Below are 57,671 nucleotides of genomic sequence, written 5' to 3'. Positions count from 1 at the left end.
AGGTAACAGCGGTCATCAATACGGGTTCTGCTGGCGCAGTAGCTTCGGGCTTAGAAATTGGAGATGTAGTGGTGGCAGATCGTTTGGTCTACCATGATGTGGATGTGACAGCTTTTGGCTATGATTACGGTCAAATGGCACGGCAGCCCCTCTACTATGAAGCCAGTCGCTACTTGGTTGAGGAGATGAAAGTAGTGTTAGAAAAGACCCAGCAGACGAGTCGAGTTGGCTTGATTGCGACGGGAGATAGTTTTATCGCTGGACAGGACAAGATTGACCAAATTAAAGCTCATTTTCCTGATGTTTTGGCAGTAGAGATGGAGGGAGCAGCCATTGCTCAAGCCGCGCATTCTCTGGGCTTGCCTTTTATGGTCATTCGCGCGATGAGCGATACAGCCAGCCATGATGCCAATATCACTTTTGATGAATTTATCCTAGAAGCAGGCAAGCGCTCAGCTGAAACCCTCATTCAATTATTGAATAACTTAGACTAAAAAAGAGAGTGGGACAGAAATCGGTAATTCGTTAGAATTCGATTTCGTCGTCCCACCTCCGCACAGTTGAGTAGGGTTGTAAAAGCTGATGTAATCAGCGTAGTAGAGCCCACTAAACTACTGCGTCTTGCTCGACAATCCAAAGACAATTGAGGAGGCTGGGACAAAAAGATTTTGATTTTAGGAATTCTTTATTATAAATTTTTAAAATCGATAGATTAGACAAAAAAGCGAACAAGACACAATTCTGAGTGTCAGATAACTCCGTTTTGTTCGCTTTTTATATTTGAGGTCAGACTTCTGTCCCAGCCTCTTTTTGTGTATGATAACTCTATTTGACGATAGGCTGTTTATTAGAGTCTAAGGTAAAGCCTTCTCCTAAGATTTCATGGGCTTCTGTAATAGTTGTAAAGGCAAATGGATCGATGTCATTGATAAGTTTCTTCATTTGCTGCATTTCGTTACGAGAGACAACGCAATAAACGATTTGCAAATCTTGCTTGCTATAGAAGCCTTGTCCTTGCAGATAGGTGACCCCTCTTCCAAGTTTTTCATTGATGGCTTCAGCTAGTTCTATTGGTTTGCTGGTGACAATTAGGAAGCCTTTGCCAGCGAAACCACCTTCAGCAATCAAGTCAATAACACGAGAGGTGATAAAGACAAACATGAGTGTATAAGAAACCATGCGCAGATCTTTAAAGACTAAAAGAACCAGAGAAATAACGATAAAGTCCACTGTCAGCATGAGGCGGCCCATGGAGATGCTGGTATATTTATTGAATATACGAGCTACGATATCGGTACCACCAGTCGTTCCCCCAGCATTGAAAATGATGCCTAGACCAACTCCAAGAATAATTCCCGTTCCAAGGCAGGCTAGTAAGACATCGCCATCCAAGGAAGAGAAGAAATAGTCTTGTAAATGTTTGGAAGCAGGTAGCAATTCGAATAGTTTAAGCCAAGCTGATACAGAGAAAGTCCCTAAAATACTAAGGTAAAGGGTGCGATTTCCCAGTAATTTCCAAGCGAGAATAAAGAGTGGAATATTGATGACCAAATTGGTGGTTGATACAGGAATCTTGAAGAGGTAGTAGACAATCAAGGTGATCCCCGTTGCTCCCCCCTCATATAAGTGAAAAGGAATCACCAAATAATGAATCCCAAAAGAAAAAATTCCAGCCCCCAGAATGATGGCCAGTACATTTTTAAATTTAAACATCAGACACTCCTAAGAATTTTCTGACTCTATTTTATCAAAAGTTTTCATTTTTGAAAATAATATGAAATAGTTTTCGAGAAATTCTTCTATGGGCTTTTGGGATAATTTTTGGTACAATAAAGCATAGACTAAAATAGGAATTTCTGCAGCCATTGGCAGAATGAATGTAAAAGGAAAACAATGAAAAAAGGTGTTTTTATATCGCTAGAAGGCCCAGAAGGTGCTGGGAAAACCAGTGTTTTAGAGGCTTTGCTTCCTCAGCTGAAAGAGATGGGCTATGAGTTGCTGAAGACTAGAGAGCCTGGCGGTGTCGCTATTTCTGAAAAAATCCGTGAGGTGATTTTGGATAAGGGGCACACAGCCATGGATGCTAAGACCGAACTGCTGCTTTATATTGCCAGCCGACGTCAACATTTGGCGGAGAAGGTTCTGCCCGCCTTGGAGCAAGGGACATGGGTCTTGCAAGATCGTTTTATTGATAGCTCGGTAGCCTACCAAGGTTACGGCCGGGGCTTGGCGGTTGACGATGTTGAATGGCTCAATCAGTTTGCGACAGATGGTCTCAAGCCGGATTTGACTCTCTATTTCGATATTGATGTCAAGGAAGGTCTGGCTCGCATTGCTCGAAATAAGGAGCGCGAAGTCAATCGTTTGGATCTGGAAGGTCTCGACCTGCATGAGCGCGTGCGTCAAGGCTATCTGGCTATTTTAGAAAAGGAACCAGAACGTGTCGTCAAGATAGATGCTAGTCAGCCACTGGAGCAAGTCGTGGCCGACAGTTTGGCAGTTATTAAAGAACGTTTTATCAAAGAAAAATGACAGTAGAAGAATTACGTCAGGCCCAGCCTCAGCTTACAGAAACTTTTCAGCAAATCTTAGAAGCAAGGCGGCTCAATCATGCTTATTTATTTTCGGGGAATTTTTCTAGTTTTACCATGGCTTTGACCTTGTCCCAGAGTCTCTTTTGTGAAAATCGTCAGGGAGTTTGGCCCTGCGGTATTTGCCGGGCTTGTCGCTTGATTGAGAGTGAGGACTTTTCGGATGTGACGATTGTGCGGCCGGTGAATGGCATTATTAAAACGGAGCGCATTCGTGAGCTGGTGAGAAGTTTTTCCCAGAGCGGTATGGAGGGCAACAAACAGGTCTTTATCATCTGTGATGCAGATAAGATGCATGTCAATGCCGCTAATTCCCTCCTCAAGGTCATCGAAGAGCCCCAGAGTGAGATTTACATCTTTCTTTTAACAGCCGATGAGCATCTGATGTTGTCCACCATCAAGAGCCGAACGCAGATTTTTCACTTTCGGAAGAATCAGGTCGCTCTCCAGCACCAGCTGGAAGAGGCTGGCTTAATCAAAAGTCAGGCTGAGTTGCTGGCTACATATAGCCAGACCCAGGAAGAGGCCGATCAGTTGGCTTCCAACAAGTCTTTCTTTGAGCTGGTCAGTGAGAGTCAGCGCTTTGTTAAGGCTGCCCTGACCAATGAGAATCAGGCTTATCTCCAAGTGGCCAAGCTGGCTAAACTGGCTGAGGACAAGGATAAACAGGAGCAGGCCTTTAAAATTTTGGAGGTCTTGCTGGCCAAGGAACTTGGAAGCGAGGCAGGTCGCAAGAAACTGGAAGATCTCTTAGAAGCAAAGAAGATGTGGCGAGCCAATGTGTCTTTTCAAAATGCTCTGGAATACATGATTTTAAAAGCCAGTGCCCAAGCAAGATAGGAGCAGAAAATGAATAAAAAAGAACTATTTGATGCCTTGGATGATTTTTCTCAGACGCTTTTAGTGACCCTTGCCGAGGTAGAGGCCATCAAGAAAAATCTCAAGAGTGTCGTCGAGGAAAATATCGTCTTCCAGCTAGAAAATGATAAGCTGAGAGAGCGACTAGGTGAGGTAGAGCAAGCAGCACCGGTTAAAATCAATAAAAATCGGGACAATCTCCGCAAACTGTACTACGATGGCTTTCATGTGTGCACAGATTTCTATGGTCAACGCCGAGAAAACGATGCGGAGTGCATGTTCTGCGACGAGTTGTTATTCAGGGAGTAGAGATGCAGATTCAAAAGAGTTTTAAGGGACAGTCGCCCTACGGCAAGCTGTATTTGGTGGCGACTCCTATTGGAAATATGGATGACATGAGCATTCGCATGGTCAATACCCTCAAGGAAGTGGATGTTATTGCGGCTGAAGATACCAGAAATACAGGTCTTCTACTCAAACACTTTGGGATTGAGACTCGACAGATCAGCTTTCATGAGCACAATGCTCAAGAAAAGATACCGATCTTGCTGGACTTGCTCAAATCAGGTCAAAATCTAGCCCAGGTATCCGATGCTGGCTTGCCTAGCATTTCGGATCCGGGTCATGATTTGGTTAAGGCGGCTATTGCTGAGGACATTGCTGTGGTGACGGTTCCGGGCCCCAGCGCCGGGATTTCCGCTCTGATTGCCAGTGGTTTAGCGCCTCAGCCTCATATTTTTTATGGTTTCTTGCCTCGTAAGTCTGGACAGCAGAAGGAATTTTTCGAGAGTAAAAAATCTTATCCAGAGACACAGATCTTTTACGAATCTCCTCATAGGGTCAAGGCTACGCTGGAAAATATGCTGGAAGTCTATGGCAATCGCTCAGTGGTCTTGGTTCGTGAGCTCACCAAAATCTACGAAGAATACCAAAGAGGAAGGATTTCTGAGTTGATAGACTATCTGGCAGAGAATGCACTCAAGGGCGAATGCCTCCTGATTGTGGCTGGTGCAAGCTTGGAGAAGGAAGACAAAGCGGATGCGGAGCTCTTGGCTGAAATTGACAGCTTAGTCCAATCCGGCAGCAAGAAAAATCAGGCTATCAAGGAAGTAGCTAAAAAATACGGGCGCAATAAGAGTCAGCTCTATGCCCTTTATCATGGAGAAGAAAGAAACTAGTCCTATTCGGCTAGTTTTTTGTTCAAAATCCTCCTTTTGTTCGGAAATTTCCCCAAAAGAAAAATATCTTTGAAAGAATTATAGAAATTTTCTGAACATTGTGATATGATAGACAAAATACATTTTTGGAGGTAGGATATGACCATTTACAATTTTTCTGCTGGACCGGCAGTATTGCCCAAGGAAGTCTTGAAAAAAGCTCAGGCTGAGTTTTTAGACTATGCCCAAAGCGGCATGAGCGTGATGGAGCTATCCCACCGATCCAAAGAATTTGACGATATTATCAAAGAAGCTGAGAGCTTGCTGCGTGAGCTCATGGCTATTCCGGACAATTACCGCGTACTCTTCCTGCAGGGGGGAGCTTCTACCCAGTTTAGCATGATTCCCCTTAATCTAGCCAAGAGCGGCAAGGCCTACTACCTAGTAGCTGGTTCTTGGGGCAAGAAAGCCTACACAGAAGCAGTCAAGCTGGCTAAGACAGTGCTTTTTGAACCTATTCTCTTGGCTTCGTCAGAGGATTTAAATTACACGGAAATTCCTTCTTTTGATGAAAAGGAGATTGATCCGCAGGCGGCCTATGTGCATCTGACCACCAATAATACCATTGAAGGTACGGCTATTTATGACCTGCCTGCGACTAATGGCGTGCCCATTGTGGCGGACATGTCTTCTAATATCCTTGCTGCTCAGTACCGAGTAGAGGATTTTGGTTTGATTTATGCTGGGGCTCAGAAGAATATCGGACCTGCCGGCGTGACAGTGGTCATCATTCGTGAGGATTTGCTCAATGATGAGCCAGTTCTGTCTAGCATGCTAGACTACCGTATTCAGGCGGACAATGGCTCTCTTTACAATACACCACCAACTTTCGCCATCTATATGGCCAAACTGGTCTTTGAGTGGGTCAAGGAGTTGGGTGGTGTGGCAGAAATGGAAAAGCGCAATCGTGAAAAATCTGGCCTTTTGTACGACTTCATTGAGCAGTCTGACTTTTATCGCAGTCCAGTCCGTTACAAGGAGCAGCGCTCAGTAGCCAATATTCCCTTTGTGTCTCCTAGCCCAGAGCTGGACGCCAAATTTAACAAAGAGGCTGCAGCAGCGGGATTCAAGAATATCAAGGGGCACCGCAGCGTAGGTGGCATGAGAGCTAGTCTCTACAATGCCTTTCCGCTCCAAGGTGTCAAGGACTTGATTGCCTTTATGCAGAAATTTGAAGAAGAAAATTCTTAAGAGAGGGAAACTATGGTCTTTAGTGTCAAAACCTTTAACAACATCAATCAAATCGGGCTCAAGGAGCTGGGCAATGCTTTTCAGATTGACGGAGATAAGTCTGACAATCCAGATGCTTATATCCTGCGTAGTCAAAACCTGCATGGACAGGAATTTCCAAGCAAGCTCAAAGCCATTGCGCGGGCTGGCGCAGGAACCAATAATATTCCTGTCGATCAAGCTACGGCTCAGGGAATCGTGGTCTTCAACACACCAGGAGCTAATGCCAATGCGGTGAAAGAAGCGGTCTTGGCTTCCATTCTCCTGTCTGCTCGTGACTATATCGCTGCTAACAGCTGGGCTAACGGCCTTTCTGGTGATGATGTTCCCAAGCAAGTAGAAGCTGGTAAGAAGCAGTTTGCGGGTACCGAAATTGCCAATAAAACTCTGGGTGTCATTGGTCTGGGAGCTATCGGTGGGCGCATTGCCAATGATGCCTACCGTCTGGGAATGAATGTCCTGGGCTATGATCCTTATGTATCCATTGAGACAGCTTGGAATATCTCTAGCCATGTCAAGCGGGTAGCGGACATTAAGGAAATCTTTGAGAAGAGTGATTATATCACTATCCACGTCCCTCTGACTGAGGATACACGCGCTACTTTTGATCAGGCTGCTTTTGATCTTATGCAAAAGGGAACAACCCTTATCAACTTTGCCCGTGGCGAGCTGGTGGACAATGCTGCCCTTTTTGAAGCTTTGGAAACAGGTGTTATCAAGCGATATATCACAGACTTTGGTGTGGAAGAGCTACTCCGTCATCCGCAGATTACAGTCTTTCCGCATTTGGGTGGCTCGACAGAAGAAGCTGAGCTCAACTGTGCCATTATGGCTGGGAAAACCATCCGCCGCTTCATGGAAACGGGCGAGATTATCAACTCAGTGAATTTCCCTAATGTCCGTCAGGCTCTCTCAGCCCCTTATCGGATTACCCTGATTAACAAAAATGTACCGAATATTGTGGCTCGAATTTCAACAGCGGTCAGTGATTTGAATATTAATATCGACAATATCATCAATCGTTCCAAGGGTGATTATGCCTATACTTTGCTGGATCTGGATGAGTCGGATGAAAGTAAGATTCAGGAGCTGGTTGATAAATTTGAGAATAGCGATAATATTGTGCGCGTGCGTTTGATTAAAAAATAACAAAAAAATACGGCTTACATAAAATTGATTTATATGCTAAATATCATAAGCAAAATATCATAGGAGTTATTATGTTTATTATTGATTTAACTTATAAAAAAGACCTAGTAGAAGTTGAAAAATATTTACCAGAGCATATTTCTTTTTTAGATAAATATTATGCATCTGGCCATTTTATCGCATCAGGACGGAAGAATCCTCGGACTGGTGGGATTATTTTAGTGAATACAGATAGTAAAGAAACTGTTCAAAAGATTATTTCAGAAGATCCTTTTTATATTCAAGAGATTGCAGCATATACTTTCACCGAGTTTTATCCGACAAAGTATTCGCAGCACTTCAAGAAAATATTGGATGAGGGTGATGTCTTGTAGAGGAAGCATTTGCTTTCTTTAACAGTAAGCATAGAAATTTCAAGCTATTTTGGAATTTTAGACCACAAAGGCTAGAGATAAATAAGAATTGAGGTAAGTATGTTACAATTTATCGAATACCCAAAATGCTCTACTTGTCGCAAGGCCAAGGCTGAGCTTAATCAATTAGGAGTGGATTTTGAAGCGGTGGATATTGTCAAGGAAACGCCTAGCCAAGAGAAACTTCTGCAATGGATGACTCATTCTGATTTGGAAATCAAGTCTTTCTTTAATACCAGTGGTATCAAGTACCGAGAATTGGGGCTCAAGGATAAGGTGCCTCAGTTTTCTGCTGAGGAGGCAGCCGCACTCTTGGCGACCGACGGCATGCTGATTAAGCGACCGTTGCTAGTCCAAGATAATCGGATTGTGCAAGTTGGCTATCGGACCGAATACAAGGAATTAAACCTTTAATCAAAGATGGGAAATTTCCCGTCTTTTTATATTTTCTTGAAACTATTAAATTTAGTTAATCCGTAGGGGCGCAGTATTTGATATGATTTCTAAGAAAGTCCCAATCAAAATCCTATAAAAGTTTCTCTTTTTATGAGAAAATAGAGGAAACGATTGGAGGGATGTTTATGGCAGAAATTTATCTAGCAGGCGGCTGTTTCTGGGGCTTGGAGGAATATTTTTCTCGGATTGAAGGCATTGAGAAAACGACAGTGGGCTATGCCAATGGGCAAGTGGAGTCCACCAACTACCAGCTCATTCACCAGACCGACCACGCGGAGACGGTGCACTTAATTTATGACGAAGAAAAAATCAGCCTGCGGGAAATTTTGCTCTACTATTTCCGAGTCATTGACCCCTTATCCATCAACAAACAGGGTAATGATATAGGCCGTCAGTATCGGACAGGTGTTTACTATGTCCGTGAGGAAGATCGCGCCACTATCGAGCAGGTTTTTGCTGAGCAGGAGGAGCAATTAGGACAAAAGTTGGCTGTAGAGCTAGAGCCCTTGCGCCATTATATCTTGGCTGAGGAGTATCATCAAGATTATCTCAAGAAAAATCCGACGGGTTATTGCCATATCAATGTCAAGGATGCTGAGCAGCCCTTGGTAGATGCGGGCCATTATCCTAAGCCTAGTCAGCAGCAACTCAAAGCAGTGCTAAGTGAGGAGCAGTATCAGGTGACCCAGCAGAGCGCAACGGAGCGCCCTTTCCATAATGCTTACAATAGCACTTTTGAGGCAGGGATTTATGTTGATGTAACAACTGGCGAACCACTCTTTTTTGCGGCTGACAAGTTTGAATCTGGCTGTGGCTGGCCTAGTTTTGCTCGTCCTATCGCTCGCGAGGTTATCAAGTATTATCAAGATTTGAGCCATGGCATGGAGCGAATCGAAGTGCGAAGTCGCTCAGGAAATGCCCATCTAGGTCACGTCTTTACCGATGGTCCGCAGGAATTAGGTGGCTTGCGCTATTGCATCAACTCAGCATCTCTGCGATTTATTCCCAGAGAGCAAATGGAAGAGGAAGGCTACGGCTACCTGCTACCCTATATGGACTAATACTCATTTTTGTCGCTTGTCAACCTTTTCAAAATCTAGCTAAACTAGACAGAAATAATCAGCCAATTTCCTCTTTTTTAACGCTCCAAGCATTTATATATGTAAATACCATAGAAAAGTGTATAATGGTTAGGAAAAGATAAATGTTATGGAAGGAATACAAAATGGAGAAATTGGATATTACTACAATGTCTGATTATAAAAAGGTAGAAGCTGTTATTCAATTACTAATCGATGGAGTTTTGACCAGCTATCGTGTGGCGACAGATGCCAACATCAGCAAAATGAGCATCTTGACACTGGTCAAAGGTAGCAGCAAGATTAAGAATATTACTTATCAAACGGCTATTGCTCTGATTAATTGGTACGAAGAAAATCATGAAAAATACGGTATTACTATTCAATAAGTAGCCGATTTTACAGGGATATATATATAACTAGAATTCTATGAGTGCTTGCTTGTGGGATTCTTTTACTGAAGGAAAGAATGGCCTTTCCATTATTGCAGGAAAGGCAAAAATTTCATATAATGGAAATAAGAAAAATGAGCGTAGGAATGTCTGCTGGTGGTAGCAGCCCGCTAAATTTTTTATAAGGAGAACTCAATGTCACAATTATCTGTTAATGCCATTCGCTTTTTAGGAATTGACGCGATTGAAAAGTCTAAGTCAGGTCACCCTGGCGTTGTTATGGGGGCTGCGCCGATGGCTTACGACCTATTTACCAAACAACTGCGTATCAATCCAGCAGAGCCAAATTGGATTAACCGCGATCGCTTCGTTCTATCTGCAGGACACGGCTCTATGTTGCTTTATGCCCTGCTCTACCTGTCTGGCTTTAAAGATGTCAGCATGGAGGAAATCAAAAACTTCCGCCAATGGGGCTCTAAGACACCAGGTCACCCAGAGTTTGGTCATACAGCTGGAGTTGATGCGACGACTGGACCATTGGGACAAGGGATTTCTACAGCGACTGGATTTGCTCAAGCAGAGCGTTTCTTGGCTGCTAAGTACAACCGTGATGGTTATCCGATTTTCGACCATTACACTTATGTCATCTGTGGTGATGGCGATTTGATGGAGGGTGTTTCAGCTGAGGCTGCTTCTTACGCTGGTCTGCAAAAGCTTGACAAGCTGGTTGTCCTCTACGATTCAAATGATATCAACTTGGACGGGGAAACCAAAGATTCCTTTACAGAAGATGTTCGTGCCCGCTATGAAGCGTATGGTTGGCATACTGCCTTGGTAGAAGATGGAACAGACCTTGCAGCGATTGATGCGGCTATCAATGAAGCGAAGGCTTCTGGCAAGCCATCTTTGATTGAAGTCAAGACGATTATCGGATATGGTTCACCAAACAAGCAAGGAACCAATGCAGTTCACGGTGCGCCTCTTGGAGCAGAAGAAGCGGAAGCTACTCGTCAAGCCTTGGGTTGGGACTATGCGCCATTTGAGATTCCTGAGGAAGTCTATACTGACTACCGTACAAATGTGGCAGAGCGTGGTGCAGCGGCTTACGATGCTTGGAAACAGCTAGTAGAGGACTACAAGCAAGCTTATCCAGAATTGGCAGCAGAAGTAACAGCTATCATTGCTGGTCAGGATCCAGTAGAAATCAAACCAGAAGATTTCCCAGTGCTTGAAAATGGCTTCTCTCAAGCGACCCGTAATTCTAGCCAAGATGCCCTCAATGCAGCAGCTAAGGTGCTTCCAACTTTCCTCGGCGGTTCTGCTGACTTGGCTCATTCTAATATGACCTACATCAAGGAAGACGGCCTGCAGGACGATGCCCACCGTCTCAACCGCAATATCCAATTTGGTGTGCGCGAGTTTGCTATGGGAACTATTCTCAATGGTATGGCGCTTCATGGTGGTCTTCGCGTTTACGGCGGTACCTTCTTCGTCTTCTCAGACTATGTCAAGGCAGCTGTCCGTTTGTCTGCCCTTCAAGGCTTGCCAGTGACTTATGTCTTCACTCACGACTCAATTGCAGTTGGTGAAGATGGACCGACTCATGAGCCGATTGAGCATTTGGCTGGTCTGCGTGCTATTCCAAACCTGACTGTTCTTCGCCCAGCAGATGCGCGTGAAACTCAGGCAGCTTGGTACTTGGCTCTTAAGAGTCAATCTACTCCGACTGCTCTGGTCTTGACCCGTCAAAATCTGACAGTCGAAGAAGGAACAGACTTTGACAAAGTAGCTAAAGGTGCTTATGTGGTTTACGAAACAGCATCAGATTTCGATACTATCTTGCTGGCTTCTGGTTCTGAGGTTAATTTGGCTGTTGCAGCTGCTAAAGCACTTGCAGCAGAAGGTGCTAAAATTCGCGTGGTCAGCGTGCCATCAACAGAGCTTTTTGATGCTCAAGATGCAGCCTACAAAGAAGAAATTCTGCCAAATGCAGTTCGTCGCCGCGTAGCGATTGAGATGGCAGCTAGCCAGCCTTGGTACAAGTATGTCGGTCTAGACGGTGCAGTTATCGGAATCGACCAGTTCGGTGCCTCTGCTCCAGCAAGCAAAGCTTTGGAAGAATACGGCTTTACAGTTGAACACGTAGCAGAAGTTGTTAAAAATCTGAAATAAAAAGACATAAAATCAGGGTGTTGCTCATCCTGATTTTTTTGGAAATTATTTTCCTGCCTTGTCAAACGGGGCAAAATCTGCTATAGTAATTAGTAGATGAATTCCAAAGGAGAAGAGAAATGAATCCAACAATGATGATTATTTTTTTCGTTGTACTAGTAGGAATGATGTATTTCCAAGTACGGACACAGAAAAAGCAAGCTGAAAAACGGATGGAGAGCCTTAATAAACTGCAGAAAGGCTATGAAGTCATTACTATTGGTGGTCTTTACGGAACTGTTGACGAAGTTGATTCAGAGCGTAAGACTGTTGTCTTGGACGTAGACGGTGTTTTCTTAACATTTGAATTAGCAGCCATTAAGACTGTTTTGCCATTGACAGAAGGTATCCCAGCTGCTGCGGGAGTGGAAGGCGATATCGCTGTGTCTGATGAAGATACTGCCATTGAAGAATAGGATATAGGACAGTCGAGAGGCTGTCTTTTTTATTTTAAGGACATATTGTAAACTCATCTTTTACAATATTATAGTTGCACAATACTAGCGAAACCTGCCTACATCCACTACTAACTATTTATCATCAGCTCTGATAGACGAAAAATCAGCTCTCCTGCCCACATTTAAAGGATTTATGATATAATGAAATGATAAAACTTTAAATAGGATAAAAAATATGTTTAGTTTTAAGAAAAAAGAAAAGCTCGATGAGGCCTTGCTTGTTCCCAAGCATATAGGGATTATCATGGATGGCAATGGTCGTTGGGCTAAAAAACGTATGCAGCCGCGCGTCTTTGGCCATAAGGCAGGTATGGAAGCCTTGCAAGAAGTGACGATTGCAGCCAAGGAGATGGGTGTGCAGGTCTTGACGGTCTATGCCTTTTCAACGGAAAACTGGGCGCGACCAGAGAAAGAAGTGTCTTTCATTATGAATCTGCCAGTTGAATTTTATGACCGCTATGTGCCAGAATTGCACAGAAACAATGTAAAAATTCAAATGATTGGCGATACGAAGCGACTTCCTAAAGCTACTTTTGAGGCCTTGGAGAAGGCTGAAGATCTGACTCGCTTGAATACAGGGCTGATTTTGAACTTCGCCCTGAACTACGGTGGACGAGCTGAAATCAATCAAGCAGTTCAGAAGCTTGCCCAAGATGTTTTAGATGCGAAAGTTCAGCCAGCAGATATTACAGAGGAAATGATTGGAGATTACCTCTATACCAGCAGTTTGCCTGCAAGTTTACGGGATCCTGACTTGGTTATTCGTACGAGTGGCGAGCTGCGCCTTAGCAATTTCTTGCCTTGGCAGACAGCATATAGCGAGTTGTATTTTACAGATATCCTTTGGCCGGATTTCGATGAGAAGGCTTTGAAGGATGCGGTTGTAGAGTATAATCGCCGCAATCGTCGCTTCGGCGGTGTATAAAGGAGGGAGAAAAAGATGAGTTTAGATTTACAAAGACGTCTTCTTTTTGGAGGAATTGCTCTAGCTATTTTTATTCCTCTAGTGAAGATGGGAGGGATTCCTTTCCAGATCAGTGTTGGTCTTTTAGCTATGCTAGCAGTGCATGAATTGCTTAAGATGAAGGGGCTTCCGACAGCGACCTTAGAAGGCGGATTGGCTATGCTGGCAGCTTTTGTCTTAACCCTGCCACTTGAGAACTACCTGAAATTTTTACCTGTGGACGGCAATGTGATGGCTTATGGCTTGGTCGTTTTTGTCTTGCTAGGAGCGACTGTTTTAGGCTCCTCATATAGCTTTGAAGATGCGGCTTATCCGATTGCTTCTAGTTTTTATGTCGGTTTAGGCTTTAATGCTTTGATCGATGCTCGTTTGGTGAATGTGGACAAGGTTTTGCTGGCCCTCTTTATCGTCTGGGCCACAGACAGTGGAGCCTATCTGGTTGGTACCCGCTACGGGCGGAGAAAATTATTGCCAAAGGTATCGCCAAATAAAACCATTGAAGGCAGTTTAGGAGGCATTATCTCAGCGGTGTTGGTTTCGGCGATTTTTATGTCTGTTCGTCCGCAAGTTGCCACTCCATATAGCTTTATGACCATGCTGCTCTTGACAGTTGTCTTTAGTATCGCTGGCCAATTCGGTGACTTGGTAGAGAGCGCTATTAAGCGTCACTTTGGTGTCAAAGACTCAGGGAAGTTTATTCCTGGGCATGGCGGCGTTTTGGATCGCTTTGATAGCTTGCTTTTTGTCTTTCCACTGATGCACCTCTTTGGCCTGTTCTAAGGAGTTTGGTGGCCAAGCAGCCGAAAGCCTTCTTGGCTTAATGAACAATCTTAAGAGAAAGATTAGACTTATGCAGATTATTACATTTATTATTATTTTTGGGATCATCGTGGTGGTTCATGAGTTTGGACATTTCTACTTTGCCAAAAAATCAGGCATTCTAGTTCGTGAGTTTGCCATTGGGATGGGCCCGAAAATCTTTGCTCATATTGGCAAGGATGGAACAGCCTACACGATTCGGATTCTGCCATTAGGTGGATATGTCCGTATGGCTGGCTGGGGCGAGGATTCGACAGAAATCAAAACAGGTACGCCAGCTAGTCTGACCTTGAATGAAGATGGGAAAGTCGTCCGCATCAATCTGTCTGGCAAGAAAATTGATCAGACGGCTCTACCTATGAATGTGACTAGTTTTGATTTTGAAGAAAAGCTGGAGATTACAGGGCTGGTCTTAGATGAGACCAAGACTTATTCTGTTGACCACGATGCGACCATTGTTGAGGAAGACGGAACGGAAGTTCGGATTGCTCCGCTGGATGTTCAGTATCAAAATGCGACTATCTGGGGGCGACTCATCACTAATTTTGCTGGCCCCATGAATAATTTCATTTTGAGCATTCTAGTTTTCATGCTTTTGGCCTTTCTTCAAGGCGGTGTCCAAGATGAAAATAGCAATCATTTTCAGGTTCTGGAAGGTAGCGCCGTTGCCAAGGCAGGGGTGAAAAGCAATGACCAGATTCTGAAAGTCAACAATTATGAGATTGCAAACTGGGACGACCTAACCAAAGCCGTGTCAGAAACGACGAAAGATAAGGCAGATGCACCAAAATTGACCATCACTTATAAGAGTGACGGTCAGACTCATAAAGTGGACGTCGAGCCTAAAAAAGAGGGGGATCGCTATCCATTGGGCGTTTTGCCTGCTATCAAGACTGGTTTTTGGGACAAGGTAGTTGGAGGCTTTACCGCTACGTGGACGACTACAGGTCGGATTTTGACAGCCTTGAAAGATTTGATTTTTAACTTTAATTTAAATAAATTAGGCGGTCCAGTTGCTATTTATAATGTCAGCAGTCAGGCGGCTCAACAAGGATTGCCGGCTATTCTGAGTCTTTTAGCTATGCTGTCCCTTAATATCGGGATCTTTAATCTAATTCCGATTCCTGCCTTGGACGGTGGAAAAATTGTCCTCAATATCCTTGAGGCTATCCGTCGCAAACCCTTGAAACGAGAAACAGAAAGCTATGTTACCCTCGCAGGGGTAGCTGTCATGGTTGTCCTCATGATTGCTGTGACTTGGAATGATATTATGAAATTGTTCTTCTAACATTTTAAAAGATTGAAAAATATTCTATGAAGGAGTTTTGTTTTTATGAAACAAAGTAAAATGCTAATCCCAACGCTGCGCGAAATGCCAAGCGATGCTCAGGTTATCAGCCATGCTCTTATGTTGCGGGCTGGCTATGTTCGCCAAGTTTCTGCGGGAGTCTACTCTTATCTGCCACTGGCTAACCGTGTTATTGAAAAAGCTAAAAAAATCATGCGGGAAGAGTTTGATAAGATTGGTGCAGTTGAAATGCTGGCGCCTGCCCTGCTTAGTGCAGATCTCTGGCGCGAGTCAGGTCGTTACGAGACTTACGGTGAAGACCTCTACAAGCTGAAAAATCGCGAAAAATCAGACTTTATCCTAGGTCCGACACATGAAGAGACTTTTACTTCTATTGTCCGTGACTCTGTTAAATCATACAAGCAATTGCCGCTCAATCTCTATCAAATCCAGCCTAAGTACCGCGACGAAAAGCGTCCACGTAATGGACTTCTTCGTACCCGTGAATTTATCATGAAAGACGGTTATAGTTTCCATGCCAACTATGATAGTTTGGATGTAACTTATGATGAGTACAAATCTGCTTATGAAAAAATCTTCACTCGCAGCGAGCTAGATTTCAAAGCCATTATCGGTGACGGTGGCGCTATGGGTGGTAAGGACAGCCAAGAATTTATGGCTATCACGCCTGCTCGTACAGATCTTGACCGTTGGGTCGTTTTGGATAAGTCAGTTGCCTCATTTGATGAAATTCCTGCAGAAGTGCAAGAAGAAATCAAGGCAGAATTACTCAAATGGATGGTCTCTGGTGAAGATACCATTGCCTACTCTAGCGAGTCCAGCTATGCGGCCAACTTAGAAATGGCAACCAATGCTTATAAACCAAACAAAAAAGTAGTGACTGAAGCAGAGTTGGTGCGTGTAGAAACCCCTGACTGCAAGACTATTGACGAGGTGGCAGCTTTCCTACAAGTTGATACAGAAGAAACAATCAAGACCTTGGTTTACATGGCTGATGAAAAGCCTGTTGTGGCCCTCCTTGTCGGCAATGACCAACTTAACGAAGTCAAGTTGAAAAATCATCTGGGAGCTGATTTCTTTGAAGTCGCTAGTGAAGAGGATGTTCGTCAGCTCTTGGGCGCAGGCTTTGGTTCGCTAGGCCCAGTCAATCTGCCAGAAGATGTGACCATTATCGCAGACCGTAGAGTCCAAGACCTTTCTAACGCCGTAGCTGGAGCTAATGAAGATGGCTACCACCTGACTGGTGTTAATCCAGGCCGTGACTTTAGTCCTGAATATGTGGATATCCGCGAAGTTCGTGAAGGTGAAGTGTCTCCAGATGGCCAAGGTATCCTTAAGTTTGCTCGCGGGATTGAGATTGGGCATATCTTTAAATTGGGAACACGCTACTCTGACAGTATGAATGCCAATGTCTTGGACGAAAATGGCCGTGCCGTACCGATGATTATGGGCTGCTACGGCATCGGTGTCAGCCGCCTTCTTTCAGCCGTTATGGAGCAGCACGCTCGCCTCTTTGTCAATAAAACTCCTAAGGGTGAATTCCGCTATGCTTGGGGTATCAACTTCCCTAAAGAACTGGCACCATTTGACGTGCACTTGATTCCGGTCAATGTCAAGGACGAGGAAGCTCTTGCTCTCACTGATCAAATTGAGGCTAACTTGCTAAACGCTGGTTATGAAGTCTTGGTGGACGATCGCAATGAGCGCGCAGGTGTTAAGTTCAGCGACAGCGATTTGATTGGTCTCCCAATCCGCGTGACAGTTGGTAAGAAAGCCGCAGAAGGCATTGTCGAAGTCAAGATTAAAGCTACGGGCGATACCATTGAAGTCCATGCTGATAATCTGCTCGAAACTCTGTCTATTTTGACAAAATAAAACAAGAGTTTAGGACAAAAGTCCTAGCCTCTCAATTGTCTTTGGATTGTCGAGCAAGACGCAGTGGTTGAGTGGGCTCTACTACGCTGATTTCATCAGCTTTTACAGCCCTACTCAACTGTGCGGAGGTGGGACGACGAAATCGAATTCTAACGAATTTCAGATTTCTGTCCCACTCTCTTTCTTTTGCTTATTGGCCTTGAAAATGCTATAGTAGGGAAAATGGATTGGAGGAATGAATGATGGGATTATTCAGCGGTTTATTGGGCAATGCTTCTCAGAAAGATATTGAAAAAACAGAAAGAGAATTGGAGAACATTCTGACGCTAGCAGAAAATGTGGAGTTGGCTTTCAGCCTGATTCGCGACTTGATTGTCTTTACAGATAAGCGTTTGATCTTGGTGGACAAGCAGGGAGTGACAGGCAAGAAAACGGCTTATAAGTCTTATCCTTATCGCTCCATTTCTCGTTTTTCAGTGGAAACGGCTGGCCACTTTGACCTAGATGCTGAGCTGAAAATCTGGGTTTCCAGTGCTGAGGAACCAGCCGAAACCCTAACTTTCCGAAGTGATAAAAGTGTCATTGCCATCCAAAAAGCGCTGGCAGAAGCAGTGCTAAGATAAAACTCTTGGTTTTCTTGTAGTATGAAGGAAGAGCAGACAAGCTTGTCTGGCTCTTTTTCTGTCGAAAAAAGTGCTGATTTATGGTAAAATAGGGTCACTACTGTACGAGGAAATGTCATGTCAAACAAGTTTGAAGTTTTAATGCATCAACTGGATATGCCACTGGAAATGAGAAATTCAGAGGCCTTTTTGAATGCAGAAATTGAGAAGGTTCTGGTCCACAAGGTCAGTCGGGTCTGGGAGTTTCATTTTTCTTTTGCGAATATCCTGCCCATTGAGATTTTTCGAGAATTGCAGAAGCGCTTAGCTCAAGAGTTTTCTAAGACGGGCAATCAAGCTATTTTTGAAATTCATTGTCAGAATCCTCAGGTATCGGATGAACTCTTGCAGGCTTATTACCAGCAGGCCTTTGAGGAGGGGCCTTGTGCCAGTCATGGCTTTAAGAGTCTGTATCAGGATTTGCGGGTTCATCTAGATGGGGACAAGCTGCTGATTGAGGGGGCTTCGACCATTGATACGGAGCATTTTCGCAAGAATCATCTGCCCAATCTCAGCCAGCAGTTGGTCAAGTACGGCTTTCCTCAGCTGACCTGTCAGGTTCAGCACAGCGATGAGCTGACCCAGCAACAAGCGGAGAATTTCCAGGCGGAGAATGACAAGATTGTTCAGGCGGCCAATGAAGAAGCGCTAAAAGCCATGGAATCCCTGCAGCAGATGGCACCGCCGCCGGAGGAAAAGCCAGCCTATGACTTCCAAGCTCGCAAGGCTGCAGCAAAGCCAAATCTGGATAAGGCAGAGATTACCCCTATGATCGAAGTTCAGACTGAGGAAAACCGTCTGGTCTTCGAGGGAATGGTCTTTGACTTAGAGCAGAAGGTCACTCGGACCGGCCGGGTCTTGCTTAATTTCAAGATGACAGACTACACTTCTAGCTTCTCCTTGCAAAAATGGATGAAAAACGAAGAAGAAGCCAAGAAGTTTGACGTGATTAAGAAAGGCGCCTGGCTGCGGGTGCGGGGAAATGTGGAGATGAACAATTTCACCCGCGACCTGACCATGAATGTGCAGGATGTTCAGGCTGTTACCCACTATGAGCGCAAGGACTTGATGCCTGAGGGCCAGAAGCGGGTTGAGTTTCACGCCCATACCAATATGTCTACTATGGACGCCTTACCTGAGGTCGAGGAAATCGTGGCAACGGCAGCCAAGTGGGGCCACAAGGCTGTCGCCATTACTGACCATGGCAATGTGCAGAGCTTTCCCCATGGCTACAAGGCTGCCAAGAAGGCTGGTATTCAGCTGATTTACGGTATGGAGGCCAATATTGTAGAAGACCGGGTTCCTATCGTCTACAATGAAGTGGACATGGAGCTGAGCGATGCGACCTATGTGGTCTTTGACGTGGAAACGACAGGACTTTCAGCGGTTTACAATGACTTGATTCAGGTCGCAGCCAGCAAGATGCACAAGGGCAATATTATCGCTGAGTTTGATGAGTTTATCAATCCGGGTCATCCTCTGTCGGCCTTTACGACGGATCTGACCGGGATTACAGATGAGCATGTCCGCAATGCCAAACCACTGGAGCAGGTGCTGAAAGAATTTCAGGAATTTTGCCAGGACAGTGTCCTTGTTGCCCATAATGCTACCTTTGACGTGGGCTTTATGAATGTCAATTATGAGCGGCATGGCCTGCCGAAAATTACCCAGCCTGTCATTGACACGCTGGAATTTGCCCGTAACCTCTATCCAGAGTACAAGCGTCATGGTCTGGGGCCTTTGACCAAGCGTTTCCAGATTGCTTTGGAGCACCACCACATGGCCAACTATGACGCAGAAGCGACGGGTCGCCTCCTCTTTATCTTTATCAAGGATGTGGCTGAAAAGCATGGTGTGACCAATCTCAAGGATTTGAATACGGATCTGGTCGATGAGAATTCTTACAAGAAGGCTCGGGTCAAGCATGCGACTATTTATGTTAAAAATCAGACGGGACTTAAGAATATTTTCAAACTAGTCAGTCTGTCCAATACCAAGTATTTCGAAGGTGTCCCGCGGATTCCACGGACCGTGCTGGATGCTCATCGTGAAGGCTTGATTTTAGGCTCAGCCTGTTCAGAAGGCGAAGTCTATGACGCTGTTGTCTCTCAGGGGGTGGACGCGGCTGTCGAAGCGGCCAAGTACTATGACTTTATCGAGGTTATGCCGCCGGCTATCTATGAGCCGCTGATTGCCAAGGAGCAAATCAAGGACCAGGAAGAACTGCAGACCATTATTCGTAATCTGATTGAGGTCGGCGATCGTTTGGGCAAGCCTGTCCTTGCGACGGGGAACGTCCACTATATCGAGCCGGAAGAAGAAATCTATCGTGAGATTATCGTCCGGAGTCTCGGTCAGGGAGCCATGATTAACCGTACCATTGGTCACGGTGAAAATGCCCAGCCGGCGCCGCTTCCTAAGGCTCACTTCCGAACCACCAATGAGATGCTGGACGAATTTGCCTTCCTAGGCGAGGATTTGGCTAAGAAGCTAGTTATCACCAATCCGAATCAGCTGGCGGAGACCTTTGAGCCGGTCGAGGTAGTCAAGGGAGACCTCTATACGCCTTTCATTGACAAGGCCGAGGAGACAGTTGCCGAACTGACCTATCAAAAAGCCTTTGAGATTTATGGCAATCCGCTGCCAGATATCGTGGACTTGCGAATTGAAAAAGAGCTGACCTCCATCTTGGGGAATGGCTTTGCCGTGATTTATCTGGCTTCGCAGATGCTGGTACAACGCTCCAATGAGCGGGGCTATCTGGTAGGTTCACGGGGGTCTGTTGGATCCAGCTTTGTCGCGACCATGATTGGGATTACCGAGGTTAATCCTCTGTCGCCCCACTATGTCTGTGGCAAATGCCAATACAGCAAGTTCATCACGGACGGTTCTTATGGTTCAGGCTTTGATATGCCGGATAAAGACTGCCCAGAGTGCGGCCACAAGCTGAGCAAGAACGGTCAGGATATTCCTTTTGAGACCTTCCTTGGGTTTGACGGGGACAAGGTACCCGATATTGACTTGAACTTCTCCGGAGAAGATCAGCCTAGCGCCCACTTGGACGTACGGGATATCTTTGGTGAGGAGTATGCCTTTCGTGCAGGAACGGTTGGTACGGTGGCTGCTAAGACGGCCTATGGATTTGTCAAGGGTTACGAGCGCGACTACGGGAAGTTCTACCGAGACGCCGAAGTTGAGCGTTTGGCGCAGGGAGCTGCCGGAGTCAAGCGGACGACTGGACAACACCCAGGTGGAATCGTTGTTATTCCTAACTACATGGATGTTTACGACTTTACACCGGTCCAATATCCAGCTGACGATGTGACGGCCGAATGGCAAACGACCCACTTTAACTTCCACGATATCGATGAGAACGTCCTCAAACTCGATGTGCTGGGGCATGATGATCCGACCATGATTCGGAAGCTTCAGGACTTGTCTGGCATTGATCCTAATGACATTCCTATGGATGATGCTGGCGTCATGGCCCTCTTTTCTGGGACAGATATTCTGGGGGTTACTGAGGAGCAAATCGGCACGCCGACTGGTATGCTGGGGATTCCGGAGTTTGGGACCAATTTTGTACGGGGCATGGTTGACGAGACCCATCCGACAACATTTGCGGAGCTCTTACAGCTATCTGGTCTCTCTCATGGTACGGACGTTTGGCTAGGCAATGCTCAAGACTTGATTAAGCAAGGAATTGCCGACCTGTCCACCGTTATCGGCTGTCGGGACGACATCATGGTTTACCTCATGCACAAGGGCTTGGATCCTAAGATGGCCTTTACGATCATGGAGCGTGTGCGGAAGGGCCTTTGGCTGAAGATTTCTGAAGAAGAGCGCAATGGCTACATCGCAGCCATGAAGGAAAACAATGTGCCAGAGTGGTACATCGAGTCCTGTGGAAAGATCAAGTACATGTTCCCTAAGGCCCATGCGGCAGCCTACGTTATGATGGCCCTGCGGGTAGCCTACTTCAAGGTACATCATCCGATTTATTACTACTGTGCTTATTTCTCCATCCGGGCTAAGGCCTTTGATATCAAGACCATGAGTGGCGGTCTTGATGCCGTCAAACGTCGGATGAGCGAAATCGCTGAAAAGCGTAAGAACAACGAAGCTTCCAATGTAGAAATTGACCTTTATACGACTCTGGAAATCGTCAATGAAATGCTGGAGCGGGGCTTCAAATTCGGTAAGCTAGATCTCTACAAGAGCCACGCGACCGAGTTTCTCATCGAAGGAGATACCCTTATCCCGCCTTTCTCTACCATGGACGGTCTGGGTGATAACGTTGCCCGCCAATTAGTTAGAGCGCGGGAAGAAGGCGAATTCCTTTCTAAGACGGAGCTCCGAAAGCGCGGCGGCCTCTCTAGCACCCTAGTTGAAAAAATGGACGATATGGGCATTCTCGGCAATATGCCAGAGGATAACCAGTTGAGTTTGTTTGATGAGTTTTTCTAAAATATAGAAAGAGGTTTTTATGAAATTGACCATTTCCGCTCAGGATAAGCCTGCGCAAAAAGTATTTGATTACCAGCTGGATCTTGATCCAGATACGATTTTGAAAATGACCGCTTTGATTTGCGGTACGGTGGCAGCGGTTAGCCTGCTGTCCCTGTTTAAAGAGAAATAACGAAAGAAAAGGAGAAGCAGCATGGTTCTGCCAAATTTTAAAGAAAACTTAGAAAAATACGCTAAACTATTGGTTGCAAATGGAATCAACGTGCAACCTGGTCATACTTTAGCTCTCTCAATCGATGTGGAGCAACGTGAGTTGGCGCATTTGATCGTGAAAGAAGCCTATGCCTTGGGTGCGCATGAGGTTATCGTTCAGTGGACCGATGATGTGATCAACCGTGAGAAATTCCTCCACGCGCCAATGGAGCGTCTGGACAATGTGCCAGAATACAAGATTGCGGAGATGAACTATCTCCTCGAAAAGAAAGCTAGCCGTCTTGGGGTTCGCTCATCTGACCCAGGTGCCTTGAACGGAGTGGATGCGGACAAGCTTTCAGCTTCTGCCAAAGCTATGGGACTTGCGATGAAGCCAATGCGTATCGCAACGCAATCAAATAAAGTCAGTTGGACGGTCGCAGCAGCAGCTGGACTTGAGTGGGCTAAGAAAGTCTTTCCAAATGCTACAAGCGATGAAGAAGCAGTTGATCTCCTTTGGGACCAAATCTTCAAAACTTGCCGTGTCTACGAAGAAGATCCTGTTAAAGCTTGGGAAGAACATGCAGCCATCCTCAAGAGCAAGGCAGAAATGCTCAATAAAGAACAATTCTCAGCCCTTCACTATACAGCACCAGGGACTGATTTGACACTTGGCTTGCCTAAGAACCACGTCTGGGAATCAGCTGGTGCCATCAACGCACAGGGTGAAGGATTCTTGCCAAATATGCCAACAGAAGAAGTCTTTACGGCTCCTGACTTCCGTCGTGCAGATGGCTATGTCACTTCTACAAAACCGCTTAGCTATAACGGAAATATCATCGAAGGCATTAAGGTAACCTTTAAGGATGGACAAATCGTGGATATTTCAGCCGAGAAGGGTGATCAGGTCATGAAAGACCTTGTCTTTGAAAACGCTGGCGCGCGTGCCTTGGGGGAATGTGCCTTGGTACCAGATCCAAGTCCAATTTCTCAGTCAGGCATTACCTTCTTCAACACCCTTTTCGATGAGAATGCTTCAAACCACTTGGCTATCGGTGCAGCTTATGCGACTAGCGTTGTTGGTGGGGCAGAGATGAGCGAAGAAGAGCTTGAAGCTGCGGGCCTCAACCGTTCAGATGTTCACGTGGACTTTATGATTGGCTCTAATCAAATGGATATAGATGGTATCCGTGAGGATGGAACACGAGTTCCTATCTTCAGAAATGGAGACTGGGCAATCTAAGATTTTAAGTTGTTTTGACGGGCACTTTTAATCTGACAGCTCCCACCTGCTTCTCGAAAAGTATTCTTAGAAACATAGAAAGAAGGATCCTATATGATTGGTAGTATGTTTGTCGGTTTTATTATTGGTCTCATGGCTGGGGCTATTACCAGCCGCGGGGAACGTATGGGCTGTATCGGAAAAATCCTCTTGGGCTGGTTTGGTTCATGGCTTGGGCAATTGCTTTTTGGCCACTGGGGACCGATGTTAGCGGACACAGCTATTCTTCCCTCAGTCTTGGGCGCTGTGATCCTTTTGGCTCTTTTCTGGGATCGAGGCACTTAGAATAGTGTAAAAGAAATACCTAGACGCGAAAACGTCTAGGTATTTTTGATTACAATATACGATCTGTTTATTCCAGTACCAACATGCCGTCTTTCACTGCAAATGGATCTTTTTCGTTGATGCGGTCGTAGAACATAATGCCGTTGATATGGTCAATCTCGTGTTGAATCACGATAGAATTGTAGCCTTTGAGTTTGATGCGGTGTTTTTGACCGTCCTTGTCAAAGTAATCCACGGTCACCCGTGCATGACGCACGACATAGCCTGGTACTTCGCGGTCGACGGAAAGGCAACCCTCGCCGTCAGCCAGAGCTGCATCTTGCACAGAGTGGGCAACAACTTTAGGATTGTACATGACCTGAGCCAGTGAGTAGGCTTCTTTAGGAGGATTTCCTTCTTCGTCCTCCAGATTTGGCACCAGCACAGCGATGATTCGCTTAGAAATATCCAGCTGAGGCGCTGCTAGACCGACTCCGCCACGGAGACCCATTTTTTCCGCCATGACAGGATCTTGAGAATGTTTCAAAAACTGCATCATTTTCTCACCTAAAATGATTTCCTGATCAGATAAGGGAAAGCTGACTTCCTCAGCCACCGCACGCAAGGTAGGATTTCCCTCGCGAATAATATCGCTCATATCAATCAAATGAGCTGCCTTGGTTAATTTATCCATAACCGATTTTTTTTCAATAACAGACATGATTCTCTCCTTTTTCTTCCCTTCATCATAACACAAATCCCGCCAGAAATAAAGAAAGGGCTTGTTCTTTTGTCAGAGGAGAAATTTTTCGAAAGAATGTACTCTTTAATGGCTGATTTTTTTAAGAAAAGATGATTGCGTCTTTTTCTAAAAAACTGTATGATAGAATGAGTGTGATTTTTAAAGGAAAATAGAATGAAAAAGTTTATGGAAAAAGTGAGTATTCTCTCACTTTCTTTGGTGTTGACGACCTCCTTTTCGATTTCCAGTGCCCAGTCGGCCATGTTTGCTTTTTATAAAGTCTTGCCGGAAAGCTGGATAGAACTGCTGGTTTCTTTGCCATCGGCTGGGATTATGCTCATGCTAATCTTAAATGGTTTGGTGGAGAAATATTTATCGGAACGAAAGATGATTGTGACGGGGCTCTTGATTTTCGCTCTTTGCGGCTTTGTTCCTCTTGTGAATAAGGCCTACTGGGTGATTTTTGCCTCGCGTCTGATCTTTGGTATGGGAGTTGGTTTGCTTAATGCCAAAGCCATTTCAATTATCAGCGAACGTTATGAGGGCAAGGAACGCATTCAGACTCTTGGTCTGCGTGGATCAGCTGAAGTTGTCGGGACGGCTCTCTTGACGCTTGGAGTGAGCCAGTTGCTTCGCTTTGGCTGGGAAATTTCTTTTTTGGTCTATGCTTCGGGTTTGATTGTTCTAGCCCTCTATCTGCTCTTTGTGCCTTATGGCAAGGAGGAGAAGCATCATGAGACTCATCAGGAAGGAAAGGGCTTGACAGCTGCACAGTGGTTTCTGACAATCGGCCTAGCCCTGGTAGCAGCGATGATTGTCTTGACGAATGTTGTCATCAACGTGCGCGTGCCCGGACTGGTTGAAAAGTCTGGTATGGGTAGTGTTCAGACGGCAGGTTTGATTCTTTCAACCATGCAGTTGATTGGTATTGCCGCAGGCTTGTCCTTTGCCCCTCTTCTTCATTATTTCAAGGAAAATTTATTGACGGTTGCGGGAGTGGTCTTTGGTCTTGCTTCGATCATGATTGGTTTGGCACCCAATCTCTTGCTCTTGAGTGTGGTGACCATCGCTTCTGGCTTTGTTTATAGTGTCAGTCTGACAGCGATTTTTCATATTCTTTCAGAGAGAATCCCTAGCAAATCCCTGAATCAAGCGACTTCGATTGTGATTTTAGGTTGTAGTGCTGGAGCTACCGCTACAACTTTCTTTTTGTCATTGATTAGTCAATTTTCAAGCCAAGCTTCCTTTATCTTTGGCGTTTTGGGAAGTCTGATGGTTTTAATGGCAGTGCTGGCATTCGGCATTCTCAAGAAAAAGTTTGCTTAGGAGAAGAATATGCGTCTGGATAAGTTTCTAGTGGAAAGTGGACTTGGCTCGCGCAGTCAAGTCAAACAACTATTGAAGAAAGGTCAAGTATGGGTCAACGGGACAGCAGTCACGTCAGCCAAGACTCAGATTGATGAACGGTCGGATCAGATTGTGGTGGATGGTCAGACTCTAGTTTATGAAAAATTTGTCTACTACCTCTTGAACAAACCCAAGGGTGTCATTTCTGCCACTGAAGATGACCGCCATAAAACCGTTTTAGATTTATTAGACGATACTGCCCGTCAAAAAGAAGTCTTTCCTGTGGGGCGGTTAGATGTGGATACGCATGGGCTTCTGCTTTTGACCAATAATGGTCAGCTATCGCACGCTATGCTGTCTCCCAAGCGCCATGTGGCTAAGGTTTATCAAGCTCAGGTTGCTGGTCTGATAGATCAGGCAGATGTTGAGCGTTTTGCCCAAGGAATCGAGCTTAAAGACTTCACTTGTCAGCCTGCCCAGCTCGAAATTATCGAAAGAGATGAAGGAGCGCAGACCAGTCTGGTTCGTATCACGCTCTCAGAAGGCAAGTTTCATCAGGTGAAGCGTATGGTTCTAGCTTGTGAGAAGGAAGTCACCGATCTTCAGCGCTTGTCTATGGGACCTCTCCAGCTTGATCCAAGTCTGGAACTGGGCCAATGGCGGCGCTTGACAGAAGAAGAAATGCAGAGCTTGGAAATCTTTCAAGTTGAACTATAGAAAACCAGGAAAGTGGAGCAATATATTGCTTCACTTTTTTGCTTTATTTGACAGTTAAGCCTTGATATGATAAGATTTAGGTAACCATATCTAGAAAAAGTTTCAGAGGAAATTATGGCAATTGAAAAGACAGTCAGCGAGCTGGCCGAGATTTTAGGAGTCAGCCGTCAGGCAATCAATAATCGTGTCAAGGCTCTGCCGCCAGAAGATACAGAAAAAAATGAAAAAGGGGTCACAGTCGTGACCCGCAGTGGCCTGATTAAGCTAGAAGAAATTTATAAAAAGACCATTTTTGAAGATGAGCCAGTCAGCGAAGAAGTCAAACAGCGCGAGTTGATGGAAATCTTAGTGGATGAAAAAAATGCTGAGATTTTGCGCCTTTATGAGCAACTCAAGGCGAAAGATAACCAGCTGGCTAAGAAAGACGAACAACTCCGTGTCAAGGACGTGCAGATTGCTGAAAAAGATAAGCAGCTGGACCAGCAGCAGCAGTTGACAGCCAAGGCTATGAGCGAGCGGGAAACCCTTCTTTTGGAGCTGGATGAAGCCAAGGAGAAGGTGCAAAAGCAGGAAAACAAAGGATTTTTCGCCCGTTTATTTGGTAAATAAGAAAGAAAATCTCAGTTGAAAAGCTGAGATTTATTTTTCAAAGAAGGGGTGGTGCCAAGATGGCAATAACAGGAGCGGACTCACTGTAGCCACTGTAACTTGACTGCCCCTGTTTCGCCCAAATTTCTGAAAGAAGAAAATAAGATGAAACCAGAAAAACTTAGCTTTAAGCGCTTTTATCATAATTTAGACAAGATCCTAGTTCTCTTTTTCATGGTCTTTATGATGATGGAGTATGCATGGATCCCCTTTAATTCTTACGCAGCAGAATACCTACTCAAACAGACAGGCTATCTTTTTTTGTCTTACAACAATGTCTGGGCAGTCCTCAGCTCTAATTGGCTGGTCGGTCTAGGTTTTCTAGTCCTCATTGTGGTCAATCTCTTTGTAGCCTATTTCCAGAGCGGCATGATTTTCATGGGGATTCGCAATCTCTTGGATAAAGAAAACCGACCAGTATTCGCTTTTCTTGGAAAAACATTTAGGGACAGTTCTGCCATTGTCAAGAAGGCTGGCCCAGGGAAAATGCTCTTTATCGTACTTTATATGGGCTTTCTTTTTCCCTTCTTGCGCCAAATTTTGAAAATATACTATCTCAATAAAATTTTGGTTCCAGATTTTATTGTCACCTATTTGGCAAATAATATTGTGCTCGCTGTTTTCATGGGACTTCTTGTGGTCGGCATGCTTCTAGTGGCAGTACGACTAATGTTTGCCCTACCACAGCTCTTTTTTGAGCACGCCACAGTTCCTCAGGCAATTCGCTTTAGTCTGGCCAAGACCAAGAACCGCCTTTTCTTTTACACTAGGCATCTTTTTTGGATTATTATCAAAAGCTTTCTGCTTTATACTTTTCTCTCAGCTCCAGCTATACTGGGACAGCGATACGCGAACACTCAACCAAATGAGGTTGTCCTCTTTAGCGGTATTGTAGCTTTTGTCCTGATTAAGTTTGCCTACTATGCTATGTTGTCCTATTTCCTTCTCAAATTTGTCTCCTTCCTGACAGATCGTACCTTAAATGACTATCCAACGAAAAGAGGCCTATCTCTAATGCGTTGGTTTGTTCTGACTATTGCCAGTTTAAGCTTTGCATTAGAAGGCTATGTCTATCTAAATTTCCCTTTGGAGAACATTCCGATTACGATTTCCCATAGAGGGGTTTCGAGGGAAAATGGAATCCAAAATACCGTAGAAGCGCTGGAAAAAACAGCCTTGCTCAAGCCTGACTTGGTAGAAATGGATGTGCAGGAAACTAAGGATGGGCAATTTGTCATGATGCATGATGCAAACCTGAAGCAGTTGGCAGGCCTTGATGCCCAACCTCAAGACTTAACCTTGGCTGAGTTGACTTCGCTAGAGATTTCAGAAAATGGCTATCGAGCTAAGATTTCTAGTTTTGACGATTACTTTACACGAGCCAATCAACTCGGCCAGCGCCTCTTGATAGAAATTAAGACTAGCAAGAAAGACTCCAAGGATATGATGGAGCGATTTTTGAGTAAGTATGGTGCCAAAATCAAGGTTTATCAACACCAGATTCAGTCTTTGGACTACCAAGTTATCGATCAGGTAGTCAAATATGATTCTTCTATCCCCAGCTTTTTTATCCTGCCTTATAATACAATCTTTCCACGAACCAAGGCTTCTGGCTACACCATGGAGTATTCAACCTTGGATGAAAATTTTGTCAATAAACTCTGGCAATCCGACAAACGTCTCTATGACTGGACCATTAATGATGAGGATAGTATCGTCAAATCCTTTCGCTTAGGAGTGGATGGGATGATTACAGATGATTTGGAGTTGGTTCAAAGTTCCATCAAAGAACTCAAGGATGATCCGGACTATACTACCCTTCTATTGAATAAGTCTTTAGACTTGCTAAGTTTTTCTTAGGATAGCAGTGGAACATGAACACGATTAATAGAGTAGAGTCATTGCATGGCTACCATAATATTCAGAAAATTTAGTTTACTTTTTTCCTTTCTTGTGCTATAATCCTAAGTAAACCTAAAAAACAAAATTGGAGAATTCGTATGAAAAAAAGCAAAGTATTAGCTTTAGCTGGAGTTAGCCTTCTTTCAGTAGGCGTTTTAGCTGCTTGTTCTGGTTCATCAAAAGGAAACAGCGCAGCAAAAGCTTATAATTATGTCTATACTGCTGAACCAGAAACATTGGACTATGTGACGTCTGGTAAGGCTTCAACATCTGACCTCGTGACTAACGGTGTGGACGGTTTGTTGGAAAATGACCAATATGGTAATTTTGTACCGTCTATTGCAGAGTCTTGGACTGTTTCTAAAGATGGTTTGACTTATACCTATAAAATCCGTAAAGACGCTAAATGGTACTCTTCAGAAGGTGAAGAATACGGGAATGTGACAGCTCAGGACTTTGTGACTGGCCTCAAGCATGCTGCTGATAAGAAATCTGAAGCCCTTTATCTTGTGCAACAATCTGTAAAAGGCTTGGATGACTACGTAAATGGTAAAACACCTGACTTCTCTACTGTTGGAGTTAAGGCAGTTGACGACCACACTCTCCAATATACTTTGAACCAACCTGAACCACAGTGGAATTCAAAGACAACTTCACAAGTTCTTTGGCCAGTTAATGCTGAATTCCTTAAGAAACAAGGGGACAAATTTGGTCAATCTACTGACCCATCTTCTATCCTTTACAATGGACCATTCTTGATGAAGTCTATCACTGCTAAGTCTGCTGTTGAGTATCAAAAGAATGAAAACTACTGGGATAAGGAAAATGTTCATGTCGATACTATCAAGTTGTCTTACTTTGATGGACAAGACCAAGATGCCCTTGCTCGTAACTTTAAAGATGGCGCCTACACAGTAGCTCGTCTCTACCCTACAAGCTCAAACTATGCTGGAGTAGAAAAAGACTTCAAGGATAATATCTTTTTCACACCGCCAAGTGCTGGTGTAGCTGTTATGGGTGTCAATATTGATCGTCAAAGTTACAACCATACAAGCAAAACAACAGATGCTCAGAAGTCTGCTACTAAGAAAGCGATTCTTAACAAAGACTTCCGTCAAGCCTTGAACTTTGCTATTGACCGCACATCATACTCAGCACAGATCAATGGTAAAGAGGGTGCTCCTTACGCTGTCCGTAATACTTATGTACCACCTTCATTTGTTCAAGTTGGCGATAAATCTTTTGGTGACGTTGTAGAAGAGAAAGTTGCTGCATTGGGTGACGAATGGAAAGGTGTTAAACTTGAGGACGGTCAAGATGGCCTCTTTAATGCTGAGAAAGCAAAAGCAGAGTTTGCCAAAGCAAAAGCAGCTCTACAAGCTGACGGAGTGGAATTCCCAATCCATCTGGATCTCCCAGTTGCTCAGACTTCTAAGCCAATGGTTAACCGCGCACAATCGCTTAAGCAATCTGTTGAAAAGACTTTGGGAACTGAGAATGTTGTTGTAGATATTCAACAAATGTCAGAAGATGATCTTTACAACATTACTTACTATGCACCAAATGCTGCTGGCGAAGACTGGGATATCTCAACAGCTGTTGGTTGGAACCCTGACTATCAAGATCCATCAACTTATTTGGATATTTTGAAAACTACATCAACTAAAACTACAAAGACTTACCTTGGTTTTGAGGGAGTAGACAATGCAGCCGCTAAGCAAGTTGGTTTAGATGAATTTGACCGCTTGGTAAATGAAGCTGGTAAGGAAACTTCAGATATTGTTACTCGCTACGAAAAATATGCAGCAGCTCAGGCTTGGTTGACAGACAACTCTCTTGTTGTTCCATTGATGGCAAATCCTGGTGCAGCACCATTTATCTCACGTATCGAGCCATTCTCAGGCGCTTATGCTCAAACTGGTAATAAGACAAGTTCTACTTACTTCAAACGTCTTAAAGTTACAAATGACGTAGTAACGAAGAAAGACTACGAAGCAGCTCGTAAGAAATGGCTGAAAGAAAAAGAAGAGTCAAATGCGAAAGCACAAAAAGATCTCGAAAGTCATGTAGAATAAATCGTTCACTAGAACTTTCTCTAATAACGAGAGAAAGTTCTTTTGAAATTTAAAGGAAACGATAAATGAAGAAATACATTTTTATGCGTATTTTACGCTCAATTGTGTCGATTTTCTTGGTAACGACCTTGACCTATACCATTATTTATACAATGGTTCCGAGAAGATTGATTTTCAAACAAGACCCGAACTACAATAAGATAGCCACAACCGAAGATAAAAAGACAAACTATGAAAATACAGTCTATGAGCGGATGGGTTATATTGATTATTATGATACAAAAGAGTTGCAGGAAAAAGCCAAGAAGGAAAATAAATCTGTAACCACTGAGGCAACCGATGAGAATAAAAAAATCTACGAAGCCTACGTTGAAAAACTTGGCAAAGGTTGGAAATTGTATCAATTCAAAGAAAGCAAAGAATTCTATGCTGTTCGTGAAGTTCCAGTTTACGAGCGTGTACTTGAGTTCTATGCTAATCTGATTCAGATTGATCATCCAAATGTGATTCAAGATGAGGAAAATCCAAATCTTAAGCGCTACATCCGTATCGAAAATGACCCAGCCATTGGTTGGTCAGTCGTAGGTTCTGGTACTCGTCATAAATATCTTCTATATTTTAATGGCCAATTCCCATTTGTTCATCAAAACTTTGTTAGTTTGAACTTAGGAAATTCTTATCCTACTTATGCGAATACGCCTGTATTGCAAGTTATTTCCCAAGGACAAGGTCAAACAAAATCATCAGAAGTTCAATTCCCAACAGGTAAGAAAACTTCTGCTGTAGATATTTACTCTCGTACCTACAAGACTCCAAGTAAGGCAGACTCTCAGGATATTGCTAAATATGGCAAGGGAGATGCTTACACTGCAACCAAGAATAACTATCAAAACCCATCGATGATTGTCAGCTCATCTATTATTGGTCTGATTGGTGTGGCGCTTTCTTATTTGATTGCTGTTCCGCTTGGTTCTTATATGGCTCGTTTGAAAAATACATGGTTTGATAGTATTTCAACAGGTGCCTTGACCTTCATGATGTCACTGCCAACCATCGCTCTTGTTTATATTGTTCGTTTGGCTGGTTCAGCTATTGGACTTCCAGATTCCTTCCCAATTTTGGGAGCAGGCGACTGGCGTTCCTATGTTCTGCCATCCTTGATTCTTGGACTTCTGAGCGCACCTGTGACAGCTGTCTGGATTCGTCGTTATATGATTGACTTGCAGTCCCAAGACTTTGTTCGCTTTGCCCGTGCCAAAGGTCTTTCTGAGAAAGAAATTTCGAACAAGCACATTTTCAAAAATGCGATGGTGCCATTGGTGTCTAGTATTCCAGCTTCTATCGTTGGTGTTATTGCAGGTGCGACTCTGACTGAAACTGTCTTCGCCTTTCCTGGTATGGGTAAAATGCTGATTGATTCTGTTAAGGCGTCGAATAACTCAATGGTGGTTGGTCTTGTATTCATTTTCACCTGTCTTTCAATTTTTGCCCTCTTAGTTGGTGATATCTTGATGACAATGCTTGACCCACGTATTAAATTAACATCTAAAGGAGGTAAATAATGGCTACAATTGATAAAAGTAAATTCCAATTTGTCAAACGTGACGATTTTGCCTCTGAAACGATTGATGCTCCAGCTTATTCATACTGGCGCTCCGTTATGCGTCAGTTCTTGAAAAAGAAATCAACGACGATCATGTTAGGAATTCTGGTTGCCATCGTTTTGATGAGTTTCATTTATCCAATGTTCTCGAATTTCGATTTCAATGATGTCAGCAAGGTAAATGACTTTAGTATGCGTTATATCAAACCAAACGCTGAACACTGGTTTGGTACAGACAGTAATGGTAAATCTTTGTTTGACGGTGTTTGGTTTGGTGCTCGGAATTCTATCCTGATTTCCATTATTGCAACACTTATTAACCTGATTATCGGAATCATTATTGGTGCTATCTGGGGAATTTCCAAAGCAGTTGACCGGATCATGATGGAAGTCTACAATGTCATTTCAAATATTCCAGCACTCTTGATTGTCATTGTCTTGACTTATTCTATCGGTGCTGGTTTCTGGAACTTGATCTTTGCCATGACCATCACTGGCTGGGTAGGAATTGCGTATACGATCCGTATTCAAATTATGCGTTACCGTGATTTGGAGTATAACTTGGCATCGCGTACCTTGGGAACACCGACATATAAGATTGTGACCAAGAATATCATGCCCCAGTTGGTATCTGTTATCGTGACGACAACTTCTCAAATGCTTCCAAACTTTATCTCTTACGAGGCCTTCCTTTCCTTCTTTGGACTTGGTCTTCCTGTAACAGTACCAAGTTTGGGACGCTTGATTTCCGACTATTCACAAAACGTAACAACCAACGCTTACCTTTTCTGGATTCCATTGACAACCCTGATCTTGGTATCCCTGTCCTTCTTCGTAGTTGGTCAAAACTTAGCCGATGCAAGTGATCCACGGACACATAGATAGGAGTAAATATGACAAAAAATAAAAATGTAATATTGACTGCTCGCGATATTGTCGTGGAATTTGACGTTCGTGACAGAGTATTGACCGCCATTCGAGGCGTTTCCCTTGACCTAGTTGAAGGTGAAGTTCTAGCTCTGGTTGGAGAATCTGGCTCTGGTAAATCTGTTTTGACAAAAACATTTACTGGAATGTTGGAAGAAAATGGCCGTGTAGCGCAAGGAACGATTGATTACCGAGGAACTGATTTGACGGCCCTAAAGAGCAACAAAGACTGGGAACCCATCCGTGGTGCTAAAATTGCGACTATTTTCCAAGATCCCATGACTAGTCTAGATCCTATTAATACAATCGGAAGTCAAATTACCGAAGTTATCATCAAACACCAAGGAAAAACAAGCAAAGAAGCCAAAGAAATGGCAATCGACTACATGACAAAAGTTGGAATTCCAGACGCTGAAAAACGTTTTGAAGAGTATCCCTTCCAATATTCTGGTGGGATGCGCCAACGGATTGTTATCGCGATCGCCTTGGCTTGTCGTCCAGATATTCTGATCTGTGATGAGCCAACAACAGCCCTCGATGTGACGATTCAAGCCCAAATTATTGACTTGCTCAAGTCATTGCAGGCAGAATACCATTTTACGACTGTCTTTATCACCCACGACCTTGGTGTTGTAGCAAGTATTGCTGATAAAGTAGCGGTTATGTATGCTGGTGAAATCGTTGAATATGGAACGGTTGAAGAAATCTTCTACGATCCAAAACATCCATATACATGGAGCCTGCTGTCTAGCTTGCCTCAGTTAGCTGAAGCAAATGGTGAACTTTACTCGATTCCAGGTACACCACCATCACTATACACTAGCATTAAAGGGGATGCTTTTGCACTTCGTTCGGACTATGCAATGGCTATTGATTTCGAAGAAAAAGCTCCTGCCTTTCAGGTTTCCGATACGCACTGGGCTAAGACCTGGCTCTTGCACGAAGATGCACCAAGGGTTGAGAAGCCAGCTATTATCGAAAACCTTCATGATAAAATTCGTTCAAAAATGGGCTTCAATCACTTAGAAGCTTAGGAGGAAGGAAATGACTGAAAAATTAGTTGAAATTAAAGATTTAGAAATTTCCTTCGGCGAAGGAAGTAAGAAATTTGTAGCTGTAAAAAATGCAAATTTCTTTATCAATAAAGGAGAAACTTTTTCCCTAGTAGGTGAATCTGGTTCTGGTAAGACAACCATCGGCCGTGCTATCATCGGCTTGAACGATACTAGTGCAGGTGAGATTTTATACGAAGGGAAAAAGATCAACGGGAAGCAATCTAAATCTGAGGAAGCTGAATTGATCCGTAAGATTCAAATGATTTTCCAAGATCCAGCTGCCAGCTTGAATGAGCGTGCGACGGTTGACTATATCATTTCAGAAGGTCTTTATAACTATCATCTTTTTGAAAATGAAGAAGACCGTCAGCAAAAGGTTAAGAATATCATTCGTGAAGTTGGTCTTTTAGCTGAGCATTTGACACGCTATCCTCACGAATTTTCTGGTGGTCAACGCCAGCGGATTGGGATTGCTCGTGCCTTAGTCATGGAGCCAGATTTCGTCATTGCGGATGAGCCAATCTCTGCCTTGGATGTTTCCGTCCGTGCGCAAGTCTTGAATCTTTTGAAAAAATTCCAAAAAGAACTTGGTTTGACCTATCTCTTTATCGCTCACGATCTTTCTGTAGTTCGCTTTATTTCAGATCGAATCGCTGTTATCTATAAAGGGGTTATCGTTGAGGTGGCAGAGACAGAAGAGTTGTTTAACAACCCTATCCACCCTTATACGCAGTCCCTTTTGTCTGCTGTGCCGATTCCAGACCCAATTTTGGAGCGCAAAAAGGTCTTAAAGGTTTACGATCCAGAGCAGCATGACTACTCAGTGGATCAACCTAGCATGGTTGAGATCCGTCCTGGTCACTATGTCTGGGCTAATCAGGCAGAAGCTGACCGCTATAAAAAAGAATATAAATAAAAAAGAAGCTGTAGAAACATGGAATTGAATGTTTCTCGGCTTTTTTTATTGTTATTTCAGTAAATTTATGGGAATATACGCAATCGCTTGCATACTAAAATTTTACCTTATTCTATATATTATTCCACTAAATATAGGAAAAAGTCCCAAAATAATTTTTATAAAAGCCTTTACAAAATTAAAAATAGTGGTATAATAGTATTATTCAATGCAAACGATTTCATCAAGGGGTGGTTTGTGAAAATATAAGGAGGTCTGGATGATGAAAGATTCATTCAAAAACATTTTTAGCTTTGAATTTTGGCAAAAATTCGGTAAAGCTTTGATGGTGGTTGTTGCGGTTATGCCCGCAGCAGGTTTGATGATCAGTATTGGTAAGTCAATTCCGATGATCAATCCTGAGCTAGGTTTTCTAGTGACTACTGGTGGCGTTTTAGAACAAATTGGTTGGGGGGTTATCGGTAACCTGCATATCCTCTTTGCTCTTGCTATTGGAGGTAGCTGGGCGAAAGAACGTGCTGGTGGTGCCTTTGCGGCAGGTCTATCCTTCATTTTGATTAACCGTATCACTGGGGTTATGTTTGGTGTATCAAGCGATATGCTGAAAGATTCTAAAGCAGTGGTTAGCACTTTCTTAGGAGGAAGCATCAAGGTTTCTGATTACTTTATCAGTGTTCTTGAGTCTCCTGCTTTGAATATGGGAGTTTTCGTCGGAATCATCGCAGGTTTTGTCGGAGCAACAGCTTATAACAAATACTACAACTTCCGTAAATTGCCAGATGCTTTGTCATTCTTTAATGGTAAGCGTTTTGTACCATTCGTTGTTATCTTGCGTTCAGCAATCGTAGCAATTGTTTTGTCATTCGTATGGCCAGTTGTTCAATCAGGTATTAACAACTTCGGTGTTTGGATTGCAAATTCACAAGATACTGCACCAATCCTAGCACCATTCATCTACGGTACTTTAGAACGTCTCTTGCTTCCATTTGGTTTGCACCACATGTTGACTATCCCAATGAACTATACTCAACTTGGGGGAACTTATGAAGTATTGACTGGTGCTGCTAAAGGAACTCAAGTATTTGGACAAGATCCACTTTGGTTGGCTTGGGCAACTGACTTGGTTGGTACTAAGACAGCTGATCCTACTAAGTACCAATATTTGCTTGACACATTCCATCCAGCTCGCTTCAAAGTTGGACAAATGATCGGTTCATTTGGTATCCTTATGGGTGTTGCTGCAGCTATTTACCGCAATGTAGATGCTGACAAGAAACACAAATACAAAGGTATGATGATTGCGACTGCTTTGGCAACCTTCTTGACAGGGGTTACTGAACCAATCGAGTACATGTTCATGTTTGTTGCAACACCGTTGTATATCATCTATGCTTTTGTACAAGGTGCTGCATTTGCAATGGCAGATATCGTCAACCTTCGTGTACACTCATTCGGATCAATCGAATTCTTGACTCGTACTCCAATGGCAATCAATGCTGGTTTGGGTATGGATGTCATCAACTTTATCTGGGTTACAGTTCTCTTTGCAGTGATCATGTACTTCATTTCTAACTTCATGATCAAGAAATTCAACTATGCAACTCCAGGACGCAACGGTAACTATGAAACAGCAGAAGGTTCAGATGAAGCTTCTTCATCAGAATCTGGTAATGGTAAAGTTGCTGCAGCTTCTCAAGCCGTTAATGTTATCAATCTTCTAGGTGGTCGTGCTAATATCGTTGATGTAGATGCATGTATGACTCGTCTGCGTGTAACTGTCAAAGATGCTGAAAAAGTTGGAACAGCAGAGCAGTGGAAAGCTGAAGGCGCTATGGGCTTGGTTATGAAAGGCCAAGGTGTTCAAGCAATCTACGGACCAAAAGCTGACGTTCTTAAATCTGATATCCAAGACTTGTTGGATTCAGGAGAAGTAATTCCTGAAACTCTACCAAGCCAAAAAGCTGAGTCTGCAGCTGCAGCAGTTAGCTACAAAGGTGTGACAGAAGCAATTGAAACCGTTGCTGATGGTGAAGTGGTCAAGTTGGAAGATGTGAAAGATCCAGTCTTCTCACAAAAAATGATGGGTGACGGATTTGCGGTTGAACCAGCAAATGGCAAGATCTATTCTCCAGTAGCTGGTAAAGTGACAAGCGTCTTCCCTACAAAACATGCTCTTGGTCTTTTGACTGAAGCTGGTCTTGAAGTTCTTGTTCATATCGGTTTGGATACTGTTAGCCTTGAAGGCAAACCTTTTGAAGTACATGTAGCAGAAGGACAAACCGTTGCTGCAGGTGATCTATTGGTAACAGCAGATTTGGCGGCTATTAAAGAAGCTGGTCGTGAAACAACCACTATCGTTGTTTTCACAAATGCTCCAGCAATCAAATCAGTAGCAGTTGAAAAATTCGGTAAAGTCGCTGCTAAGACAGTTGTGGCTAAAGTAGAATTGTAAGATAGAAAAGAGAAATCATGGCAAAATTCCTGACTTTAAATACTCATAGTTGGATGGAAGAAGAACAAGAAAGCAAGCTAAATCAGCTAGCTGAGCGGATTCTCCAAGAAAAATATGATGTCATTTGCCTGCAGGAAGTTAATCAATTAGTGGAGTCTGAACAGGTTGTTCAGGCTCCCTTCTATTATGCGGTAGATGGCGCCATTCCGATTCACCAGGACCACTATGCCCTGCGTCTGGTTGAGAAACTAGCTGAGGCAGGTCTGGACTATTACTGGTCTTGGGCTTATAATCATATTGGGTTTGATATTTACAATGAAGGGGTCGCAATCCTGTCTAGAAAACCCCTGAAGGCAAGAGAACTCTTGGTGTCTGATATCAATGATCCAAGTGACTACCATACACGTAAAGTCTTGCTGGCAGAAACGGAGCTCAATGGTCAGCCTATCACGGTTGCTTCTTGTCACTTATCTTGGTGGGATAAAGGCTTCCAAGGAGAGTGGGCGAAATTTGAATCTGAGCTCTTGCAAGTTGAGACTCCTCTTGTCCTCATGGGAGATTTTAACAATCCCGTTGATTACGAGGGTTACCAGCACATTCTTCAAAGCCCGCTTGTTCTTCAGGACAGCCATAAGGTGGCTGACCAAACGATTGGTACAGCGACGGTTGAAGGCGATATTGCTGGTTGGGCAGGAAACAAAGATGCTCTAAAAATTGATTATATTTTTACAAGTAAAGATTTCAATATTGAAAGATCTGCTGTTGTTTTTGATGGGAAACGTGGTCCAGTCGTTAGTGACCATTTTGGCTTGGAAGCTCAAGTCCATTTCTAAGTTTATCTAAACAATAGAAATAAAGTTAAAAATCGCTTTAGATGTTTGTTTTGCTTAAACAGCATTTGAAGTGATTTTTTGCTTTTTAGAGGAAAAGAGTAGAGAAGTCTAGCACCAAGAAGTTCAGCTGGTTAAGATAGGATAATCTTGCTATTTCATGCCTCAGACGGAGGTTTTTTTGCTTAATTTTGTTACAATAGACATGTAAGGAAGGGAATAGCTATGTGGAAAGTTCAATTATTCATCTTTGTTGAAGCGATTCTATTATCAATGGCGCTGGTTACCATGCTGGCTGCCGATTTTTCGCGTGTTGTTCTCATCATGCTACTCTTTCTCTTGTTTTTATATTATTATTTCGGCAAGCAGAGAGGCAATTCGCTATTGGTTGCGACCATGATTGTCTTCTTTTTCATTATCATGCTCAATCCTTTTGTTATTGCCGCTGTCCTCTTCGCCTTGATTTACGGCATGATTGTGGCCTATCCTTATCTTTATAAAGAAAATCAAGAAACCCATCTTTTCTTTGAAGATGCGACCGAAGTTCGGGCTGAAAAAAATCGTTGGTTGGGGGATTTGCAGCATTTCTCAAAGGATGACTGCCAGTTTCATGACATCAATCTCTTGAGAATGATGGGAAAGGATACCATTCATTTAGAGGATGTCATTGTGGTTAATCATGATAATGTGATTGTGATTCGTAAGGGCTTTGGGGACACCAAGATTATCATCCCTTTAGATGTAGAAATTCAGCTTCAGATTAACACTTTGTATGGAGATTTGAATTTTTTAAATCATCCGCCATGCAAGCTACGCAATGAAACGATTTCTCTGACGACGCCTGATTATAAGCGAGCCAGCAAAACGGTAAAAATTGTCTTGGTCAGCTTTTTAGGAAATGTGGAGGTTGTTAGAAAGTGAAAAAAACAAGTTATTTGCTTATTTTTCTCTATACCTTCTTCGTTTTAGGGATTATCTTTCATTACATTTTTAATCTTTTTAATTTAGAATGGCAAAAGCTGCTGAATAATCTGGAACTGCTCCAGTCCTTTGCCTTTTTTGTTCTGGTTCTGGGCTTAGCGCTGACTATTTTCTTGGCCGCTGCTGCGCGCTTTCTTCAGCACCTGTCTCTTTCTCAAGTTCAAAAGAATTTAAAAGCTATTTTAGAAGGCGGTGACATACAAGAAACCGGGCAGGTAGAACTGGACGATTCTCTTATCCGCTTAAAAGAAAAGTTGGATAGTCTAACCGAAAATTTGCAGAAATCTGAGAATCAGACCTTGCAGGCAGAAGAGAAGATTATCGAAAAAGAACGCAGGCGGATTGCTCGCGATTTGCATGATACGGTCAGTCAGGAGCTATTTGCTGCTAATATGATTCTTTCAGGTGTCGCTGGAAATGTGGAGCATCTTGATAAAAACAATCTCCAGAAGCAGTTAAAGGGAATCGCAGACATTCTAGAGACAGCGCAAAAAGACTTGCGGATCTTGCTCTTACATTTACGTCCGACAGAGTTGGAAAATCGGACCTTGGTAGAGGGCATGAATGTCTTAATCAAAGAGTTGACAGATAAGTCAGACTTGACTGTCCAGTTTAAGCATGAGGTGGTCAGCCTGCCCAAGCAGATAGAGGAGCATATTTTTAGGATTATCCAAGAAATAATCAATAATACCTTGCGCCATGCTCAGGCCAGTCGTCTGGACATCTATCTCTATCAGACGCCAAATAGACTCAAACTCAAGGTTTCTGATGACGGAATCGGTTTTGATCCGACTAGCTTGGCTGACATGAGTTATGGTTTGAAAAACATTGAAGATCGAGTGCATGATATGGCTGGCACCTTGAAGATTCTAACGGCTCCCAAAAAAGGAGTTTCTATCGAAATCAGTGTTCCATTGTTAGAAGGGGAAAAGAATGAGAATATTACTAGTGGATGACCATCAAATGGTCAGATTGGGCTTGAAAAGCTTTTTTGAATTACAGGACGATATTGAAGAAGTAACAGAAGCTACCAATGGTAGAGAAGGTGTCGAAAAGGCTCTGGAAGGCCGTCCAGATGTGATTATGATGGATATCGTCATGCCGGAGATGAGCGGCATTGATGCTACCTTGGCTATCTTGAAAGAATGGCCAGAGGCAAAGATTTTAATCTTGACTTCCTATCTGGACAATGAAAAAATCTATCCTGTGTTGGATGCTGGTGCCCGTGGCTATATGTTGAAGACTTCTAGTGCGGATGAAATTCTCCATGCCGTCAGAAAGGTTGCAAAGGGTGAATTTGCCATTGAAACAGAAGTCAGCAAGAAGGTCGAATACCATCGAAATCATATAGAGCTTTACGAGGATTTAACAGCGCGGGAGCGGGATATTTTGGGGCTTCTAGCTAAGGGTTATGAAAACCAGCGGATTGCTGATGAGCTCTTTATTTCCTTGAAAACGGTCAAGACGCATGTGTCCAATATTTTATCCAAGCTGGAAGTGAGCGATCGAACCCAGGCAGTCGTCTACGCTTTTCAGCATCATCTTGTTCCGCAAGACGATTTTTAATGATATAATAGAAGAGATTAAATTGAAAGAGGAAAATATGAAGGCAAAATTAAAATATAAGGCGAAAAAGATTAAGATTGTTTTCTTTGATATCGATGATACTTTGCGGGTCAAGGAAACGGGCTTCATCCCAGAATCGATCAAAGTTGTATTTAAGCAACTGAGAGAAAAGGGAATTCTGACAGGAATTGCTTCTGGTCGTGGCATTTTTGGAGTTGTTCCAGAAATTCGTGACTTGGATCCTGATTTTTTTGTTACCTTGAATGGGGCTTATGTTGAAAATAGAAAAGGCGAAGTCATTGCTAAAACGGTCGTTCCGCAAGAATGCGTGGAATCCTACATTTCCTGGACCAAGGAAGTGGGCATTGAGTACGGTTTGGTAGGTAGTCATGAAGCGGCTTTGTCTGTTCGTAATCCGATGATTTCGTCAGCAATTGATATCATTTATCCAGATCTGGCTGTCAATCCTGATTTTTACCAAGATCATGAAATCTATCAAATGTGGACTTTTGAGGATGTAGGTGACAGTTTGCAGTTGCCAGAAGATTTGGCCAAGTCTCTCCGTATGGTACGTTGGCATGAGTATTCATCGGATGTCGTACCGAAAGAAGGTTCAAAGGCAGCTGGCGTTGCCAAGGTCGTGGAGCACCTCGATTTCAAACCAGAAAATGTCTTAGTTTTTGGCGACGGACTCAATGATTTAGAATTATTTGACTATGCAGGGCTCAGTATTGCTATGGGAGTTTCCCATGAGGAATTGCAGAAAAAGGCTGATTTTATCACAAAAACGGTCGAAGAAGACGGCATCTTTGACGTCTTGGAACAATTGGGCATGGTGGAGAAAGAATTAACCTTCCCACAGCTCCATCTTGACGAGGTTCAAGGTCCAATTGCAAAGATCAAGACAAATCATGGTGAACTGAAGATTCAACTCTTCCCAGAGCAAGCACCCAAAACAGTTGCCAACTTTATCGCCTTATCAAAGGATAGCTACTATAACGGAGTAATCTTCCATCGAGTTATCAAAGATTTTATGATTCAAGGGGGCGATCCGACAGGTACTGGTATGGGCGGAGAGTCTATCTACGGCGAACGCTTTGAAGATGAGTTTTCACCCGAACTTTATAACATTCGTGGTGCCCTATCAATGGCGAATGCTGGACCAAATACCAATGGCAGTCAGTTCTTTATTGTCCAAAATAGCAGTCTTCCTTATTCAACCAAGGAATTGACTCGGGGAGGATGGCCAAAGCCAATCGCTGAAGTTTATGCTAGCAAGGGCGGGACACCGCATTTGGATCGCCGACATACTGTATTTGGTCAACTGGTGGATGAGGCTTCTTATGAAGTTCTGGACAAGATCGCAGCAGTTGAGACAGCTTCAATGGATAAACCGCTTGAGGATGTTGTTATTGAGACGATTGAGGTTATAGACTAATGAAAATCGGAGATAAGTTAAAGGGTAAAATTACAGGGATTCAGCCCTACGGTGCCTTTGTCGAACTAGAAAGCGGTCTGATCGGGCTCATTCATATTTCTGAGATTCGGACGGGCTATATCGACAATATTCACGATATTTTGAAAATTGGTGATCAGGTTCTTGTGCAGGTAGTAGATTATGATGAGTTTTCTGGTAAGGCCAGCTTATCGATGCGAACTTTGGAGGAGGAAAAACATCGTTTACCGAGACGACATCGCTTTTCAAATGATCGTTGTAAAATTGGATTTGCGCCCTTAGGTAAGCAATTGCCAATCTGGATAGGGGAAGCCAAAGCTTTTCTGAAAGAACAAAAAGAGTAAAAAATTCCTACCCAAACGGGTAGGAATTTTGTTAACTCTTTTCACGATTAAGCGTCAAATTCGTAGAGAGCGGTAGATAGGTAACGTTCACCATTATCAGGTGCTAGGGCAAGGACTTTCTTACCAGCTCCTAGTTTTTTAGCGACTTCGATGGCTGCAAAAATAGCCGCAGCAGATGAAATTCCGACTAGGAAACCTTCCTGACCACCAATATGGCGTCCTAACTCTAGCGCTTGATCAGAAGTCACGCGGACAATACCATCATAGGATGCTGTATCCAAGGTCTCTGGAATGAAGCCAGCTGAAAGTCCTTGGATTTTGTGAGGACCTGGTTTCTCACCAGAAAGGATAGCAGATTCATCCGCTTCAACCGCATAGATTTGGACATTTGGATTCGCTTTTTTAAGAGCATGAGAGACACCAGAGATAGTCCCACCAGTTCCGACACCACCGACAAAAGCGTCCAGTCCAGTTTCACCGAAAGCAGCGATAACTTCTGCTCCTGTTGTTCGTTCGTGAACCTCTGGATTAGCCGGATTGTTAAACTGCAGTGGCAACCAGCCATTTCGTTCTTTAGCGATTTCTTCTGCCTTGGCAATAGCGCCTTTCATTCCTTCGCTACCCGGAGTCAAAACTAGCTCCGCTCCATAAGCTTGGATAATCTTGCGGCGCTCCACACTCATAGTTTCTGGCATCACAATGACAACCTTGTAGCCTTTAGCTGCTCCAACCCATGAAAGACCAATACCAGTATTTCCGCTGGTTGCTTCCACAATAGTATCGCCAGGCTTGATAAGGCCATCGCGTTCAGCGGCCTCAATCATACTGAGAGCAATCCGGTCTTTGACAGAAGAGCCAGGGTTGAAGGCTTCTAACTTGACATAAACTTCAGCGGCTCCTTCAGGAACAATATTATTAAGTTTAACAATTGGCGTTCTTCCAACTAATTCTGTGATATTTTGATAAATGTTTGCCATTTTTCCTACCTCAATACTTTAATGAGACTAGTATAAGCTGAAAGTGGCACTTTGTAAAATATAAAAAAGCTATGGCCACGATAAAAATTCTTTATCACTAGGCCTAGCCCTTAAGATTATTCAACTGTTAAAGGAATTTCAACCTCGCGCAAACCTTGATCGTCAATTTGGATTTTTCCATTGAAAAATTCAACTAATTTCTGCTCTAGCGTTTCTTTTTCCTGCTTGTCGATATAGATGGTTGTGGCAACTAGATCTGTGAACTCTGTATCGAATTCGATCAGATCTTCAGCTTTTAAAAAGTTATCGAAGTTTTGGTACTGGCTGTAATATATTTTGAGGCGCAGGCCCGCCTGTTCTTTGATTTCGATCAGGCCAATTTCTTTAATTGCCAAAGCGACGCTGCCAGCATAAGCCCGAATGAGCCCACCAGCTCCTAGCTTAATCCCACCAAAATAGCGCGTGACCACAAAGCAGACATTGGTCACCTGGTGATTCTCCATGACACCTAGCATAGGAATGCCTGCCGTACCACTGGGCTCGCCGTCATCACTGGTTCGTTTGATTTCACTTTTCTCCCCGACAATAAAAGCAGAGCAATTATGAGTGGCTTTATAGTGCTCTTTTTTGATAGCAGCAATAAAATCCCTGGCTTCCTCTTCTGAGTAAACGCGCTTGGCGTGGCAAATGAAACGAGATTTTTTAATTTCTTCTTGGGCTTGGCCGTCTTGTCTAATTGTTCTATATTCCATAGTTTTATTGTACACAAAAAAATAGATTTTTCCAAAAGTTTTACGAATAAAAAAGTATGTTAGAAAGAAATGATTGCCTAGGTAGAATATTTACAAAGGATCAGCTCAGCCCTGAGCTGCGCTTGCAGGCCCAGCGACTGCCCAGTATGCGAGAGGAAAGGAAGAAGTTGTTTTGCGGCCGCTGTGGCTCTCAAGTGGACAAGGAGAACTACCAACTACCTGTCAATGCCTACTATTGCAGGGAATGCTTGATTTTGGGGAGAGTTCGGAGTGATCAAGAACTCTACTATTTTCCACAGGAAGATTTCCCAGAAAATCAGGTACTCAAGTGGCAGGGACAATTAACAGCCTTTCAAGCGAAAGTTTCTCAGGGACTGTTAGAGTCAGTTGCTCAAAAACAGAATAGCCTAGTCCATGCAGTGACTGGGGCGGGCAAAACGGAAATGATTTATCAGGTGATTGCAGAAGTGATTGATCGTGGAGGTGCCGTTTGCCTAGCCAGCCCTCGGATTGATGTCTGTTTGGAGCTTTATCGCCGGCTCAAGCTGGATTTTGCCTGCCCGATTTCGCTTTTGCATGGGGAATCCGAGCCATATTTTCGTAGTCCCTTGGTCATTGCTACTACCCATCAGCTCCTCAGATTTTATCAAGCCTTTGATTTGCTGATTGTGGACGAGGTAGATGCTTTTCCTTATGTGGACAATCCTGTACTCTACCATGCCGTGGAGCAGTCAGTCAAGGAGGAGGGAACGACGATTTTCTTAACTGCCACTTCGACGGATGAGCTAGATAAAAAAGTTCAAAAAGGAGAATTAAAACGACTTAGTCTTCCTCGTCGCTTCCATGGCAATCCTTTGATTGTGCCCCAAAAAGTTTGGCTGGCAGATTTTCAAAAATATCTAGCAAAAAAGAAACTACCACCTAAATTGAAGAAGTATATCGAGAGACAGAGAAAAACAGGCTTTCCCTTACTGATCTTTGCCTCGGAAATCAAAAGAGGTCAAGAATTTGCGCAAGTTTTGGAGGAGATATTTCCAGCGGAAAGAGTCGGATTTGTGGCTTCGACAACTGAAAATCGTCTAGAAATCGTTGAAGAGTTTCGCAAACGAGAAATTACTATTCTAGTCACGACGACCATCCTAGAGCGTGGTGTGACCTTTCCCTGTGTAGATGTCTTTGTTCTGGAAGCCAACCATCGCCTCTTTAGTCGTAGCGCCTTGGTTCAGATTTCTGGCCGAGTGGGACGTAGTATGGAGAGGCCAACGGGAGATTTATTCTTCTTTCACGATGGTACCACACATTCAATCGAAAAAGCGATTCGTGAAATCAAACTGATGAACAAGGAGGCCGGCCTATGAGAAATTGCTTGTTATGCAGCCAGGCAGTAGAAGAAAATAGGACTTTTTCTTCCTTGATTTTATTACAAAAAGAGCAAAATACAATTTGTAAACATTGTCGAGCAGGATTTGAAGCGATTTCCTCTATCCATTGCCCACGTTGCTGGAAGGATGGGGAAGCGAAAGTCTGCTCGGATTGTCAAATATGGGAAACGCAAGGCTATTTGGTGCAGCATCAGGCTTGCTTTCTTTATAATGATTTGATGAAGGATTTCTTCAGCAAATACAAGTTTCAAGGAGATTATCTTCTGAGATTTGTTTTTGCGGAAGTTCTCAAAAAAAGTCTCAGAAACTTCAAAGAATATACTCTGGTTCCTATTCCAGTCAGCCCTGAAAAATACCAAAGTCGAGGTTTTAATCAGGTGGAAGGCTTCTTGCAAGCGGCTGGTTTGCCTTATAAACAGTTGCTGGAAAAGCAGGATGCGCTTGCCCAATCCAGTAAAAATCGCCAAGAACGTTTAAAAAGCCAGCAATGTTTTACATTGGTAAAAGATGTCCTTCTGCCAGAAAAAATTCTTCTGATAGATGATGTATATACGACTGGAAAAACCTTGCAATTAGCTCGAGAATTATTGCTGGAAGCAGGTGTGAAAGAAGTTTTGACATTTTCACTCGCAAGATAAGAAAATATTTGCAAAAAAAGAATGAAAGCGTTATAATGATATTGTAAATAAAACATTTATGTTTAGAAAGAAGGTACTTATATGCTTAAATATAGTATCCGTGGTGAAAACCTAGAAGTAACTGATGCTCTCCGTGACTACGTAGTTTCTAAACTTGAGAAGATTGAGAAGTATTTCCAAGCAGAGCAAGAACTTGATGCACGGATAAATTTGAAAGTGTACCGGGAGAAGACGGCGAAAGTCGAAGTAACGATTCCTCTTGGTTCTATTACCCTTCGGGCAGAAGATGTTTCGCAAGATATGTACGGATCTATCGACCTAGTTATCGATAAGATTGAACGTCAGATTCGTAAGAATAAGACAAAAATTGAAAAGAAAAACCGGAACAAGGTTGCAACTAGCCAGTTGTTCACTGATGCTTTAGTAGAAGACGCTGATGCAGCATCTTCCAAAGTAGTACGTTCTAAGCATATTGATTTGAAACCAATGGATCTAGATGAAGCTATTTTGCAAATGGATTTGTTGGGACATGACTTCTTCATCTACACAGATGTTGAAGATAGTACAACGAATGTTATCTATCGTCGTGAAGATGGAGATATCGGTTTGTTAGAAGTAAAATAATGTAAAAGAGCTGTCCAATGGACGGCTCTTTGTTGTAGAGAAAGCTCTCGCTTATTCTACTTCAAAGAATGTTTGCAAATAAAGAAATTCTATTTTATTTTTATAGCTGTCCTATGGTATAATAAAGGGATAAATGTTAGGTGGTAGGTATGGCTAAATTAATTCCAGGTAAAATTCGAACGGAAGGAATTGCCCTCTGTGACAGCAAAAAAGTCGAAATTCTTGACGTCAAAGATTCCTTTTTATACACGCGCGTGGATCAGTACAATCTACGCTATAGTCTAGATGATGATGCAGTTTTCTGCTCCTGTGATTTTTTTCAAAAGAAGAAGTACTGTGCCCATCTGGCTGCCTTGGAATATTTTTTGAAAAATGATTCGGTGGGTAAAGATCTGCTGGCGAAGATGACAGACAAAGAGTCTTCTAGTCAGGAAGCCCAGAAATTGGTTTCTTTTGGTAGCCTTTTTTTGGATAAGATTTTGCTAGATAAATCCAGTCAGCAAATGCGTTATGAGCTATCAGCGACTGGACAGGAAGATGCTTACACAGGACAATTTTTATGGAGCCTGCGGATTAGCCGTCTGCCGGATGAGCGCTCTTATGTAGTGCGTGATATTTTGTCCTTTTTGAGAACCTTGAATAAGGGTGGGCATTATCAAATCGGTAAGAACTACTATGAGCCTATCCGAATGGAGAATTTTGATGAAGCTAGTCAAGACCTACTAGAATTTTTACGAGGCTTGGTGACGGATTATAAGGGACAGGACTCTTCGTTGGTCTTTCCCAATGCTGGGCGGCACCTTTATTTTCCAGCCAGTCTTTTTGAGGAAGGCGTGACTCGCTTGATGAATCTCACTTCGTTTCGTTTGGAATATAGCTTTTATGATTATGCTGAGGTATTTTTCCAAGATTTGCATGAAGAGGCGGAGATTTATCAGTTTGAGGTGCAAGAACGGGAAAACTTTTTTGAGCTGCTGATATCTGAAAAGAATTATAAGCTGCTCTATGGGGGGCAATTTATCTTTCATAATCAGACCTTCTATCAACTGACAGCTCAGCAGACCAAGTTAGTCAAGGCATTACAGGAATTGCCGATTGAGCAAGAGCGCGTCAAGCGCCTGCAGTTTGATGTGTCTGAGCAGTCCAAACTGGCAGTGAGTCTGCTTGAGTTTAAAAAAATTGGCCGTGTGACAGCACCTGAGCGACTGTTCATTCATGATTTTACCGTGGATTTCAATTTTTATTTAGGGGCTGACAAGCAAGTATTGCTGGATCTTGTCTTTGATTATGGTAGTCAGACTGTAACCAGTCGTGAAGAGCTGATAAATCTACCTTTTGCCAGCAATTTTGAGCGGGAACAGCAAGTTTTTAAAGCAATGCTGGAGGCAGGTTTTGCAGATGATTTTATCAGCCAGCGTCCGCCTTTACGACCCGAAGAAATTTACCGTTTCTTCTCTGTCTTGATTCCGCGCTTTAGAGCATTGGGCAATGTCTACTTGTCAGATGAGCTGCAGAGTCTATCACAAACAGCACCTCCGAAGGTTTCCATCAGTATGAATGGTGGGCTCTTGGATATTGGCTTTGATTTTACTGGTATCGATCAGTCTGAGGTAGATGATGTTCTAGATTCGTTGTTGAGCCAAAAGGATTACTTTATCAGCAAGACGGGTCAAGTTGTGATTTTTGATGAGAATAGTAAGCGAATCAGCCAGACCTTGCAACAATTGAGAAGCAAACACTCCCGAAATGGGGTCATCCAAACGCATAGCCTGGCTGCCTATCAACTCTCTGAATTGTTCAAAGATCAGGAAAGGGTTGACTTGTCGGAGGATTTTCGCCAGCTGGCTTATGATTTGACCCACCCAGAGGATTTTCCTCTGCCTAAGCTGAAAGTTCAGGCAGAGCTTCGAGATTATCAAGAAACGGGTGTAAAATGGCTATCCATTCTGAATAAATATGGATTTGGTGGCATTCTAGCCGATGACATGGGCTTGGGAAAGACCCTTCAGACCATTTCTTTCTTGACTGCTCATTTGACCAAGTCTAAGAAAGTTTTGATTTTGGCGCCGTCGAGTCTAATTTACAACTGGAGCGATGAGTTTGCCAAATTTGCTCCAGACCTAGATGTCGCTGTTGTGTATGGACTGAAAAATGTTCGAGATGCTGTGATTGCGGAAGACCATCAGATTACCATTACCAGTTATGCTTCCTTCAGACAAGATGTTGAAGAGTATAAAGGACTTCATTTTGACTATTTGGTATTGGACGAAGCGCAGGTCATGAAGAATGACCAGAGCAAGATTGCTCAATATCTGAGAGCATTTGAGGTGGAGCGGACTTATGCCTTGTCTGGCACGCCGATTGAAAATCATCTCGGCGAACTTTGGTCAATTTTTCAGATCGTCCTTCCGGGCTTATTACCGAGCAAGAAAGCTTTTTTGAAGATGCCGGCAGAAACGGTTGCGCGCTATATTAAACCCTTTGTCATGAGGCGTAAGAAAGAAGAAGTCTTGCAGGAGCTTCCTGATTTGATTGAGATTTCTTATCGTAATGAACTCGCAGACAGCCAGAAAACGATTTATCTAGCTCTGCTCAAGCAAATGCAGGAGCGAATTCTCCATGCAACAGAGGAGGAAATCAATCGTAGTAAAATCGAAATTTTGTCTGGTCTTATGCGACTCCGTCAAATCTGTGATACTCCCAAGCTTTTTATGGATGATTACGATGGGGAAAGCGGCAAGCTGGAAAGTTTACGTGAGCTGTTGGAGCAGATCCAAGACGGTGAACATCGTGTTCTGATATTTTCACAATTCCGTGGCATGCTGGATATTATCGAGCAAGAACTGAACCAGATGGGAATGGAGTCCTTCAAAATCACAGGCTCAACTCCAGCAAAAGAACGTCAGGAGATGACCAAAGCCTTTAATCAAGGAGAAAGATCAGCCTTCCTGATTTCTCTTAAAGCTGGTGGTGTCGGTCTCAATCTAACTGGTGCAAATACTGTTATTTTAGTGGATCTTTGGTGGAATCCTGCAGTAGAAGCCCAAGCTATTGGTCGGGCTCATCGCATCGGTCAGGAACGGAATGTAAAAGTTTATCGTATGATTACACGGGGGACTATTGAAGAAAAAATTCAGGAATTACAGGACACCAAACGAAATCTAGTTTCAACGATTCTAGATGGTGCAGAGTCTCGCTCTAGTCTTTCGATGGAAGAAATTCGAGAAATTCTTGGAATTTCATCTGAATCGCTTGAAAAATAGTTTGAATAGTTTATAATAATGAAGAGTTGAAAGGACATGCTATGACAAATACTAAATTTCCTATAATTGCTGATGACGAAATCATGTTGACAGAAATGCCACACATGAATTTGTACGATGAGTTGGATCTGATTAGCAACATTAAAGGGGACTATCAGGACCGTAATTATTTAGAATGGATGCCGATTGCTAAGCCAGAAAATCCTGCTCATGCTACTCCTAGTCAAACTGTAAGTAAAGCTAGAAAGAAGCAAGCTCCAGTTACGGACTTTAAAAAGCCGATTGATAAGAAAGATCCAGCTATTCGCTATGCTGAGCAAGCACGAGAGGAAGCTCGGGCTGATCTGAGGAAAAAACGTTCAGCTGCTTATTTGACGAGCAAGCTCCCAAATAAGGTTCGTAGTCGGAAGGTGGCACCTCCTTTTGAGGGAAATCCAGTTAAACCAACAGCCCCTTTCCAAAAGGAAAATCCAGGTGAGTTAACGAAGTTCAGTGATAAGCTAAAGCAAGATAGCTACATATTAGCAGATGTTCAGTCTCAACCTCTCATAGAAGTACCAACGAATCCAGAAAAAAAGAAAAAGAATAACTACGATTTTCTCAAAACCAGCCAAGTCTATAACAAGGGCAAGAAGCGAGAAAAACACAATAAGCATAAAAAAGCACAGGAATTGGACATCACCAAGTTGAGTTCAGATGCCCAAGGACAATAAGGCTTCAGTTGTTTAAGATTTAAGGAGTAATCATGACGAAAACCTATCATTTTATCGGAATTAAGGGCTCAGGTATGAGCGCTTTGGCTTTGATGTTGCATCAGATGGGCCATAAGGTTCAGGGAAGCGATGTTGATAAATATTATTTCACTCAGCGTGGTCTGGAGCAGGCTGGGATTCCCATTTTGCCTTTCGATGAGAAAAATCTCCAGTCAGATTTTGAAATTATTGCCGGTAATGCCTTCCGTCCAGATAACAATGTGGAAATTGCCTATGCAGATGCCAATGGTATTAGCTACAAGCGCTACCATGAATTTTTGGGTAGCTTTATGCGTGACTTTGTCAGCTTAGGAGTAGCAGGTGCTCACGGGAAAACTTCGACAACGGGTATTCTTTCTCATGTTCTGTCTAATATCACAGATACTAGCTATCTAATTGGGGATGGTACAGGTCGCGGTTCTGCTAATGCCAAGTATTTTGTCTTTGAATCAGACGAGTACGAACGTCATTTTATGCCTTATCATCCGGAATATTCGATCATCACCAATATTGACTTCGATCATCCGGATTATTTCACAAGCTTGGAAGATGTCTTTAATGCTTTCAATGATTACGCCAAGCAGATTACAAAAGGACTCTTCGTTTATGGAGAAGACGAGCAACTACGCCGTATTACTTCAAATGCGCCGATTTACTACTATGGTTTCAAGGAAGAAGGCAACGACTTTGTTGCTCACGACCTCTTGCGTTCTACTAGTGGTTCAGGATTTAAAGTTTCCTTCCGTGGGCAAGAGCTGGGTGAGTTCCAGATTCCAAGCTTTGGCCGTCACAACATTATGAATGCGACAGCGGTCATCGGTCTCCTCTACATTGCAGGTATTGACTTGAATCTAGTAAGGGAACATCTCAAGACCTTTAGTGGGGTTAAGCGCCGCTTTACAGAAAAGATTGTCAACGACACAGTCATTATTGATGACTTTGCCCATCATCCAACGGAAATTATCGCGACTCTGGATGCAGCTCGTCAGAAATATCCAAGCAAGGAAATTGTGGCCATCTTCCAGCCGCACACCTTCACTCGGACCATTGCTCTCTTGGACGAATTTGCGGAAGCCCTCAATCAAGCTGACTCAGTCTATCTAGCCCAGATTTACGGATCTGCGCGTGAGGTGGATAGGGGCGATGTCAAAGTCGAAGATTTGGCTGAAAAGATTGTGAAGCGTGCCAAGGTGATTGACGTGGATAATGTTTCTCCGCTTCTTGACCACGATAATGCCGTTTATGTCTTTATGGGAGCTGGAGATATCCAGACCTATGAATATTCCTTTGAACGTCTCTTGTCCAATCTGACCAGCAACGTTCAGTAGGAGGTGACTGGTGGGAGCTGGAGATATCCAGACCTATGAATATTCCTTTGAACGTCTCTTGTCCAATCTGACCAGCAACGTTCAGTAGGAGGTGACTGGATGGAAGCACCAATTCGAATTAGGCAGGCCGACTCTAGCGACTGGGAAAAAATTTTTGCAATCGAGCAGTTGAATTTTCCAGCAGCAGAAGCAGTCGGTGCAGAAGTTCTCAAAGAGCGGATTGAACGCATCTCGGATACTTTTTTGCTGGCAGAGCTGCATGGTCAGCTGGCGGGCTATATTGTTGGGCCAGCTGTTCAGGAGCGATATCTGACAGATGATCTCTTTAGCAAGGTCAGATCCAACCCTTCAGCAGGTAGCTTCATTGCTGTCCAAAGGCTGTCCGTCCATCCTGATTTTCAGAGGCAGGGGGTCGGAACCTTATTGCTTGCAGCTCTCAAGGAGACAGCTGTTCAGCAAAATCGACAGGGTATTAGCCTAATCTGTCATGATGAGCTGATACCTTATTATGAGATGAATGGTTTCGTCCACGAAGGCATTTCTGACTCAACTCATGGTGGGGGTGTTTGGTCTGATATGGTGTGGGAAAATCCCAATTTTAAGGAGAAAGAATGATTATCCGTCAAGCTCAAATGGCTGATTTAGATGCCATTTATGCTATCGAATTGGAAAATTTTAGTCCAGAAGAGGCTATTAGTCGTGAAATACTGGCGAAACACATTGAAAAGATTTCCTCAACTTTTTTGGTTGCAGAAAAAAATGGCAAGATTTTGGGCTATTTAGAAGGTCCTGTCCGACCAGAACGCTATTTAAAAGATATTTCCTTTACGGAGGACGTTGAAGATTATAGCTATCTGGCTGGCGGATTTATCTCTGTGACTAGTCTATCCATTTCTAAAGAAGCACAGGGCTTGGGTGTAGGAAAAGCCTTGTTGAAAGTTATGAAGGAGATTGCGATTGCTGATGAACGCCACGGCATTAATCTCACTTGTCATGATTATTTGATAGCCTACTATGAGCAACATGACTTTGTCAACGAAGGCCGTTCAGCCTCAACGTATGCAGATGAAGTATGGTTTGATATGGTTTGGGAAAATCCCCAGATATAACTTTCATAAATAATATAGTTTTAAAAGTCGGATATGATTGCATTTATCTGACTTTTAAGATATAATGTTAGGGATTATGAAGAAGGAGATCAAGTTTTTGACTGAAAATTCACAGGATAACGAAAAGACGCTGAGTTTTAAAGAGAAAATTTTGAATGAGTTGGCAGCAGCCAATGGTACCCAAAATCACTCAGTTCAGGAAGAAGCGCAGCCTCTTTTAGGTAAAGAAATGGAATTGGCGGAGAGCTTGGAATCTCTCGTTTCTGCTGTTGAAAAATCTCATGAGGTTCTAGAGAAGGATACTTCAGTAGAGGAAGAACCTAGTAAGATCAAAGTAGAAGAGCCAATGGGAAAAAGCGATCCTACTGTTCATACTCAGGCAGATGTGCTAGAAAATATAGTTCGTAATTCTACGATTTCGGAAGTTCCATCAAATGTTGATGGACCAGGACAAGCTGATGTTGCTAAGAAGGAAAATATAGAGTCTGGAGAGGTTCAAACTTCTGTGCCTCATTCAGAAGTTTATCAAGAAAAGGCAGTACCAGTTGCAGATGAGATAAAAGAAACAATGTTACCTGATTCAAACACTACAGATGAAAGAGAAGCTAAAAAAGACTTTTCTACTGCAGAACCAACGCTAAGCCGTAGAGATGTTGCTCATGGAAAGAAACGTTCACGTGCAGATCGTACCAATAGTAGTAAAAAGAAAAAACGTAAAAACGGCCTAGCCAATCGAATCGTGATGACAGTCTTGGTACTTTTCCTATTGGGCCTTGGTATTACTGGTTTTGTAGGATACAATTATGTCTCTTCAGCGCTGAAACCAGTAGATGCCAAATCAGCAGAGTATGTGACAGTGGAAATTCCTGCCGGTTCTAGCACCAAACAAATCGGAGAGATTTTAGAAAAGAAAGGCCTGATTAAGAACGCTCAAGTCTTTAATCTTTATTCAAAAATCAGAAGTTATGGTAATTTCCAATCTGGTTACTATAATCTTCAAAAGAGTATGGACTTAGACACGATTGCTAAGCAATTACAAGAAGGTGGAACAGATACACCACAGCCTCCAGTTCTTGGCAAGATAACAATTCCTGAGGGATACACTTTGGAGCAAATTGCCGAAGCAACTACTGTCAATGCTGCAAAAACTGCGAACAAGAATACTAAAACACCATTCAGTAAGGAAGATTTTCTAAATAAAGCTCAAGATGAAGACTTTATTGCAAAAATGGCAGCTAAATATCCGCAGCTTCTAGCAACTTTGCCGAGCAAGGATAGTGGTGTTAAATATCGTCTTGAAGGTTATCTTTTCCCAGCTACTTATGATTATGGAAAAGAAACCACGGTTGAAGAACTGCTTGACCAAATGTTGGCTGCTATGAATACCAATCTATCGCAGTATTACTCAACAATTGAGTCTAAGAATCTGACGGTTAATGATGTTTTAACACTCGCCTCTTTAGTTGAAAAAGAGGGATCAACTGATCAGGATCGCAAAGATATTGCGAGCGTCTTTTATAATCGTTTGAACCAAGCTATGCCACTTCAGAGCAATATTGCGCTTCTTTATGCTCAAGGAAAACTTGGTCAAAAGACAACTCTTAAAGAAGATGCTGAAATTGATACAAATCTTGACTCGCCTTATAATGTGTACAAGAAGCAAGGTTTGATGCCTGGTCCAGTAGATAGTCCAAGCCTGTCTGCTATCGAAGCTACCATTAATCCAAGTAAGACAGAGTACTTGTATTTTGTAGCAAATGTGGAAACAGGGGCTGTATATTTTGCAAATACTTACGAAGAACACGCTAAGAATGTGGAAGAACACGTTAATAGCAAATTAAACCAATCAGGTGAAAGTTCTAACTAAATTATGTGGTTTTCCACATAATTTTGTTTTATCAAAAAAATAGAAAGAAGAGAGAAAATAAAGTAATGGCTGAAAAAACTTATCCTATGACCCTTGTAGAAAAGGAAAAATTAGAACAAGAATTAGAAGAATTGAAATTAGTTCGACGTCCAGAAGTAGTAGAACGCATTAAAATTGCTCGTTCTTACGGAGATTTATCAGAAAATAGTGAATATGAAGCAGCAAAGGACGAGCAGGCTTTCGTTGAAGGACAAATTTCAAGTCTGGAGACTAAAATTCGCTATGCTGTGATTGTTGATAGTGATTCGGTGGCTAAAGATGAAGTTGCCATCGGTAAAACTGTTACGATTCAAGAAGTCGGTGAGACTGAAGAAGAAGTATACATTATCGTTGGTTCAGCTGGTGCGGATGCCTTTGCGGGAAAAGTTTCAAATGAAAGTCCGATTGGTCAAGCATTGATTGGTAAGAAGACTGGTGATATTGCAACAGTAGAAACACCAGTTGGCAGTTATGACGTCAAAATCCTAAAAGTTGAAAAAACAGTATAAGAAAGGTCGAGCACGCTCGGCTTTTTCTTTATCAATTTATGCTATAATATAGAACAAGCAAAGGAGATTCTATACTGATGGTTCTATCAAAAAAACGAGCACGCCATGTCATCGAGGAGATTATTGCCCTATTTCCTGATGCCAAACCGAGTTTAGATTTTAGAAATCATTTTGAGCTACTCGTGGCAGTCATGTTATCCGCTCAAACGACAGATGCTGCGGTTAATAAAGCTACACCAAATCTATTTTTAGCTTATCCTACTCCAGAAGCTATGGCAGCAGCATCCGAGGCAGATATTGCCAAGCACATTTCACGCTTAGGACTTTATCGAAATAAGGCCAAGTTTCTAAAAAAATGCGCCCAGCAACTCTTGGACGATTTCAATGGACAGGTGCCTCAGACTCGGGAAGAATTAGAAAGTTTAGCTGGGGTGGGGCGTAAGACAGCTAACGTGGTCATGAGTGTAGGGTTTGGTATTCCAGCTTTTGCCGTTGATACGCATGTTGAACGTATTTGTAAACACCACGATATTGTCAAAAAGTCAGCAAGTCCTTTAGAAGTTGAAAAACGTGTTATGGATGTTCTCCCACCTGAACGCTGGCTAGCTGCCCATCAGGCTATGATCTACTTTGGTCGGGCTATTTGTCACCCCAAAAATCCAGAGTGCGAACACTATCCTCAACTTTACAACTTTGATCATGTTTAAGTTAGTGCCTTTGAATACTAAATTTCACTAGGCGACGAACGCTTTAAGGGGCGTAAAAGACTGTTGCGAGAGTTAGAGGAATATTTAATAGACTTCAGCAGCACGGTGATATAGAGAATAAGGGAGAGGTAAGAGGGAGATGTTACCTTTCCCTATTAGTTATTGATTTATCAGTGATTTTGATGGTGGTGGGAAATAAATTTGTAAAAAAGATAAAAAAATTCAAAAAAAGTGTTGACAAGGGAGTGGATAGGTGATATACTGATATAGTTGTC

The 57,671-nt window shown here is 43.1% G+C and carries 53 protein-coding genes (1 of these 53 running past the window's edge); 49 read left to right on the top strand and 4 right to left on the bottom strand.

Features of this window, described 5'->3' with window-relative positions; genetic code table 11:
- A protein-coding gene (locus D8872_RS05960; protein WP_125390291.1) for a 5'-methylthioadenosine/adenosylhomocysteine nucleosidase crosses the window boundary here: on the top strand, nt 1–494 show its 3' portion. Its footprint begins 199 nt before the window's first position; only the last 494 of its 693 coding nucleotides appear in the window; its start codon lies off the left edge, out of view; it ends in the stop codon at nt 492–494.
- Between the two features lie 331 nt (nt 495–825).
- Here the strand turns inward: D8872_RS05960 and D8872_RS05950 are convergent, their stop codons facing one another.
- Entirely contained in the window at nt 826–1,713 is an 888-nt protein-coding gene (locus D8872_RS05950) for a YitT family protein (protein ID WP_125390290.1), read from the bottom strand.
- Nucleotides 1,714–1,893: 180 nt separating this feature from the next.
- On the opposite strand from D8872_RS05950, the gene tmk reads away from it, so the two are divergent.
- From tmk to D8872_RS05850, 21 genes are all read left to right on the top strand, one after another.
- Nucleotides 1,894–2,532 carry a dTMP kinase gene (gene tmk / locus D8872_RS05945; RefSeq protein ID WP_125390289.1) on the top strand — a complete coding sequence of 213 codons (639 nt, stop codon included), beginning with the start codon at nt 1,894–1,896 and terminating at the stop codon, nt 2,530–2,532.
- Nucleotides 2,529–3,431 carry a DNA polymerase III subunit delta' gene (locus tag D8872_RS05940; RefSeq protein WP_125390288.1) on the top strand — a complete coding sequence of 301 codons (903 nt, stop codon included), beginning with the start codon at nt 2,529–2,531 and terminating at the stop codon, nt 3,429–3,431. The genes tmk and D8872_RS05940 overlap by 4 nt, the downstream gene beginning before the upstream one ends.
- 9 nt (nt 3,432–3,440) lie before the next feature.
- Nucleotides 3,441–3,758, top strand: coding sequence for a DNA replication initiation control protein YabA (gene yabA / locus D8872_RS05935; protein ID WP_125390287.1), 318 nt, complete (start codon nt 3,441–3,443; stop codon nt 3,756–3,758).
- A 2-nt stretch (nt 3,759–3,760) separates the two neighbouring features.
- Nucleotides 3,761–4,627 (top strand): 16S rRNA (cytidine(1402)-2'-O)-methyltransferase, encoded by an 867-nt coding sequence (gene rsmI / locus D8872_RS05930; RefSeq protein WP_125390286.1) that lies wholly within the window; start codon nt 3,761–3,763, stop codon nt 4,625–4,627.
- A 138-nt stretch (nt 4,628–4,765) separates the two neighbouring features.
- Nucleotides 4,766–5,857, top strand: a complete 1,092-nt coding sequence (serC, locus tag D8872_RS05925) for a 3-phosphoserine/phosphohydroxythreonine transaminase (RefSeq protein ID WP_125390285.1) — start codon at nt 4,766–4,768, stop codon at nt 5,855–5,857.
- A 12-nt stretch (nt 5,858–5,869) separates the two neighbouring features.
- Nucleotides 5,870–7,045: a 3-phosphoglycerate dehydrogenase family protein gene (locus D8872_RS05920; protein WP_061909786.1), complete on the top strand. Its 1,176-nt coding sequence runs from the start codon at nt 5,870–5,872 to the stop codon at nt 7,043–7,045.
- Between the two features lie 71 nt (nt 7,046–7,116).
- Nucleotides 7,117–7,419: a YciI family protein gene (locus D8872_RS05915; RefSeq protein WP_005591856.1), complete on the top strand. Its 303-nt coding sequence runs from the start codon at nt 7,117–7,119 to the stop codon at nt 7,417–7,419.
- Nucleotides 7,420–7,518: 99 nt separating this feature from the next.
- Nucleotides 7,519–7,872: an arsenate reductase family protein gene (locus D8872_RS05910; protein WP_125390284.1), complete on the top strand. Its 354-nt coding sequence runs from the start codon at nt 7,519–7,521 to the stop codon at nt 7,870–7,872.
- A 167-nt stretch (nt 7,873–8,039) separates the two neighbouring features.
- Nucleotides 8,040–8,975, top strand: a complete 936-nt coding sequence (gene msrB / locus D8872_RS05905) for a peptide-methionine (R)-S-oxide reductase MsrB (RefSeq protein ID WP_125390283.1) — start codon at nt 8,040–8,042, stop codon at nt 8,973–8,975.
- A gap of 164 nt (nt 8,976–9,139) precedes the next feature.
- A complete protein-coding gene (locus D8872_RS05900; protein ID WP_005592291.1) occupies nt 9,140–9,382 on the top strand; it encodes a hypothetical protein in 243 nt (80 codons plus the stop codon).
- 198 nt (nt 9,383–9,580) lie between these two features.
- A complete protein-coding gene (tkt, locus tag D8872_RS05895; protein WP_125390282.1) occupies nt 9,581–11,557 on the top strand; it encodes a transketolase in 1,977 nt (658 codons plus the stop codon).
- Between the two features lie 119 nt (nt 11,558–11,676).
- The gene (yajC, locus tag D8872_RS05890) at nt 11,677–12,012 is read left to right on the top strand and encodes a preprotein translocase subunit YajC (RefSeq protein WP_005591861.1); all 336 of its coding nucleotides are present in this window, start codon (nt 11,677–11,679) and stop codon (nt 12,010–12,012) included.
- Between the two features lie 217 nt (nt 12,013–12,229).
- A complete protein-coding gene (uppS, locus tag D8872_RS05885) occupies nt 12,230–12,979 on the top strand; it encodes an undecaprenyl pyrophosphate synthase (RefSeq protein ID WP_125390281.1) in 750 nt (249 codons plus the stop codon).
- A gap of 15 nt (nt 12,980–12,994) precedes the next feature.
- The gene (locus D8872_RS05880; RefSeq protein ID WP_125390280.1) at nt 12,995–13,798 is read left to right on the top strand and encodes a phosphatidate cytidylyltransferase; all 804 of its coding nucleotides are present in this window, start codon (nt 12,995–12,997) and stop codon (nt 13,796–13,798) included.
- Nucleotides 13,799–13,868: 70 nt separating this feature from the next.
- Nucleotides 13,869–15,125, top strand: a complete 1,257-nt coding sequence (rseP, locus tag D8872_RS05875; RefSeq protein ID WP_125390279.1) for an RIP metalloprotease RseP — start codon at nt 13,869–13,871, stop codon at nt 15,123–15,125.
- Between the two features lie 45 nt (nt 15,126–15,170).
- Nucleotides 15,171–17,021 carry a proline--tRNA ligase gene (locus D8872_RS05870; protein WP_125390278.1) on the top strand — a complete coding sequence of 617 codons (1,851 nt, stop codon included), beginning with the start codon at nt 15,171–15,173 and terminating at the stop codon, nt 17,019–17,021.
- A 242-nt stretch (nt 17,022–17,263) separates the two neighbouring features.
- On the top strand, nt 17,264–17,644 hold the full coding sequence (locus D8872_RS05865) for a PH domain-containing protein (RefSeq protein ID WP_048764500.1): 381 nt from the start codon (nt 17,264–17,266) through the stop codon (nt 17,642–17,644).
- Nucleotides 17,645–17,761: 117 nt separating this feature from the next.
- A complete protein-coding gene (locus D8872_RS05860) occupies nt 17,762–22,150 on the top strand; it encodes a PolC-type DNA polymerase III (RefSeq protein ID WP_125390277.1) in 4,389 nt (1,462 codons plus the stop codon).
- A 19-nt stretch (nt 22,151–22,169) separates the two neighbouring features.
- Complete coding sequence (locus D8872_RS10835; protein WP_000778898.1) at nt 22,170–22,322, top strand: hypothetical protein; 153 nt, start codon at nt 22,170–22,172, stop codon at nt 22,320–22,322.
- 21 nt (nt 22,323–22,343) lie between these two features.
- A complete protein-coding gene (locus tag D8872_RS05855; protein ID WP_125390276.1) occupies nt 22,344–23,585 on the top strand; it encodes an aminopeptidase in 1,242 nt (413 codons plus the stop codon).
- 93 nt (nt 23,586–23,678) lie between these two features.
- Entirely contained in the window at nt 23,679–23,909 is a 231-nt protein-coding gene (locus D8872_RS05850; protein ID WP_005591872.1) for a GlsB/YeaQ/YmgE family stress response membrane protein, read from the top strand.
- Nucleotides 23,910–23,976: 67 nt separating this feature from the next.
- Here the strand turns inward: D8872_RS05850 and def are convergent, their stop codons facing one another.
- Nucleotides 23,977–24,609 carry a peptide deformylase gene (gene def / locus D8872_RS05845; protein ID WP_125390275.1) on the bottom strand — a complete coding sequence of 211 codons (633 nt, stop codon included), beginning with the start codon at nt 24,607–24,609 and terminating at the stop codon, nt 23,977–23,979.
- Between the two features lie 195 nt (nt 24,610–24,804).
- On the opposite strand from def, the gene D8872_RS05840 reads away from it, so the two are divergent.
- The 16 genes from D8872_RS05840 to D8872_RS05765 all read left to right on the top strand — a co-directional run bounded on the left by D8872_RS05840 (nt 24,805) and on the right by D8872_RS05765 (nt 43,449).
- Nucleotides 24,805–25,956: an MFS transporter gene (locus D8872_RS05840; protein ID WP_125390274.1), complete on the top strand. Its 1,152-nt coding sequence runs from the start codon at nt 24,805–24,807 to the stop codon at nt 25,954–25,956.
- Between the two features lie 9 nt (nt 25,957–25,965).
- Entirely contained in the window at nt 25,966–26,694 is a 729-nt protein-coding gene (locus tag D8872_RS05835; protein ID WP_125390273.1) for a pseudouridine synthase, read from the top strand.
- A 114-nt stretch (nt 26,695–26,808) separates the two neighbouring features.
- Nucleotides 26,809–27,303, top strand: a complete 495-nt coding sequence (locus D8872_RS05830) for a DUF536 domain-containing protein (protein WP_005591876.1) — start codon at nt 26,809–26,811, stop codon at nt 27,301–27,303.
- Between the two features lie 144 nt (nt 27,304–27,447).
- Nucleotides 27,448–29,202 (top strand): glycerophosphodiester phosphodiesterase, encoded by a 1,755-nt coding sequence (locus D8872_RS05825; RefSeq protein ID WP_125390272.1) that lies wholly within the window; start codon nt 27,448–27,450, stop codon nt 29,200–29,202.
- Nucleotides 29,203–29,342: 140 nt separating this feature from the next.
- A complete protein-coding gene (locus tag D8872_RS05820) occupies nt 29,343–31,319 on the top strand; it encodes a peptide ABC transporter substrate-binding protein (protein ID WP_125390271.1) in 1,977 nt (658 codons plus the stop codon).
- 65 nt (nt 31,320–31,384) lie between these two features.
- Entirely contained in the window at nt 31,385–32,881 is a 1,497-nt protein-coding gene (locus D8872_RS05815; RefSeq protein WP_045500889.1) for an ABC transporter permease, read from the top strand.
- Nucleotides 32,881–33,807 carry an oligopeptide ABC transporter permease OppC gene (oppC, locus tag D8872_RS05810; RefSeq protein WP_062122697.1) on the top strand — a complete coding sequence of 309 codons (927 nt, stop codon included), beginning with the start codon at nt 32,881–32,883 and terminating at the stop codon, nt 33,805–33,807. Before D8872_RS05815 ends, oppC begins: the two co-directional genes overlap by 1 nt.
- An 8-nt stretch (nt 33,808–33,815) precedes the next feature.
- Nucleotides 33,816–34,883 carry an ABC transporter ATP-binding protein gene (locus D8872_RS05805; RefSeq protein WP_005591881.1) on the top strand — a complete coding sequence of 356 codons (1,068 nt, stop codon included), beginning with the start codon at nt 33,816–33,818 and terminating at the stop codon, nt 34,881–34,883.
- A 10-nt stretch (nt 34,884–34,893) separates the two neighbouring features.
- On the top strand, nt 34,894–35,820 hold the full coding sequence (locus D8872_RS05800) for an ATP-binding cassette domain-containing protein (protein WP_125390270.1): 927 nt from the start codon (nt 34,894–34,896) through the stop codon (nt 35,818–35,820).
- A 259-nt stretch (nt 35,821–36,079) separates the two neighbouring features.
- Nucleotides 36,080–38,272 (top strand): PTS transporter subunit IIBC, encoded by a 2,193-nt coding sequence (locus tag D8872_RS05795; RefSeq protein WP_125372146.1) that lies wholly within the window; start codon nt 36,080–36,082, stop codon nt 38,270–38,272.
- 17 nt (nt 38,273–38,289) lie between these two features.
- Nucleotides 38,290–39,105 carry an endonuclease/exonuclease/phosphatase family protein gene (locus D8872_RS05790; RefSeq protein ID WP_125390269.1) on the top strand — a complete coding sequence of 272 codons (816 nt, stop codon included), beginning with the start codon at nt 38,290–38,292 and terminating at the stop codon, nt 39,103–39,105.
- A gap of 222 nt (nt 39,106–39,327) precedes the next feature.
- Nucleotides 39,328–40,023, top strand: a complete 696-nt coding sequence (gene liaF / locus D8872_RS05785) for a cell wall-active antibiotics response protein LiaF (RefSeq protein WP_125390268.1) — start codon at nt 39,328–39,330, stop codon at nt 40,021–40,023.
- The gene (locus tag D8872_RS05780; protein ID WP_125390267.1) at nt 40,020–41,039 is read left to right on the top strand and encodes an envelope stress sensor histidine kinase LiaS; all 1,020 of its coding nucleotides are present in this window, start codon (nt 40,020–40,022) and stop codon (nt 41,037–41,039) included. The genes liaF and D8872_RS05780 overlap by 4 nt, the downstream gene beginning before the upstream one ends.
- On the top strand, nt 41,017–41,649 hold the full coding sequence (locus tag D8872_RS05775; protein ID WP_125372414.1) for a response regulator transcription factor: 633 nt from the start codon (nt 41,017–41,019) through the stop codon (nt 41,647–41,649). Before D8872_RS05780 ends, D8872_RS05775 begins: the two co-directional genes overlap by 23 nt.
- Nucleotides 41,650–41,686: 37 nt before the next feature.
- Entirely contained in the window at nt 41,687–43,087 is a 1,401-nt protein-coding gene (locus D8872_RS05770) for a bifunctional Cof-type HAD-IIB family hydrolase/peptidylprolyl isomerase (protein ID WP_125390266.1), read from the top strand.
- On the top strand, nt 43,087–43,449 hold the full coding sequence (locus D8872_RS05765; protein WP_125390265.1) for a S1 RNA-binding domain-containing protein: 363 nt from the start codon (nt 43,087–43,089) through the stop codon (nt 43,447–43,449). Before D8872_RS05770 ends, D8872_RS05765 begins: the two co-directional genes overlap by 1 nt.
- A 47-nt stretch (nt 43,450–43,496) precedes the next feature.
- Here D8872_RS05765 and cysK read toward each other — a convergent pair whose 3' ends face one another.
- Together cysK and D8872_RS05755 are read right to left on the bottom strand one after the other, a co-directional pair.
- Nucleotides 43,497–44,426, bottom strand: a complete 930-nt coding sequence (gene cysK, locus D8872_RS05760) for a cysteine synthase A (protein ID WP_125390264.1) — start codon at nt 44,424–44,426, stop codon at nt 43,497–43,499.
- Nucleotides 44,427–44,542: 116 nt separating this feature from the next.
- Nucleotides 44,543–45,178 (bottom strand): YigZ family protein, encoded by a 636-nt coding sequence (locus tag D8872_RS05755; protein ID WP_125390263.1) that lies wholly within the window; start codon nt 45,176–45,178, stop codon nt 44,543–44,545.
- Nucleotides 45,179–45,234: 56 nt separating this feature from the next.
- On the opposite strand from D8872_RS05755, the gene D8872_RS05750 reads away from it, so the two are divergent.
- The 11 genes from D8872_RS05750 to nth all read left to right on the top strand — a co-directional run bounded on the left by D8872_RS05750 (nt 45,235) and on the right by nth (nt 57,396).
- Nucleotides 45,235–46,536, top strand: coding sequence for an ATP-dependent helicase ComFA (locus D8872_RS05750; RefSeq protein WP_125390262.1), 1,302 nt, complete (start codon nt 45,235–45,237; stop codon nt 46,534–46,536).
- Nucleotides 46,533–47,198 (top strand): ComF family protein, encoded by a 666-nt coding sequence (locus tag D8872_RS05745; RefSeq protein ID WP_005591894.1) that lies wholly within the window; start codon nt 46,533–46,535, stop codon nt 47,196–47,198. Before D8872_RS05750 ends, D8872_RS05745 begins: the two co-directional genes overlap by 4 nt.
- A gap of 81 nt (nt 47,199–47,279) precedes the next feature.
- A complete protein-coding gene (hpf, locus tag D8872_RS05740; protein WP_005591895.1) occupies nt 47,280–47,822 on the top strand; it encodes a ribosome hibernation-promoting factor, HPF/YfiA family in 543 nt (180 codons plus the stop codon).
- A gap of 149 nt (nt 47,823–47,971) precedes the next feature.
- Nucleotides 47,972–51,085, top strand: coding sequence for a pilus expression-regulating Snf2 family helicase (locus tag D8872_RS05735; protein ID WP_048792193.1), 3,114 nt, complete (start codon nt 47,972–47,974; stop codon nt 51,083–51,085).
- Between the two features lie 41 nt (nt 51,086–51,126).
- Nucleotides 51,127–51,798, top strand: a complete 672-nt coding sequence (zapJ, locus tag D8872_RS05730; protein ID WP_005591897.1) for a divisome accessory protein ZapJ — start codon at nt 51,127–51,129, stop codon at nt 51,796–51,798.
- A 32-nt stretch (nt 51,799–51,830) separates the two neighbouring features.
- Nucleotides 51,831–53,165, top strand: coding sequence for a UDP-N-acetylmuramate--L-alanine ligase (gene murC / locus D8872_RS05725; protein ID WP_125379775.1), 1,335 nt, complete (start codon nt 51,831–51,833; stop codon nt 53,163–53,165).
- Between the two features lie 99 nt (nt 53,166–53,264).
- Nucleotides 53,265–53,780 carry a GNAT family N-acetyltransferase gene (locus tag D8872_RS05720; RefSeq protein ID WP_125390261.1) on the top strand — a complete coding sequence of 172 codons (516 nt, stop codon included), beginning with the start codon at nt 53,265–53,267 and terminating at the stop codon, nt 53,778–53,780.
- Entirely contained in the window at nt 53,777–54,274 is a 498-nt protein-coding gene (locus D8872_RS05715; protein WP_125390260.1) for a GNAT family N-acetyltransferase, read from the top strand. Before D8872_RS05720 ends, D8872_RS05715 begins: the two co-directional genes overlap by 4 nt.
- Nucleotides 54,275–54,338: 64 nt before the next feature.
- Entirely contained in the window at nt 54,339–56,141 is a 1,803-nt protein-coding gene (gene mltG / locus D8872_RS05710) for an endolytic transglycosylase MltG (protein ID WP_185761400.1), read from the top strand.
- A gap of 65 nt (nt 56,142–56,206) precedes the next feature.
- The gene (gene greA, locus D8872_RS05705; RefSeq protein ID WP_005592281.1) at nt 56,207–56,689 is read left to right on the top strand and encodes a transcription elongation factor GreA; all 483 of its coding nucleotides are present in this window, start codon (nt 56,207–56,209) and stop codon (nt 56,687–56,689) included.
- 77 nt (nt 56,690–56,766) lie between these two features.
- Complete coding sequence (gene nth / locus D8872_RS05700) at nt 56,767–57,396, top strand: endonuclease III (RefSeq protein ID WP_125390258.1); 630 nt, start codon at nt 56,767–56,769, stop codon at nt 57,394–57,396.
- Nucleotides 57,397–57,671 lie beyond the last annotated feature (275 nt).

Origin of the sequence: Streptococcus cristatus (genome assembly GCF_003943815.1) — a bacterium.
Classification (GTDB): domain Bacteria; phylum Bacillota; class Bacilli; order Lactobacillales; family Streptococcaceae; genus Streptococcus; species Streptococcus cristatus_F.
The sequence above is the reverse complement of the archived record's forward strand: the minus strand, read 5'-3'. Positions and strand labels throughout refer to the sequence as shown.

Bases quoted from the DNA above. Each gene is read 5' to 3' on its own strand.
- cysK (WP_125390264.1), bottom strand. From the start codon at position 44,426: ATGGCAAACATTTATCAAAATATCACAGAATTAGTTGGAAGAACGCCA.
- D8872_RS05900 (WP_005592291.1), top strand. From the start codon at position 9,140: ATGGAGAAATTGGATATTACTACAATGTCTGATTATAAAAAGGTAGAA.
- yajC (WP_005591861.1), top strand. From the start codon at position 11,677: ATGAATCCAACAATGATGATTATTTTTTTCGTTGTACTAGTAGGAATG.
- yabA (WP_125390287.1), top strand. From the start codon at position 3,441: ATGAATAAAAAAGAACTATTTGATGCCTTGGATGATTTTTCTCAGACG.
- D8872_RS05775 (WP_125372414.1), top strand. From the start codon at position 41,017: ATGAGAATATTACTAGTGGATGACCATCAAATGGTCAGATTGGGCTTG.
- D8872_RS05820 (WP_125390271.1), top strand. From the start codon at position 29,343: ATGAAAAAAAGCAAAGTATTAGCTTTAGCTGGAGTTAGCCTTCTTTCA.
- D8872_RS05805 (WP_005591881.1), top strand. From the start codon at position 33,816: ATGACAAAAAATAAAAATGTAATATTGACTGCTCGCGATATTGTCGTG.
- D8872_RS05840 (WP_125390274.1), top strand. From the start codon at position 24,805: ATGAAAAAGTTTATGGAAAAAGTGAGTATTCTCTCACTTTCTTTGGTG.
- D8872_RS05870 (WP_125390278.1), top strand. From the start codon at position 15,171: ATGAAACAAAGTAAAATGCTAATCCCAACGCTGCGCGAAATGCCAAGC.
- D8872_RS05880 (WP_125390280.1), top strand. From the start codon at position 12,995: ATGAGTTTAGATTTACAAAGACGTCTTCTTTTTGGAGGAATTGCTCTA.
- D8872_RS05800 (WP_125390270.1), top strand. From the start codon at position 34,894: ATGACTGAAAAATTAGTTGAAATTAAAGATTTAGAAATTTCCTTCGGC.
- murC (WP_125379775.1), top strand. From the start codon at position 51,831: ATGACGAAAACCTATCATTTTATCGGAATTAAGGGCTCAGGTATGAGC.
- liaF (WP_125390268.1), top strand. From the start codon at position 39,328: ATGTGGAAAGTTCAATTATTCATCTTTGTTGAAGCGATTCTATTATCA.
- D8872_RS05825 (WP_125390272.1), top strand. From the start codon at position 27,448: ATGAAACCAGAAAAACTTAGCTTTAAGCGCTTTTATCATAATTTAGAC.
- mltG (WP_185761400.1), top strand. From the start codon at position 54,339: ATGTTAGGGATTATGAAGAAGGAGATCAAGTTTTTGACTGAAAATTCA.
- rseP (WP_125390279.1), top strand. From the start codon at position 13,869: ATGCAGATTATTACATTTATTATTATTTTTGGGATCATCGTGGTGGTT.
- msrB (WP_125390283.1), top strand. From the start codon at position 8,040: ATGGCAGAAATTTATCTAGCAGGCGGCTGTTTCTGGGGCTTGGAGGAA.
- uppS (WP_125390281.1), top strand. From the start codon at position 12,230: ATGTTTAGTTTTAAGAAAAAAGAAAAGCTCGATGAGGCCTTGCTTGTT.
- D8872_RS05755 (WP_125390263.1), bottom strand. From the start codon at position 45,178: ATGGAATATAGAACAATTAGACAAGACGGCCAAGCCCAAGAAGAAATT.
- def (WP_125390275.1), bottom strand. From the start codon at position 24,609: ATGTCTGTTATTGAAAAAAAATCGGTTATGGATAAATTAACCAAGGCA.
- rsmI (WP_125390286.1), top strand. From the start codon at position 3,761: ATGCAGATTCAAAAGAGTTTTAAGGGACAGTCGCCCTACGGCAAGCTG.
- D8872_RS05940 (WP_125390288.1), top strand. From the start codon at position 2,529: ATGACAGTAGAAGAATTACGTCAGGCCCAGCCTCAGCTTACAGAAACT.
- D8872_RS05720 (WP_125390261.1), top strand. From the start codon at position 53,265: ATGGAAGCACCAATTCGAATTAGGCAGGCCGACTCTAGCGACTGGGAA.
- D8872_RS10835 (WP_000778898.1), top strand. From the start codon at position 22,170: ATGAAATTGACCATTTCCGCTCAGGATAAGCCTGCGCAAAAAGTATTT.
- D8872_RS05855 (WP_125390276.1), top strand. From the start codon at position 22,344: ATGGTTCTGCCAAATTTTAAAGAAAACTTAGAAAAATACGCTAAACTA.
- zapJ (WP_005591897.1), top strand. From the start codon at position 51,127: ATGACAAATACTAAATTTCCTATAATTGCTGATGACGAAATCATGTTG.
- D8872_RS05750 (WP_125390262.1), top strand. From the start codon at position 45,235: ATGTTAGAAAGAAATGATTGCCTAGGTAGAATATTTACAAAGGATCAG.
- D8872_RS05850 (WP_005591872.1), top strand. From the start codon at position 23,679: ATGATTGGTAGTATGTTTGTCGGTTTTATTATTGGTCTCATGGCTGGG.
- D8872_RS05770 (WP_125390266.1), top strand. From the start codon at position 41,687: ATGAAGGCAAAATTAAAATATAAGGCGAAAAAGATTAAGATTGTTTTC.
- D8872_RS05950 (WP_125390290.1), bottom strand. From the start codon at position 1,713: ATGTTTAAATTTAAAAATGTACTGGCCATCATTCTGGGGGCTGGAATT.
- D8872_RS05795 (WP_125372146.1), top strand. From the start codon at position 36,080: ATGATGAAAGATTCATTCAAAAACATTTTTAGCTTTGAATTTTGGCAA.
- D8872_RS05830 (WP_005591876.1), top strand. From the start codon at position 26,809: ATGGCAATTGAAAAGACAGTCAGCGAGCTGGCCGAGATTTTAGGAGTC.
- D8872_RS05715 (WP_125390260.1), top strand. From the start codon at position 53,777: ATGATTATCCGTCAAGCTCAAATGGCTGATTTAGATGCCATTTATGCT.
- D8872_RS05735 (WP_048792193.1), top strand. From the start codon at position 47,972: ATGGCTAAATTAATTCCAGGTAAAATTCGAACGGAAGGAATTGCCCTC.
- tmk (WP_125390289.1), top strand. From the start codon at position 1,894: ATGAAAAAAGGTGTTTTTATATCGCTAGAAGGCCCAGAAGGTGCTGGG.
- oppC (WP_062122697.1), top strand. From the start codon at position 32,881: ATGGCTACAATTGATAAAAGTAAATTCCAATTTGTCAAACGTGACGAT.
- D8872_RS05860 (WP_125390277.1), top strand. From the start codon at position 17,762: ATGTCAAACAAGTTTGAAGTTTTAATGCATCAACTGGATATGCCACTG.
- hpf (WP_005591895.1), top strand. From the start codon at position 47,280: ATGCTTAAATATAGTATCCGTGGTGAAAACCTAGAAGTAACTGATGCT.
- serC (WP_125390285.1), top strand. From the start codon at position 4,766: ATGACCATTTACAATTTTTCTGCTGGACCGGCAGTATTGCCCAAGGAA.
- D8872_RS05865 (WP_048764500.1), top strand. From the start codon at position 17,264: ATGGGATTATTCAGCGGTTTATTGGGCAATGCTTCTCAGAAAGATATT.
- D8872_RS05765 (WP_125390265.1), top strand. From the start codon at position 43,087: ATGAAAATCGGAGATAAGTTAAAGGGTAAAATTACAGGGATTCAGCCC.
- D8872_RS05790 (WP_125390269.1), top strand. From the start codon at position 38,290: ATGGCAAAATTCCTGACTTTAAATACTCATAGTTGGATGGAAGAAGAA.
- greA (WP_005592281.1), top strand. From the start codon at position 56,207: ATGGCTGAAAAAACTTATCCTATGACCCTTGTAGAAAAGGAAAAATTA.
- tkt (WP_125390282.1), top strand. From the start codon at position 9,581: ATGTCACAATTATCTGTTAATGCCATTCGCTTTTTAGGAATTGACGCG.
- D8872_RS05915 (WP_005591856.1), top strand. From the start codon at position 7,117: ATGTTTATTATTGATTTAACTTATAAAAAAGACCTAGTAGAAGTTGAA.
- nth (WP_125390258.1), top strand. From the start codon at position 56,767: ATGGTTCTATCAAAAAAACGAGCACGCCATGTCATCGAGGAGATTATT.
- D8872_RS05815 (WP_045500889.1), top strand. From the start codon at position 31,385: ATGAAGAAATACATTTTTATGCGTATTTTACGCTCAATTGTGTCGATT.
- D8872_RS05745 (WP_005591894.1), top strand. From the start codon at position 46,533: ATGAGAAATTGCTTGTTATGCAGCCAGGCAGTAGAAGAAAATAGGACT.
- D8872_RS05920 (WP_061909786.1), top strand. From the start codon at position 5,870: ATGGTCTTTAGTGTCAAAACCTTTAACAACATCAATCAAATCGGGCTC.
- D8872_RS05910 (WP_125390284.1), top strand. From the start codon at position 7,519: ATGTTACAATTTATCGAATACCCAAAATGCTCTACTTGTCGCAAGGCC.
- D8872_RS05835 (WP_125390273.1), top strand. From the start codon at position 25,966: ATGCGTCTGGATAAGTTTCTAGTGGAAAGTGGACTTGGCTCGCGCAGT.